We start from the raw sequence: 50,799 nt of genomic DNA, 5'->3' as shown, positions 1-50,799 counted from the left end.
TCAGACCGTGCGGACCGACGCCAGTCAATCAGACGGGCTTCATCGTGGGGCTGCGCTGGGCGGTATTGCCAGAACGTATCGCCCAGACCCGCACGCCGCCGACCGTGATCGCCGAGAATGACAGTGGTCGCCAAATGCTCTGCCTGCGCGAGAAGCGCAGGAAGCGGGGCCGCTAAACGCTCTGCCCCAGCTCGCAAGGCAAGGGTATCACTCACGCGGCGGCCTCAACCTTGGTGATTTGGGCGGAAACGGTGTCGATGATGGATGTGAGGTTTTCACCCCGTGCCCGTGCCGCAAAGGACAATGCCATACGGTGTGACAGAACAGGGGCCGCGAGTGCACGCACATCTTCGGGCGATGGGGCAAGCCGCCCGTTCATCAGTGCCTCAGCCCGTGCGCAGAGCATCAGCGCCTGCGCCGCACGTGGCCCCGGACCCCAGGCCACGTTTTGGCGGATCACTTCGGGGGCATCTGCATCAGGACGGCAAGCCCGCACCAGATCGAGGATCATTTCAACGATGTTTTCGCCCACGGGCATCCGGCGCAGCAACACTTGGGCCGCGATCAGTTCATCTGCGGTAAAGACGGCGTGGGCTGTATCTTCGGTCGCGCCTGTGGTTGCCAAGAGGATTTCGCGTTCCACATCGCGGGTCGGGTAGGGCACGTCGATCTGCAACAGAAAACGGTCGAGTTGCGCTTCGGGAAGGGGGTATGTCCCTTCCTGTTCCAACGGGTTCTGGGTTGCCAGAACGTGGAACGGTTTCCCCAAGGGGCGATGCTGCCCCGCAATCGTCACTTCGCGTTCTTGCATCGCTTGCAAGAGCGCGGATTGGGTGCGCGGTGAGGCGCGGTTGATCTCGTCCGCCATAAGAAGTTGGCAAAACACAGGGCCCTCAACAAACCGAAACGCCCGTGTGCCATCCGCCGCTGTTTCCAACACCTCGGAGCCGAGGATATCCGCAGGCATCAGGTCAGGCGTAAACTGCACACGGTTCGCATCCAGCCCCATCACGGTGCCGAGCGTGTTCACCAGCCTCGTTTTGCCAAGCCCGGGCAGACCGACCAACAACGCATGCCCGCCCGAGACGAGCGCCGCCAAGGTCAGGTCCACAACCCGCTTTTGTCCGATGAATTGTTTGGCGATACTATCCCGCGCCAGAACGAGCTTTTCGCCCAATGCTTCGATTTCGACGACAAGATCGGCGGGTGCTGCCATGACAATGCTCCTCGGTCACACTATGTTCCTAAAGAACCAGATATCACCCCTGATCCCAATGGGAAAAACATGACTACACAAAAGAATGTTACCCCGTCGGCGGAAAGTCTCGCTTCTGCTGCGAAAGCTGCCTCAAAAAAGGGCCCGCCGCCCGTCGAAAAATGGAATCCGCCGTTTTGCGGTGACATCGATATGCGGATCGCGCGCGACGGGACGTGGTTCTATCTAGGCACGCCGATTGGCCGTAAGCCGCTCGTCAAATTGTTCTCCTCCATCATTCGCAAAGACGGTGAGGACTATTTCCTCGTCACGCCCGTCGAAAAGGTCGGGATCATTGTCGATGACGCGCCCTTTGTGGCAATTGATTTTGAGGTGACAGAGGACGGGCTAGAGTTTGTGACCAATGTCGATGACGTTGTGACCGCTGGCCCCGACCATCCGATCCGCGTTGAACGTGACCCCGAGACGGGCGAGCCATCCCCTTACGTGCTGATCCGACGTAACCTTTGGGCGCTGATTGACCGCAAGTCGTTTTACCGCCTTGTCGATCTGGGCGAGGTCGAGGGCGATATGTTCGGCGTTCGCTCCATGGAGACTTTCTTTGGAATCATCCCCGCAGCTGAACTGGAATAGCCGAGGTCGCAGTTCAGAGAACGAATGTCGCTTATGATAAACAGCCGTAAACATCAGGAAATTTTGGACCGTTAGCGGTGTCGTAAATGACGTTTCAGGCTGGAAAATGACGTTTCGCGCACCTTTGCGAAACGCGTTTGGGGTGTATCACCGCATTAAATCCAACGCGGAGTCCTCCATGTCCAAATACGCCCTCACAGTGACCTGCCAATCCACCCGTGGCATCGTTGCAGCTATAGCAAACTACATGGCCGATACTGGCTGTAACATTACTGACGCATCGCAGTTCGACGACGCTGGCACGGGTCAGTTCTTCATGCGCGTCAGCTTCACATCGGAAAAGGGCATGTCGCTTGCCGATCTGAACGCTGGCATGGCCGCGACGGCTGAGAAGTTCGGCATGGACTACGCGTTCCATGACGAATCCGTCAAAATGAAAGTCGTGATCATGGTGTCCCGCTTTGGTCACTGTCTGAACGACCTTCTTTACCGTTGGAAAATCGGTGCGCTGCCGATCGACATCGTTGCAGTGATCTCGAACCACATGGACTACCAGAAGGTCGTCGTGAACCACGACCTGCCGTTCCACTGCATCAAAGTGACCAAAGAGAACAAACCGCAGGCAGAAGCCGCGATCATGCAGGTTGTCGAAGACACCGAAGCAGAGCTGATCGTTCTGGCCCGCTATATGCAGGTTCTCTCGGATGACCTCTGCACGAAAATGTCTGGCAAGATCATCAACATCCACCACTCGTTCCTGCCGTCCTTCAAAGGCGCGAACCCTTACAAACAAGCCTACGAGCGCGGCGTTAAGCTGATCGGTGCAACTGCACACTACGTGACCGCTGACCTCGACGAAGGTCCGATCATCGAACAGGACATCGTTCGCATCACCCATGCCCAGTCGGCCTCTGATTATGTATCGCTCGGCCGCGACGTAGAGAGCCAGTGCCTGTCCCGCGCTATCCACGCGCACGTTCAGCACCGCGTTTTCCTCAACGGTAACAAGACCGTCGTATTCCCCGCCTCCCCGGGTGCATACGTATCGGAGCGTATGGGCTAATCTCCCACTTCCATATTCTCCCTCGGTGGGCGGCCTTCGGGTCGCCCTTTTCTTTTTCTGCTTAGGCGTGCAACGATGCTGACAGTACGCTGTCAGTAGGGGTGTGTCATGACAGGGCATCACAAATCCAAAGGAGATTGGAAATGACTGCCCAACCTGTTGTTATCTGGACCGAAACCCCCGTGCGTGATCTGGACGCCGCCGCTGCCTATTACGCGGCCATCCTGAAAATTGATGTCACCTTCCGCGAAGAAGGCGGTCGCCGTGTCGCCGCTGTCGCAACCGAAGGCAGCATTGGAACCGACCTCTTTGTCGACCCCGCTGCTGGCCAAGGCGTCAGCGTTTTGCACATGACTGTAACCGACGGATTGGAAAACGCACTTGCGCGGGTGCCGGCGCATGGTGGCGCGGTTGATAGCCCGATCATCGACATCCCGCAGGGTCGATTTGCCTATACCCGCGATCCCGATGGCAATCGCATCGGCCTGTTCGAGGCTGCCTGATGCGCCGCGCTGACCGTCTTTTCCAGATCGTTCAACTCCTGCGCGGCGGGCGTTTGGTGACGGCAGCGCAACTCGCTGAAAAACTAGAGGTCACGCCGCGGACGATATACCGTGACGTGGCCGATCTGATGTCCACGGGCGTCCCGATCGAGGGCGAGGCGGGCGTCGGTTACATCATGCGCGACGGCTACGACCTGCCGCCCCTGATGTTCACTGAGGCAGAAATCGTCGCCCTCGTCGCGGGCGCACGAATGATGCAGGTCTGGGGCGGCGCCGCGATGGCCGAAGGCGCGACCGAAGCAATCGTCAAAATCGAAGCCGTTCTGCCAGAGCGATTGCGCCAGCGGGTCAACGCGGTCGGCGTCAATGCTCATGATATGAATGACCTATCGCCCGAAGTGCGCCAGTTGATCGACAGGATCGAAAGGGCATCTTATGAAAAACGCCGCCTCACGATCACCTATCGCGATGAGAGTGGCTCTGCCACGACCCGCACTGTGCGTCCTTTGGGGCTTTGGTATTGGGGGAAGGTCTGGACAATGGTCTGTTGGTGCGAACTGCGTGCGGGCTTTCGCATGTTTCGCATCGACCGCATCGCAGAGATATCTGAGGGCGAGCGGTTCAAAGACGAAGCTGGCAAAACCCTGCGCGATTTTTACGCATCCGATGATCGCAGGCCGCGCATAGTAACCCAGCCGCAAAGCACCTAAATAAACGCCAACCGATTACAGGAGACCCCGATGGCCCTTCCGACACTCGACTGGGAAGCTCGCTTTGCCAATACCGATGGCTATTTGTTCGGCGAAGAGCCGACTTATTTCCTTCGCGATGTGACCCGCCTTTTGCCAACCCAAGGGACGGCTTTGGCCGTTGCGGATGGTGAGGGACGCAATGGTGTTTGGCTGGCGCGTCACGGGCTCGATGTGACGTCTGTCGATGTATCGCCCACCGCCCAGTCGCGGGCCAAGGCTCTGGCGGAACAGCACAACGTGCCGATCAATTTGGAACTCGGGGATGCCCATGATTGGGACTATCCCGAGGCCGCTTTTGACGTGGTGGCCGAGGTGTTCACCCAGTTCAGCAAACCAGATGAGCGCGCACGCAAATGGGCGGGCATGCGTAAGGCGCTGAAATCAGGTGGCTATCTGGTGATTGTCGGTTATCGCCCCGAACAGTTGGCGTTCAACACAGGCGGGCCGCGCGATGTGGCGCACCTCTATTCCGAAGCCCTCTTGCGCGAGGCCTTTGCCGATTACACGCTCTTGCGTCTGTCGATTGATGAATTGCAGCTTCAGGAAGGTCGCGGACACGATGGCATGTCCGCAACCATTGGTGCGGTCTGGCGGAAACCTTAACCGCCGACGTTTAGAACGATCTTTCCAATATGGGTGCTGCTCTCCATCAGGGCATGCGCCTCGGACGCTGCCTCTAACGGAAACTCGCTGTGCATGACGGGGCGCACCTTGCCCGCGTCCAGCAGTGGCCAGACCTTTGCGCGCAATTCATCCGCAATGTGGGCTTTCGCCAGATCGGACTGGGGCCGAAGGGTCGAGCCTGTGAAGGTCAAACGGCGCATCATCAGTTGTGCCCAATTCACTTCGACCTTGGAACCCTGAAGGAACGCGATCTGAACCAGCCGCCCATCATCAGCGAGCGATTTGATGTTTTTGTCGATATACGACCCACCCACCATATCGAGGATCAGGTTCGCGCCGCCGACCGCTTTCATCCCCGCGACGAAATCCTCATCGCGATAGTTGAAACACTTCTCTGCACCGAGGTCCTCGCAAGCCTGACACTTGTCGGCTGATCCCGCGGTCGCAAAGACCCGTGCTCCAAACGCCTTGGCCAGTTGGATCGCCGTTGTTCCGATCCCCGACGATCCGCCGTGGACGAGGAACCGTTCGCCGCCTTGCAGACCGCCGCGCATGAACACGTTCGACCAAACAGTGTAGAATGTTTCGGGCAAGCAAGCGGCCTCTTTCATCGAAAGACCATCTGGCACGGGCAGGCAGTGCGCGGCAGGTGTCGCCACGTATTCGGCATAGCCCCCACCGGGGAGGAGGGCGCAAACCTGATCGCCAATTTTCACGCCCTCGGCCCCTTCGCCGACCGCAACCACAGTGCCTGATGCCTCAAGCCCAGGTAGATCGCTCGCCGTAGGCGGGGGCGCATAGAGGCCCGCACGCTGCAAAGCATCGGGGCGGTTCACGCCCGTATAGGCCACTTTGATCACCACCTGACCCGCTTGGGGCGTGGGGATCGGACGTGAACACAGTTGCAAAACCTCTGGTCCGCCGGCTTGGGTGATTTCAACCGCGCGCATCATATCGGCCATTGGCCTTCCTCCTTAGTCGTTCAGGGTCCAGCGTCCAGGCAGGTCTTCTGCCGCGCCCCGTTTCGGAGCCTTAATGCCAGAGAGTAGCTTTTCCATACCTGTCGCGAATTGCCCCAGAACAGGTGTCTTTTTCACGGTGGATTTGAATTTCTCGAACTGCATAACGTTGTCGATGCGGCGGTCGATAAAGGCAGCGGTCGCCTCGCCACCCGTTTCATCGCCGAGCCAATAGACCACGCAGGACGCATAGACGCCCGACAGGATCGTACGTTTTGAATACCAGTTGATGTCGTCGGAGGTGTCGCCCAGCGTTTCCCAGATCAGGTCCGCCGTGCCCCAAACCAATTGCGTCCCAACTGGCGCGAGGTGGGGCATCGAAAACAGCGTCATGCCACGGCGCACCATATCGCGGTCCACGACCTCTAGGCGGAACCGGATCGCAGCGGCCACACGTTCACTATAGCGCATCGACGCCAGATCGGCGGCTTGCATCTGTGCGACCATCGCTGCATCGCCCCGCTGGTGATAAGCCACGGCAAGGTCGGTCGCACCGCGCGGACAGGCGGCACGGGCGTCAGCCTCGCTCAGTCCAGACTCCGCGATCGCCATCTTAAAAGCGTCCTCGCTCCACCCGTCGAAAATGACATGGGGTTCAATGGCGTCCAGCAGGCGGTTTTGCATCGGTGATAGGGGGGTGATCGGCATTGCGTTCTCCTTCTGGCGGCAGACTAGACAAAACATAGTGCCATTGCTATACGCGGCCATCCTGCAATCTTTTGCAAATCCAACTTAGAAAGGTGGTGAAAACCACATGCAGGTTAGTGTTCGCGATAACAACGTAGAACAGGCGCTCCGTGCGCTTAAGAAAAAACTGCAGCGTGAAGGTGTCTTCCGTGAAATGAAGCTCAAGCAACATTTCGAGAAGCCCTCCATCCAGAAGGCCCGTGAAAAGGCTGAGGCGATTCGTCGTCAGCGCAAGCTGGCTCGTAAAAAGCTGCAACGCGAGGGTATGCTCTAAGAGCACACCAACGTGGCGAAATCGGCCCCCGTAGCTTTGGCTGCGGGGGCTTTTTCTTCAGACGGGCAGGGCCGTGGTCTGCCGCACCTGTTTCAGCGAAAATGATGATTGTAGCGTCTGCACCCCCGGAAGCCCCGCGAGGTGGCGACGGTGGATGCGGGCGAAATCCTCGGCGTCCTCGGCCACGACCTTGAGTAGATAGTCCGCAGATCCCGCCATCAGGTGACATTCCAAAACGTCAGGGATCAGCGATACGGCCTTTTCAAAGCCGCTGAGGATTTCATCTGCCTGACCGCTGAGCGTGATCTCAACAAACACGGTCGTTTTGCGGTTGATTTTGCGCGGATCGACGAGGGCAACGTAGCCTTTGATAAACTTGTCCTTCTCGAGCCGCTGGACACGCCGATGGCAGGCAGAGGCCGACAAATGGACCTTATCCGCCAATTCCGCGTTCGAGATTCGCCCATCTTTTTGCAGAACCTCGAGAATCCGACGATCTATCGAATCCAATCCATCTTCGCGCGAATTCATCCCAGTATTTCCATTATTATTCGAATAATCTTCGAAAACTTATACTATCGGCACTCAAAATGTCCAAGTAATTGCGCAATGGGCGCGTCATCTTGATCACAACGAACAGGAGAGACCCCAATGCACATCGGCTGCCCCAAAGAAATCAAACCCCAAGAATTCCGCGTAGGTCTGACACCTGCAGCTGCTCAAGAAGCAGTCGCAAACGGTCACACCGTCACTGTTGAAACTGCTGCCGGTCAGGGCGCTGGTTTCACCGACGAGGACTACATCGCGGCTGGCGCGAAAATCGCTGCGACCGCTGCCGAAGTGTTCGCTGCTGCGGACATGATCGTAAAGGTAAAAGAGCCTCAGGCGGTTGAGCGTAAAATGCTCCGCGAAGGCCAGCTTCTGTTCACATATCTGCACCTCGCTCCCGATCCGGAGCAGACCAAAGACCTTCTTGCTTCTGGCGCAACCTGCATCGCCTATGAAACCGTAACCGACGACCGTGGCGGCCTTCCCCTGCTTGCCCCGATGTCCGAAGTTGCTGGTCGTCTGGCGCCGCAAGTTGGTGCCTACACGCTGCAAAAAGCGAATGGCGGTCGTGGGGTGCTGTTGGGTGGCGTGCCAGGCGTTGCACCCGGTCGCGTGCTGGTTATCGGCGGCGGTGTCGTCGGCACCCACGCGGCGAAAATCGCTGCGGGCATGGGCGCTGATGTGACCGTTCTCGACCGTTCGCTGCCGCGTCTGCGTTACCTCGACGACGTATTCGGTGGCACCTTCAAGACTGCATATGCTTCGGCTGCGAACACCATCGAACTGGCGCGTCAGGCTGACATGATCATCGGCGCTGTTCTGATCCCGGGTGCTGCTGCTCCGAAACTGATCTCCAAGGCGCAACTGTCCGAACTGAAGCCGGGTGCGGTTCTGGTTGACGTTGCAATCGACCAAGGCGGCTGTTTCGAAACCTCCCGTGCAACCACCCACCAAGACCCGATCTACGAAGTTGACGGCATCATGCACTACTGCGTCGCCAACATGCCGGGTGCTGTGGCGCGCACGTCGACCCTCGCGCTGGGCAACGCGACCCTGCCGTTCATGATCGCTCTTGCGAACAAAGGTTGGAAGAAAGCCTGCGCAGACGACAAACACCTGCTGAACGGTCTGAACGTTCACGCTGGTCAACTGACCTACGCTGCTGTGGGCGAGGCTCTGGGCCTGCCGACTGTAGACGCTGCTTCGTTGCTCTGATTTCCTCCCCTGTAGGAGTAACGCAAAAGGCCCGCCGTTTGGCGGGCCTTTTCATTTGTTTGGGCGGACAGCTTACTTTTTCAGGCTGTCGCGGATTTCCATCAGAATATCCAACTCGGTCGGACCTGCGGGTGCTGCAGGCGCTTCTACGGCTTCTTCTTTCTTCGCCGTCGCGTCTTTGATGCGGTTCACCTGTTTGACCAGCATGAACACAACGAATGCGATGATCAGGAAGTTGATCACAGCCATCAAGAACGACCCGTAGGCAAAGACTGCAGCGCCTGCCTCGCGTGCCGCATCAAGGCTGGCCCCAGCTGGAACATCGCCGCTGAGAACGACGTAAAGGTTAGAGAAGTCGATGCCGCCGATGACCAGACCGATAATCGGGTTGATTAGGTCCGCGACAAGCGACGAAACGATGGCCGTGAATGCGGCGCCGACGATGATACCAACAGCCATGTCCATGACATTGCCCTTGGCGATAAAATCTTTGAATTCATTAAGCATGATATGCCCCCATTTGTTCTGCCCACGCATAAGTTGTTTTCCTGCGCGAGTGCGCACAGGTATATCCCACCTTGGGGATGTTTCTATGCCTAATTTTACAGTGTAGGGGTGAGCGATAAAATTCATTTACCGTAGGGTATTCCAATGGCTGATCTCTCTGATTTCCTCGTGACAAAACGCTGGCCCGCGCAAAATCCTGACATTCTTCAGGTCTACGCATTCGGCACCCCGAACGGTCGCAAGGTGCCCATCGCCCTCGAAGAAATGGGGATCGAGTATGAATACCACTCCACCGGTGGTTTGTCGGATGACATCATGCGCAGCCCCGAATTTCTGTCGCTGAGCCCGAACAACAAAATCCCTGCGATCCTCGACCCGAATGGGCCTGACGGCACGCCATTGGGTTTGTTCGAGAGCGGCGCGATCCTGCAATATTTGGCAGATAAGTCGGGCAAGTTCGCAGGTAACACCGCATCCGAGAAGTTCACCGTTTATCAATGGCTGATGTGGCAGATGGGCGGCGCGGGTCCGATGTTTGGGCAGTTGGGCTTTTTCTACAAATTCGCAGGTGCAAAGATGGAAGATCCCACCGCCCGCGACCGCTATATCAATGAATCCAAACGTCTTTTGAACGTGCTGAATACACAGTTGAACAAACACGACTGGGTCGCTGGCGATTATTCGATTGCAGATATGGCGATTGCGCCGTGGCTGACCACGCTCGACTACTACGGTGCGCGTGACGTACTGGGCTGGTCTGATTTCACCAACGTCGTGGACTACGAAAAGCGGTTCTACGACCGCCCAGCCGTTCAGCGTGCGCTAGAGCGTATGGCCTAAACGACCCTCTGGCGGCGCATGTGATAGACCTGCGCTGCCAACCCCAACAGCCCGACGGTCTGCGCCATGTCGCGGATCATCTTGACGTCGCGTTTTAGCCCTTCGGCCCAGCCGAACTTTGCGCCTTTGAGTGGGCTTTCCACTTCGGGCCACTGCACGATGGCGATGCGGGCCGATTGGCGGATCAGGAGGCTGTTCATGAATACCTCCAACCCGAACTTCGGCAGCGCCCGCATTGCGTCGATCTGATCGATCAGCAACCCGCGCGGCATCACCCGTTCACCCGAAATGTAATCAATCCCGATCCAGTGCCAAGGGCGCGGCGCATTTGCCCGCAGGCTGATCGTTATATCCGCCTTACCCTGTTGAACGGGCGCGATCAGTGCGGTCAGGTGCGAGGCGTCCAAGCCCAGCAAATCCGCATCCACGAACATCAGCGTGTCACCCATAGCTGACTCAATCCCGACCGTGACGGCCCATGTCTTACCTTTGTTCTGGGGCAGTTCGATCAGCCGAACGCCGTCGATCCCCTTGACCACCTCTGCCGTGCCATCCGATGACCCGTCATCAACCACGATCACTTCATCGATCAGCGGATGACCGACGACCGACCGCAAGACGGCGTCGATACGAGAGGCCTCATTATAAGCGGGGATAATACAGCTGAGTGTCGTCATTCAGGAGCCTGCGATCTACCGCGCAAATACCAAACGATGACACCCACAGCGATCAAGGCCGCAAGGATCAGCGTGGCGCGGAAAATGTAGTTGTCGATGGTCGAATAGGCGTAGCCGAACATGTAGCCGATCACGACGAAGAGCAGCGTTTTGGGCAAAGTGCCCAAGAGGTTCCAGCCGAGGAATGCACCAAACGGCATCTTGCCCGTGCCCGCAGCGAACAGCACCGCAGCGCCCGCCGAATGGGTGAGTTTGCCGATCAAAAGCGTCCGCCCACCTGTGTCGCGGAAGTGGTCCTTGAGCCCATAGCGGCGACTTCGGTTCAATCCCAGCCGCACCTGCCACCGACCAGGGAGCGTCTTTGGCCCCCAACGGCCCAGCGCGTAGATACCCGCGTCGCCCACCAGATCGCCCAGCACGCAAATCACGTAGACCGCATAGAGGTTAAGCAATCCGAGCGAGGCCATATAGGCCGCGATCACCGTGACAATTGGGCCTTCCAGAACCGTGACGGGCGCGAGCAGCCATAGGCCATGTGCCTGCACCAGCGTTTGGATCGTCGAGAGGTCCATTCTTAGCTTTCGGTCGTTGTGCCCACGGCGTCCGAGGACATCGAGTTACCGCGCCATTCGAACCCTTTTCCGCGCCATCCCGCAACCCAAAGGGCAGGGACCATAGCGTCGCGCATGACCCACGTCGCGATGTCGCGTGGTTTCGCAGGCCATCCCGCGCGGCGGGCCAAGAGGTATTCAAGGCCGAACCACAGGATCGGCAGGGCCAGTAGACTCGCCCAATTCAGGGTGCCGTTTAGGGTCAGGAACAGCGTCAAAAGCATCGGCACCACGATCCCCGATAGAACCTCAGCGGCGTAGAGCGCAGGGAACCCCATGCGGCGCACCTTGGCCCAGCGGACCTGACGGGTCCAAACGCTCTTCCAATCACGAGATCCGATAGGCTGGGGGAGGAGGTTGCCCAAGAGACGGACCTTGAGGCCAGCCTCGCGGACGACCTTGGTCGATGCGACGTCTTCGGCCATGTCTCGACCCAAGGCGATCAACCCGCCCGCATTGTCCAAAATATCCCGCCGCCAGAACAGCATTTTGCCCTGCGCGTAGCCATTGCCGAACACATCCGACGACAGCTGCCAACGGCCTTGATAGGTGTTGAGGAACGCAGCCTCCAGATCACCCCACAGGTTCGTTGCGCGGATGCCAGACGGGGGCGAGGTGACAAGGCCCGTGCCTTCGGTCCAGCGGGAAAAGAGGCGTTGGATATAGTCATGCGGCAATAGCACGTTGCTATCGGCCATCAGGATGTAATCATGCTCTGCCGCAGCCCAACCTTTGACGAGGTTGTTGAGCTTTGGATTGCCCGACAAGCGGTCATCACCGATCAAGAGCGTCGCGTTGACCTCGGGGTGCGCCTCGATCAACCGATTGACCAGCGGAACAACGGGGTCATTGGCATCCGAACAACAGAAGATGATCTGAAGCGGGCCGCGATAGCTCGACCGGAATGTGGTGCGTAGGGTGTCCTCAATGTTGTTTTCCAACCCGCACACAGGCCGCAGAACCGTCACCCCCGGTGTTCCCGTGATCACGGATTTCTGGAGCGGGCGTTCAGTCGCCCAAAGCGCCGCGCCAACGGACGCAACTTGCAACGCCGATGTCGCGCCCAAAAGGCCGATCGCCAGTCCTGTCAGAATATCGGTCATGCGCGTGCCGTGACCGAGGCATCATTGCGTCCCGCAACCCGTGCCTCTTTGCGAGCGATCGCACTGTGTGCGGACCAATCGAGCATCATCAACTGACCGCTGGCTGTTTCCGCCAGAGCCGTGCAGTTCTCGGTCCAATCGCCGCAGTTCGCATAGATGATGCCGTGATCATCGTGCAGCGCGGATTGGTGGAAGTGCCCACAGATGATGCCATCGGCGTCATGTGTGCGCGCCAGATCGGCAAGACGGAGTTGAAAGGTTTCCTTGGCACGTACCAAACGATTTCCAAAGGCGATCAGATGATCAACGCCGCACCAGTCCTCGCGGCCAAAGGCATTCAGGCCACGGTTCACCACCAATTGCACGCCACGCAGCAGGTTTTCCGCATGAGCGCCGAGCTTTGACAACACAGGCGCCTTACGTTCGAACAGGTCAACGCAATCGCCGTGAATGACGAGGAACTTCGTGCCGTTCGACGTGGTGTGATAAACGTAATCAGCGACCGTCAGATTGCCGAAGTATTCACCAAAGTAGTGACGGAAAAACTCATCGTGGTTACCGGGGGTGTAAACGATCCGAACGCCAGACCGCATCCGATCCAGCAGCAGGTTCACGATTTTATGGTGAACTGGTTTCCAGTTCGACCCAATCGGGCGCCAGATATCAAAGATATCACCAACCAAGTAGATCGTATCAGCCACGTGGCATTCGAGGAACAACAGCAGGGCGTCCGCTTGGCAGCTATGGGCCCCCAGATGCATGTCCGAAATGAAAAGTGATGGAAAATAGCGTTGTCCGGGTTGGATGCGTTTGGGCGTTTGCACTTTGGTTGCGCCAGCGCCGAGCACCTCTTTGACCAGATCAGCTGGAAATCCTGCAAAAGCGTCAAAGCCGTTCGTCGGATGTTTAGTCATAGTACGACGCCCCAAGAGTCGAAAATATATGCAGATGCTTAAATGGCTAATGTGACAGCTACGTTTCGATGAGCCGGGAAAAACATCTGCAGGCGTAAATTTCTCTAATCTGCACAATGAAACGACAGTCCTTGGGGTTTCCGTCGAAATTTATACAAAAAAGTAAGGCCGCACCTTTCGGCACGGCCTCTGTCATTCAACGTGGGTTTTTGGCTCAGAGCGCGGCGTTTGCAGCAGCGCGAATGGCGCGGATATTCTCTCCGTAAACCTCTGGCGCGTGGACCGAACCACCTTTGAACACGGCCGACCCAGCAACGAGCGAATCCGCACCCGCCGCAGCCACCAGTGGCGCGGTGTTCACATCAACGCCACCATCGACCTGAATGTGGATCTCGCGGTCGCCGATCATCTGACGGACCTTGCGGACCTTCTCGACGCCGGAATGGATGAATTTCTGACCGCCAAAGCCTGGGTTCACGGTCATCACAAGAACCATGTCCACCATGTCGAGCAGATATTCGACCGCCTCAGCAGGGGTCGCAGGGTTCAGCGCCACGCCAGCCTTAACGCCTTGAGCCTTAATCGCCTGAATGGTGCGGTGAATATGCGAGCCAGCCTCGATGTGCGCGGTGATCATATCGGCACCCGCTTCGGCGTAGGCTTCGATATAGGGATCGACGGGCGCGATCATCAGGTGCACGTCCATGAACGTCTTCACGTGCGGGCGGAACGCTTTGACGGCGGGCGGGCCAAAGGTCAGGTTCGGGACAAAGTGACCATCCATCACGTCCACATGAACCCAGTCAGCGCCCTGCGCTTCAATGGCCTGAATTTCCTGACCGAAATTTGCGAAATCGGCAGAGAGAATCGACGGTGCGATCTTGATCGAGCGGTCAAACGACATTGGAGTGCTTTCTTTTGCGGCAACGGGCAGGGTTCTAGCGCGGAAAACGCGCAACGTCACGCCCTCTTTGCAGCCGCGGCATCATAGCCAAAGACCTGTTACAACGACTGTGTTAAACTGCGGGTATGAATGTGATCGTGCTTCGCCATAAAGAGTTCCTGCCCGCCGATTTGGCGTGCCAGTTGTCACGCGCCATGCTGACGAGCCAGCGTCCCACGGCGCTGCACACCCATGATTTTCCCGAACTGATCTGGGTGCAGAACGGCCGCATCCGTGAATATGGCCCCAAGGGTCACACCGATCACAAAGAGGGCACGCTCCTCTTTGTGCGGCCCACCCATGCCCACGCGCTTCAGGGCAAAGGCGAGGACGCGATGGTCGTGTCGATTGCCTTTGATCCAAAGGTGATTGAGGCGATCGGGCAGCAATATCCGCAGGTCGCTGATCGGTTCTTTTGGGGGACCTCTGAGCGGCCAGAAACCTACACCCGCGACATGCAGCAGATGGCTGACCTGAACCGCGCTGCCGTGCGGCTCGAGCGTCGTAATGGCACCGCACTTGATGCGACGGCGTTTCTCTTGCCGCTTTTGTCCGAACTGATTGACGAGACAGTCTCGCTCGCCGCTGGTGCGCCGCGCTGGTTGGCAGAGGCCTGCGCCGCCGCCCGCAATCCCGACGTGTTCCGCGATGGAGCCGCTGGGTTCGTGCGGGTCACAGGCCGCGCCCATGCCCACGTCAGCCGCACCGCCCGCCAGTTTCTGGGGCAAAGCCCGTCCGAATACGTCAACGGCATCCGCATGGACTATGCAGGGCGGCAATTGATCGGATCAACCGACAGCTTGTCCGAGATCGCTGCCGACTGCGGCATCCCCAACCTATCCCACTTCCACAAACTCTTCCTCGCCCACCACGGCATGACCCCCGCCCAATTCCGCAAATCCCGCCAACGCAACACAGTCCAACCTGTTTTGTGAGGTGGGGCGCTCTGAGTGATCGGGCGGTGTGAGAGGGAAGGGGTGTTTGGTGAGTGGGGAAGCAGTCTTTCGCGACGCGTGTGCTAGGGTTCTCTTGCAAATTCTAGCCTCAATTCATCTGATCTGATGCGACTTTTGCAAGAGCCATAAACCATGACCTGCCAAACCCATTTACCATAGTGATAACGTTTTTGAGTTCAAAGAGATGAATGAAATTAAGCAAGCAAAGTCGCGTCTTTCGCTCTGGAGGGACAGGCTCCAAGAAATCGAAAAGCGCATGGTGCAGAACGGTGGCCGTCTAAAGCGACAAGAGTGGTGGGAGAGGGAATATTTCGAGACCCCATACCTAACGTTTGCCAGCAACGAGTATCTCGAACAAAGATTTTTCGACCACTTCCACAACCAACTGCGCCTGACAGGCGAAGGAAAAATTGCCCTTAGAGAAGATTTTGCAGATGGCGGCGGGCTGATAGCGCCACTCTTTACACATATGAAGCTTGAATTTGGCGCACGGGGGCTTGGCCTACCCGCCGCGAACGAGAAGGCCAGACAACAGTTAGATAAGTACTTTGAAAATGGGGAACCGACTGGTGTTCGCTTGTTTCGGGGGTTTCCAGAAGAGCTGGAAGGTGTGATTGTCAAGTTTGGCAAACATCGACACCTTAAGCCCATGTTTGAGCATGGGAAGCTGCGGCTTACTCCTGCGGAGTTTTATCAGAGAGCTGGACTTATCGAAGCGATGAGAGATCGGGAAACAGAGAGATGGTTTCACGATCCCAAATTTGACTTGATCCTTGCCGGAAAAGATCATTTTCACATCAACGGCATGGCTGCCAAGATCGAGGACGGGTTCTTTAAGTTTGTGGTGTCCTGCCCAAATTACGTTCTTTGGAGTGCCTGCAAAGATATCGATAGACGTCTGCCTGACGATTTCGAGGCGGATACAGCAGTGATTATTCGGAGACCTGATGAATTCTCTTCAAGGCTAGCCAAGGCAGTGAAAAAGGTTTGGCCGACGGTTCCAGTGTGGTCTGGAGACGTCAAGTACTACGATCCATGCTCTTTTGTGGACATGCAACGACGGCCAGAGACTATCAAGCATTTCTCGTACTTGTATCAAAGAGAGTGGCGGTTCTGCGCATTCCCAAATAACGGCCAAATGCCGGAAGAACCGTTGAATCTCACCATCGGATCGCTCGAAGATATAGCTGAGATGGTTACGCTATAAATGGCCCCCTAACTCACTTCCCGCGCCAGCTTCCAAACCAGCGTTTCAGCCGCGACTGCCGTTCGGCGACGCCTGCCTCCACGCGGTCCCATTCGTCGCCGACTTTGTCCAAGGTCGGGTCCAGAGCACGTTCGCGGAATTGTAGCCAGACAGCGCGGAGGAACAGGATGCCTGCCATCAGCGCGACAAAGAACACGATATTGAACCACGGGATGATCGTGATGTTCGGATCGTCGATGCGTTTGATCGAAATCGCGTTAGGGAACACGGTAAAGAAACGGTTCCGCCAGCCGTAGTGCGTGATGCTCACCCACTTTGGCGCTTCGGCGGTCGAGGTGTTCTCTTGGGCCTCGCCCTGTAGGTCGCGACTGTCGAATTTGAAATAGGGCGGCCAGATCCAGCCCGTATCTTCGTTGCGGTAGATCATTACGTCATTGGCTTCAGCGCCACGGATGAGGCCGAACAGATAGGTTGGGCGACGCATCACGCTGATGAATTGCACGTCGCGGGTCGCGCCCTCGACGTTGCCGCTGTCAGCCTGCGCAAAGAAAATGCGGTTCACAGAGCTAAAGTCCTGACGGATCACTTCGGTGCCTGTGATGCGGGCGATGTCGTGTTGGGGCAGGACGTAATGCAGGAACATGCCCGCAAACAAGATCACGATGACCCGAACGCCAGTTTTCAATTTTTGCATCTCAGCCTCAATTCGTCAGATATAAAATCGCCGTCACCAAAACGACGGGCACAATATAGACCAGCACAATGAGCTTTTTGCGAAACCCGTGCTCGTATTCGACCATACCGTTTTCGATATAAGCAGTGCGGGCCTCGCTATCACCCCCTTGATGATCCTCGGCCCATTGTTTCTCTAGTTTTTCGCGCCGAACAGAGCGCGAATAGACCGAGATCATGAAATACAGCAGGGTCGTGATGACAAACCAAATCACCAGCATATAGAGAAATTTCATCTTATCGGCCTCTCATCGCCGAACATCAGGCCTTTTTCGATCAACCGATGCATCACCAGACCGCCTTTTTCCAACGCCTCACAAGGCCCATCACCGACATGAGCATCACTGGCCCCCACAACAGCGCAGATATCAGCGAAAGCTGTCCGAAATGCGCGATGGTGTCGGCGATGTTGCCAGCGAACAGTTCAGAGATCGGAAAGCCTTGGATCAGGTAGAGCACGATGAAATAGCCGATACCCACGATCCCCATCGTCAGGGTAGATACCAGTGCATTGACCATCAGCGGCTTTACCCCCTCGGGCAGAACCTTGGCCCAGAGGCGGGGGACGAACCAACCAATCGCAGCTAAGATCAGCGCAGGGATCAAAAGATCGGTCAAACTTTACCCTCCAGATAGCTGCGCTGGTCCACTTCCATCGCTTTCCCGGTTTGTCGTACGTTCACAAGAAAAGCTCTGGGTTACCCCAAATTCGATACCTGCCAGCGAAACGACCCACCCATTATCACATTTCCGACGCGTCCGTTTCAGGCTCTGTCGGTTTCTCTGCCAACTGATCCGCGAGGATCTCTGACAGCGGTCTATCGGCCATTAGGGCTTCTTCGCCGTAGATGGCATCGGGGTCGACGCGCCGCGCAGGGAGTTCTTCACCGCGGTTGAAAAACTCTTCTTCGATCCGTTCTGAATCCGCCTCGCTGCGCATGACAACGCGGGTGCCGTTCGGGACCATCTCAAAGAGGTGGATGATGTCGTGGTTGAACATCCGGATGCAGCCCGCAGAGCCAGAGTTGCCAATCGATTCCATGTCGTTGGTGCCGTGGATGCGGTAGTAGGTGTCGCGACCCCCACGATAGAGGTAGAGCGCACGCGCCCCCAACGGGCTACGCAGGCCACCGGGGATGCCACCCGCGAAATCGCCGTAAATCTCGGGCTCTGTGCGCAGCATGTTTTCCGTCGGCGTCCAGCCCGGCCATTCAACCTTGCGGTTGATCACCGTGTCACCGTTGATCGACCGACCTAGACGGCCCACGGCGATGGGGTAACGCCACGCGGTGCCGTCATCCATGACCCAGTAGAGAAACTTTGCATAACGGTCGACTTCGATGGTGCCCGGTTTTTCGTCGCCTGTGTAATAGACCAACACACGGCGGTTCGGTTCTTCGAGGAGACGCGGGGGAACGGGCGGCAAGGCATAACCATTGTCCATCAACAGCGCATAGCCGGGAACAACGGTCGGTGCAGGCGCGGGTTCGGGCACAGGTTCTTCGGTGCAGGCCGAGATAAAGACCAAAGCGGTCAGCGCCAGAAATGCGCGCAGGGCAGAGGGAATATTCAAAAGCATCTAAATCGTCCGGAATCCATTTAGGCTCTGATACCATTTCATCCGCAAAGCGCAAATTTTTCGCGGGAAAATTGCATGGTTATGATGATGTGTGACTTAAAATGCAGGGTGGGCAATAGGGAAAAGCCTGCGTATCCTGCCCGCAACAGACCAAACACGGGGTATAATATGACCGACCGTAAAGACGCGATCAAAACTGCCGCTCAGGCGATCTTCTTGTCCTCAGGCTACGCTGCGGCGACAATTGCGCAGATCGGGCGGGACAGTGTATCGACGGTTGGCTCTATCTACCATGCTTTTAAGGGCAAAGCCGCGATTGCGCGGGCGTTGCTCTTGGATGCACGGTCCACGTGGACGATTGAGGCGCAGGGCATCACGGGTAAGGATAAACCGCGCAAAGCGATCACCGCGATGATCCAATCGTTCCTGTTCTGGGGCCGCGATAACCCCGATCTGTTCCGCCTCCACGAAGAGCTTTCGGCCAGAGCGGTCAACGATCCCGACTTCGCCGACTTTGCCCAAGATTTAAGCGATGAGAGCGCAGCAGGCGCGGCGATCTACGCGAAATGGGCGTCCAAAGGCACGGTTAAGGATATGCCTTGGCCTCTCGCCTCTGCGATCATCTACGGCCCCGCGCGGGAGTTCCTCTCCGCGGGTGGTGTGCCTGATGATGAAACCGTTGAGGTTCTGTCCCATGCCGCGTGGCAAGCCGTCAAAGGCGACGCCGCGCAAAAGAAAAAATCCAAACCCTAACATCGGGCTGTCGCATGAGCTTTTGGCGTGAACTCTTCGATGTCGCAGCGCAAAGCGACCAAGACGACGATACCGTCCCCACCACGCCCGAGGGCAAAGTGCGCCTTTACGTCTTTGCGGGGCACTTCCCCGACGAAGAGGCACTGCTGTCCTACTGCTTTGATCAACCCGCTGAAGGGCTGCCCGTGCCGTTCAACCGCGATCTGGTGGGGGCCTTCGTGGATACGACCTATGTCGTCACTGGTTTTGGAGCAGGGGTCAAAGAAACGCTCGATGACTTCTTTGTCGGTGATGTCGTGGCAGAGATTCTTCTTCGGATCGGGGACGGCAATTCTGTGGTTGTCGTTTCTGAATATGCCTTTGGGGATTTCCCGTTTTCGCTCAATGACACGCCGCGTTTGTCCTATTTGGGCCATTGGTTGGTCACACGGGACTAGAGCGACGGAATTATTGGTCAATCCGGCGTGAATGGGCTGGACGACTGTGATTTGCCGTGGTTCACATATGATCAAATTTTTCGACCGGAGGACCAAATGCCCGAGACGAACCTGAAATCCCTGCTATCCAACCCCGCGCTAGTCCGCGAAGAAGCCTATCTGGCTGGTGAATGGGTCATGGCCCAATCTGGTGCGACCTTCGATGTGGTAAACCCTGCCCGTGGTGACGTGATTGCCAAGGTCGCGGATATTTCCCGCGAAGAAACCGCCAAGGTGATTGATGCAGCCTATGACGCGCAGAAATCATGGGCCGCGAAAACGGGTAAAGAACGGGCAAAGATCCTGCGCAAATGGTTCGACTTGATGATGGAGAACCAAGAAGACCTCGCCATCATCATGACTGCCGAACAGGGCAAACCACTGGCTGAGGCTCGTGGCGAGGTCGCCTATGGCGCGTCCTTTGTGGAATGGTTCGGCGAAGAGGCTAAACGTATCTACGGCGAAACCATCCCCGGTCACATGGCCGACAAACGCATCACCGTGATCAAACAGCCGATTGGCGTTGCTGCTGGTATCACACCGTGGAACTTCCCCAACGCGATGATCGCGCGCAAGGTGGCTCCTGCGCTCGCGGCGGGCTGTTCGTTCGTCATCCGTCCCGCTTCGCAAACCCCGCTGTCCGCGCTCGCCATGGCGGTTCTGGCGGAACAAGCAGGCGTGCCCAAAGGCGTGTTTAGCGTTATCCCGTCCGAGGACGCATCGGGCGTCGGCAAAGAGTTCTGCGAAAACTTCAAGGTGCGCAAACTGACCTTCACAGGCTCGACCCAAGTAGGCCGTATCCTGCTGCGTCAGGCCGCGGACAACGTGATGAAATGTTCGATGGAGCTGGGCGGAAACGCACCGTTTATCGTGTTTGACGACGCAGACATCGACGCAGCCGTTCAAGGCGCCATCGCCTGTAAATTCCGCAACAACGGTCAGACCTGCGTTTGCGCAAACCGCATCTACGTGCAGGACGGCGTCTATGACGAATTCAGCGCGAAACTCAAAGCTGCGGTCGAGGCACTGAAGGTTGGCGACGGCCTTGAGACTGGCACCGACCTTGGCCCGCTGATCGAACCGAAAGCGGTCGAAAAAGTGCGCGAACACCTCGCGGATGCGCTGGCTAAGGGCGGCAAGGTTCTTACGGGTGGTGAGGCTGGCCCGCTCGGTGGTCAGTTCTTCTTGCCCACCATCGTCTGCGATGCGACCACTGATATGAAGGTCGCGACCGAAGAAACCTTTGGCCCCTTCGCTCCGCTCTTCCGTTTCAAGGACGAGGATGACGTGATTGCCATGGCGAACGACACGATCTTTGGTCTCGCCTCCTACTTCTACGCCAACGACCTGTCCCGCGTGATCAAGGTTCAAGAGGCGCTGGAATACGGCATCGTTGGCGTGAACACAGGCATCATCTCGACCGAAGTTGCACCCTTCGGCGGCGTCAAACAATCGGGTCTTGGCCGCGAGGGCAGCCACCACGGGATCGAGGACTACCTCGAACTGAAATACATCTGCACTCAGGTGTAAGATTTAAAAAGGCGGTCCTGAACGGGCCGCCTTTTTTTTATCTAACTGGATCAAACAGCGCGTCGTCTAACGTGCAATCGCGCGACACATCCGCGCCGCAGCGTCGGAACTCTAGGTCCTTGGTCAGGCAGATGCGGACCTCTTGGATAAAGCCCGACATGCAGGTCACTGTGATCTCGTTCGCGTCCAGCCCATCGTTTTGATCCATGAACGCCTCTTCGATCAGCGAGGCAGGCAGGCTCACCTGTCGTTCCAATTTGCGGAACGCCTGCGGGATCGTCAGCGTTTCATAGGCTTCGCGGGCGAGGGCGTAGTAGTCGGTTGAATTCAGCCCTGAACAGACGCCGTGTTTGTTCCACTGATACCATGCAAGGCCCGATGTCCCCATGATGTCCGCCATGGCTTCGGTCTGGCGGCGGGTTGGGGCGGGGATCGTGGTGCGGCAGTAGTCGGGCCAGCCCGTTTCATACTGCGGCCAGAGCCCATGCAGAACCCAGCCGAAATCTTCGCTCTCATCACATTGCGGCGAGTTGCGACCGTCCCCCTCGAGGGCGCACCAGTTGGGCGACCACGACAGCGACATCACATAATAATCAAAATCTCCGGCCGTTCCGTCCGCCTGCCCAACAAGCGGAGATAGGCCCAAGGCCAGTGCCAATACTGTCTTTCGCATAATTTAGTCTTTTCTATTGCTTTTGCCCCGACTATATACAGGTTGAGTTCCCCGACAATGTGAACTGGGCCGAAAATTCCGGCTCGCCTTCGAAAGAAGGCAGCGGGGAAGATTTGCGTTAGGAGACAAACCATGTCCGACAAACCAATTATGGCGAAAGCCACCGCCGTCTGGCTGATCGACAACACCACGATCAGCTTCAAACAGATCGCCGATTTCGTCGGCATGCACGAGCTGGAAATTCAGGGCATCGCTGACGGCGATGTGGCGCCTGGTGTAAAAGGTTTCGACCCTGTGTCGAACAACCAGCTCACTGAAGACGAGATCAAAGCAGCCGAGGGCAACCCGCTTCACAAACTGAAGCTGAAGTTCAACCCAGCAGCTTCGGGCGAAGAAAAACGCCGCGGCCCGCGCTACACCCCGCTGTCGAAGCGTCAGGACCGTCCGAACTCGATCCTCTGGCTGGTGAAATTCCACCCAGAACTGTCGGACGCTCAGATTGCGAAACTCGTTGGCACCACCAAACCGACGATCCAAGCGATCCGCGAACGCACCCACTGGAACATCGCCAACATGCAGCCGATCGATCCGGTCGCACTTGGTCTGTGTAAACAATCCGAACTCGACGGTATGGTGCAAAAGGCAAACGCGAAACGCGCGGCCGAAGGCACTGCAATGACCGACGATGAGCGTCGTAAACTGGTGTCGACCGAACAGTCGCTCGACATGCCAGCAGAGCCGAAAATCCCGACTGCGATTTCTGGTCTGGAAACCTTCACCCTTGGTGACGGTGGCCTCGGCAACGATCCGCGTGATGACGAAGAAACCGACTTCTCGGATGCAGATAGCTTCTTCAACCTGCCGGGTGGCAATGACGACGAAGACGAAGACGACAAATAAGGTCGCCTGATCTGAATACAAAAAGCCCCGCAATTTGCGGGGCTTTTTTGTTGTGTCCTAGAGGCTCCGCCGCGCCCTGAGCGCCGCCGTGATCGTCCCATCGTCGAGGTAGTCCAGCTCTCCACCCACAGGCACACCTTGGGCCAGCGACGTGACCGTCACATCAGGCAATTGGTCAGCGATGTAATGCGCCGTGGTCTGCCCGTCGATCGTCGCGGAAAGCGCGAGGATCACCTCGGTCACCGCCTCGGACGTCACGCGGTCGAGGAGCTTGGGAATACGTAAATCCTCTGGACCGACCGCATCGAGCGCCGACAACGTGCCGCCCAGCACGTGATAGCGCCCCTTGAACACACCAGAGCGTTCCATCGCCCAAAGGTCCGCGACATCCTCAACGATACAAATCTCGCCATTGGCGCGGCGTTCGTCCTGACAAATCGGGCAAATATCAGCGGTGTCGATGTTCCCGCAGTTCAAACATTCCTTGGCCGATTGGCCGACCCGCGTCATCGCGTCGGCCAATGGGATCAGATGCTGTTTGCGCTTTTTGATCAGGTGCAGGACAGCACGCCGCGCCGACCGAGGCCCAAGCCCCGGTAGCTTTGACAAAAGACTGATCAGGTCTTCGATATCCTGCGGACCCTGAGCCAATTTTTAGAACGGCATCTTAAAGTCTGCGGGCAGGCCCAGACCTTGGGTGATCTTTGCCATTTCCTCTTGGGCGCGTTCGCCCGCTTTGGTCTGTGCATCTTTGACCGCTGCGAGGATCAGGTCTTCGACCATTTCCTTATCGTCAGCCGAAAAGATCGACGGATCAATATCGAGAGCTTTCAACTCGCCCTTCGCGGTTGCGGTCGCTTTGACCAGACCTGCACCCGCTTCGCCAGTGACCGTGATGTTTTTCAGGTCATCCTGCATCTGTGTCATCTTGGTCTGCATTTCTTGTGCGGTTTTCATCATCTTGGCCATGTCGCCAAGACCGCCCATTCCTTTGAACATGTTATTTCCTCTGACTAAGGATGCGCCGTGCGGCGCGGATGATTGTATAAACGGTTAGCGCTGCTGCAAAGGCCGTCGCGACATAAGGCGGGGCAAGGCAGCCCTCTCTCGTGGCGCGTGCCCAGATGCCCAAATGATCCGTTGCCCATAGGCGCTGCGACACGAACATCAGCAGGAATGACGACGCGATAATGCCAGCCATCTGCACGCCCACATGCCTGAATGCCGACCCTGCCAAGGCGATGATGATCATGATGAACAACAGCGGGTTGGTCAGCGTATAGAGCGGCTCTGACCAGATGGTCACATCAACCCCGGGCGACCAGAGCGGTCGCACTTGTTCACAAACTTCAGCAAAGGCAGGCGCGGGCAGTGCCGCTAGGATCAATCCTCTTCGAACGGGTCCCATTCATCTTCCACTTCTTGGAGGGCTTCAACCTGCGCCTCTTGGGCGAGGTCGGCAGCCGTCCGAACTTCGGTGATTTTGGCTTTCGGAAAAGCAGCGAGGACGGCCTGCACCATCGGCAATGTCGCGGCCTCGGCCTTTTTCGCGTTCTCTTCGGCAGCACGCCCTTCGGCAACCGTCGGTGCGCCACCCTCATTCACGAGGATCACCGCCCAGCGGTTCCCCGTCCACGCCTGCAACCGCGACCCGAGCCGCTGTGCCAGATCGCTAGGGGCATCATCCGCAGGTTGGAATTCGATCCGACCGGGTTGGTAACGGGCAAGACGGATGTAGTTTTCTGCCTCAACGAGCAATTTTACATCGCGGTGTGCACGGATCAGTTCCAGCACGGATTCAAATGTAGCGTAGCGTGCTAGCGCATGTTCAGCCAGTTCTGGCGCGGCCTGAGACACAGGGCCGCTCGGCCCGTTGTGGGTTGGCGTGTGCTGCGATCCATAGGCGTTTGTGGTGCCACCTGACGGGGCAGGGCGCGCACCGCCGCCACCTCCGCCACCGTTCGGACGGGGCGGGGGAGCGGTGTTCGCAATCTTGCGCAACAGCTCGTCTGGCGTCGGCAGGTCCGCCACATGGGTCATGCGGATCACGGCCATTTCAGCCGCCATCATCGCGTTCGGGGCCTGAGACACCTCATCAATCGCCTTGAGCAGCATCTGCCACATCCGCGTCATCACCCGCATCGGCAGGGTCGCGGCGGCAGCTTGACCACGAGCGCGTTCGTCAGGGGATACAGTCGGGTCTTCGGCGGCATCAGGGGTGATTTTGATCACCGATACCCAATGGGTGATCTCTGCCAAATCGCGCAGGATCGCCATCGGGTCCGCGCCATCGGAATATTGCGTCGACAGTTCGGCCAAGGCCTCTGCCGCATCACCGCGCAGGATCATGTCAAAGAGGTCGAACACACGCCCACGGTCCGCAAGGCCGAGCATCGCCCGAACCTGATCCGCCGTGGTTTCCCCCGCACCATGCGAAATCGCCTGATCCAAAAGGGAGGTCGCATCCCGTGCCGACCCTTCGGCGGCGCGGGTGATCAGCGCGAGCGCATCATCGGTGATCTCTGCGCCTTCGCTGGTGGCGATCTTGCGCAAGAGCGCGATCATCACCTCGGGTTCAATACGACGCAAGTCGAACCGCTGACAGCGGGACAGAACCGTCACTGGAACCTTGCGAATTTCCGTGGTCGCAAAGATGAATTTGACGTGGGCGGGTGGTTCCTCAAGCGTCTTCAAGAGCGCGTTGAACGCGCCCGTCGACAGCATGTGAACTTCGTCGATGATGTAGACTTTGTAGCGGGCCGAGGCCGCGCGGTAGTGGACCGAGTCGATGATTTCGCGGATGTTGGCGACGCCTGTGTTCGATGCCGCGTCCATCTCGATCACGTCAACGTGGCGACCTTCCATGATGGCGGTGCAGTGTTCGCACTGGCCGCAAGGTTCGGTCGTAGGCCCGCCCTGACCGTCAAGGCCAACACAGTTCATGCCCTTTGCGATGATCCGCGCGGTGGTCGTCTTACCCGTCCCGCGGATACCCGTCATGATAAAGGCCTGCGCGATCCGCCCTGCCTCGAACGCATTCTTGAGCGTGCGCACCATCGCGTCTTGACCGACGAGGTCGGCAAAGGTTTCGGGGCGGTATTTACGGGCAAGAACCTGATAGCCGGCTTGGGGCGTGTCGGTCATGTATTCCTCGATCTGCTAGCGCCCCCAACCTAGAGGCAGAGGGGCGCGGCGTCCAGCACGCAGGACACAACAATCGGGTTGTGATCGGGATTTCCTGAGCTACGGTGGGCACATTCGAATAAGAGCGCGATCAGATGACCGAATTTGAAACAAAATACGCAAAAGCCGTCGAGAAACTCATCGAGGCGGGCATCCCCCGCCGTGCCTACGACCCGCCCTTTAACATCATCCTGCGCCGCATGGGGCTAGAGATTCGTCCCGTCCACTTCATGACGTTTTGGCAGATCGTCACGATCCAAGGCATGACCTTTGGCGCGATGTGGGGCCTTTTGATGTGGACCTTCCTCTGGCGCTACAACGACATGCGCATCGCTGAGGCGGCTCTGGGGTCTATCTTTGCGGGCGTGCTGTTTGGAACGGTCATGGCCGTTGTTGTTAAACGCAAATCCGACAAAGCGGGGCTGCCCACATGGGGCGAACTCTAATCAATGAGGGGGGTAAGGTGAGAGGCTGGACAACGACCCAAGCGGGGCTCGTTACGGCTGCTTCCTTCCGGACCTGACCGGGTTGGCGAGGCGCTCGCCCGCGCCAACCTCTCAAGGCCTCAGATAGGCGACGATGCGGCTGGATGCAAGGGGCTAGACGGGTGCCAAAACCCGCCAAAAGGCCCCGATCTATAAGAAACCAGTTACAGATGTCGTCTAAACTATGGGAATGGTCGCGCGGCAGAGGTCGTGCAATGATCGAGAACTACGCCTGAATAGGGGACTTTTATGACGTCTTTCTTACTGCGATACGCTACGTTTTTCGGGGTCGCGATTGCCTTTTTGCTCTCGCTCTTGCTGCCGCAAAACAACATCTTCACGCCGATCGTCTCTATCATCTTGGGCATTCTGACGCTGCTGGGCCTCTTGGATGCGATCCAAACGAAACACGCGGTTTTGCGGAACTTCCCGCTGCTCGGTCGGGTGCGGTATTTCTTTGAAATGATCCGCCCTGAAATTCGTCAGTACCTGCTTGAGGGCGACGACGAAGAGGTGCCGTTTTCCCGCGATGCCCGCGCCATCGTCTACCAGCGCGCCAAAAACGTTGAGGACAAACGCCCCTTTGGCACGAAAAAGCGCGTCTATGAGAGCGGCTATCAGTGGCTCACCCACTCGATCCGTCCCGTAAAAATCGAGGATAAGGATTTCCGCGTGTCCGTCGGCGGCCCCGATTGCACGCAGCCCTATAACCTCTCGATCTACAACATCTCCGCAATGAGCTTTGGTGCGCTGTCGGCCAATGCGATCTTGGCGTTAAACAATGGCGCGCGCATGGGGGGCTTTGCCCATGACACAGGCGAAGGCGGGATCAGCCGTTACCACCGCGAAGGCGGCGGCGACCTGATCTATGAAATCGGCACGGGCTATTTCGGCTGCCGTGATGACGAAGGCCAGTTTTCCCCCGAACAATTCGCGAAAACGGCTTCCTCTGATCAGGTGAAAATGATCGAGATTAAGCTCAGCCAAGGTGCTAAACCCGGTCAGGGCGGCGTGCTGCCTGCCGCGAAAATCACCCCCGAAATCGCAGAGGCCCGCCACATTCCGATGGGCGTCGATTGCGTGTCACCGTCCAGCCATTCGGCCTTTGGCACTCCGATCGAAATGATGCGCTTCATCGCGCAACTGCGTGATCTGTCGGGCGGCAAACCTGTGGGCTTCAAGCTCTGCATCGGGCACCGCCGCGAATTTATGTGCATCGTCCGCGCCATGCTGAAAACGGGCATCACCCCCGATTTCATCGTGATCGACGGCAAAGAGGGCGGCACGGGTGCGGCCCCGCTGGAATTCGCGAACCACATGGGGATGCCCTTGGTCGAAGGTCTGACCTTTGCGCACAACACGCTCCGCGGCGTTGGCCTGCGCGACAAAATCCGTCTGGGCGCTTCTGGTAAACTAGTCCAAGCCTTTGACATCGCCCGTGCCCTCGCGCTGGGTGCGGATTGGGTGAACTCTGCTCGTGGGTTCATGTTCGCGGTCGGTTGTATTCAGGCGCAGGCCTGCCACACGAACCACTGCCCGACAGGGGTCGCAACGCAGGATAAAATGCTGCAACGCGCGCTGAACCCCGTGGACAAGGCCACCCGCGTCGCCAACTTCCACCGCAACACGCTCAAGGCGCTGGCGGATATGACCGGCGCTGCGGGCCTGTCCCATCCGGGGAAATTCCTGCCGCACCACCTGATGATGCGCGAAAAAGCGGGGGACATGGTCACAGGCCACGAGGTCTACCCCTACCTCCCCGAAGGGTTCCTCTTGCGCGAGGAAGAGGACAACCAAGGCTACCTAAAACGCTGGCGGCGGTCCTCTGCCGAGAGCTTCTATCCCTTCGACGACGGGATCTGATCTACGGAATTGGCGGGGCAGCGAAAGCGTCCCGCCATTGCGCAATAAACCGCTCCGTCGCATGGCGATCCAAGGCCACCAGCAGCGGTGGCCTCAGCGGAATAAACCGCCGCGCACTGGGCAGCAGCCCCGTTTCCGACCGATCATCGGGGAACACCAAACCCATCTGCTTCACGATCCGCTGCCCTTTGGGGGATAGGATGAAATCCAACAGCCGCGCGGCCTCGGTCGGGTGGGTGGCATTGGCGGGGATCATATAGGCGCGGGACAAAAACAGCGTGTAATCTTCGGGCAGGATCACACCCACGTTGGTGGCGGTCGCGTTCTGCACATAGGACCCCAGCACATTATACGCGATCAGGAACCGCCCCGAGGCCACATCGTCGATGATCTCAGCCGAACAACAGGTCGCCACCGCATCAGCCCGCGCAAAACCTTCGAGAAGCGCACCAAAGGTTGTCGCCTCAAGACTGTCGTTGAACGCATAGAGATACCCAAGGCCCGAGGCCTCAATATCGTAGGTCGCGATATGGCCGCGATATTTGGTCGGGTTTTGCCGCATCAGGTCGAGCAGTTCGAACCGACTATGCGGCACTTCACTGACGTCGACGAGGTCGGTGTTATAGGCCATGACCGCAGGTTCTTCGGTCAGCCCCCACAGCTCGTCCCGCCATCTGCGCGAGGGGGGTAGGGCGGTCGTGAGGTCCGACACATAACGCGCCGCACAGGCCATATTCACGAGGTCGAGCATCTGATGCACCGCTGAGGAAAACACGGCATCGGCGGGGCTGGTGTCGGTCAAACAGGCCGCTTTGCTTGCCTCATAGAGCGCGTTTGACCCCCATTGTTCGTAGTGCACCGACAGGTCGGTGTTATCCTCGGTAAAGGCCTCTAGAACGGGCGCGATGATCGCGATGTCGGTCGTGGACCGCAGGGTTAATACGGTCGGGCCGCTGCCAAAATTGGTTGTGGCTTCTTGGGCGGCGAGGGGGGAAGAGACGGCGATCAGTGCCGCTGTTAGGATCGGTTTCATGCCTGATCCTCCGCCACATGAGGCAGGACGAGAACGACCGAAAACCCATGCTGTGTCTTTTGCATTTCCACTTTCCCGTCAAAGGCTTGGGCCACCGCAGTCACAATAGATAGCCCAATCCCCGCGCTATCCTCACGCGACGATGCCGTCCGTTCAAACCGCGACCCGAGCCGCGCGAGCACCGCATCATCAGGCCCTTTGCCCGCGTCCTCGACCCAGAGGATTGCGCGATCTCCGTCTTGCTTCACGCCAATCCGCACGGGCGGCGTGCCATAGCGCAGTGCGTTCGACAAAAGGTTCTTTACCGCCTCAGAGAGCGAAAACTCATCCGCGCTCACCAGCACAGGATCGCTGCCGATGACCAGTTCAACTTCGACATTCGGCGCCAGCAATTCGTGGTCGCGACTATCCACAATGTCCAAGGCTACATCGCGCAGGTCCACCATCGCCCGTGGCACGCTGTCCGTGCGGTGAATGACCAAGGCCCGCGACAACATCTGATCCAGCAGAACCCCCAGCGACCGCGTTCGTTTCAACAACCGCGCAATCGCGACCTGCGCCCGTTCGGGGTCGCCCTCTTCGGTCACCGATTCCGCTTGGGCACGGATCGCGGCGACGGGGGTGCGCAATTGGTGCGCAGTGTCCGAGATTAGGTTCCGCATCGCGTCGATCTGCCGATCCAACCGCTGCATAAACCTGTTCATCGCATGGAGGATCACGCCCACCTCTGCGGGCACGTTCTGATCGTCCAAGGGCGTCAGGTCATAAGGGTCACGCTGCGAAAACCCGCCCGCAATCGCCTCGAGCGGACGCAAGGCCGACCGCACGATAAAGAACGCGACCAGCACCAGCGCGGCACCCGCGACCCCCACAGGGATCAGTGCGTCCAAGGTCAAATCGAACGCCATCTGGTCCCGCGCTCGTCGTGTTTGCCCGACCGTTACCCGCACCACGCCTGAAAAATCGCGTTCGGAGAAACGACGGGTCACGTCGACGAACCGCGCATCCTCTCCGTTCATCGTCCCATCATAGAGTTGCTCAGCATCCGCGCGTCCCTCGCGCAGCGGCGCCGTCTCGTGCCCCGTCAAAAGCGTCAGATCAGGGCCGCGCACGGCATATGTGATCCGATCATCGGGCGCTTGGGCCAGCAGTTCAAAGGCTGAGACGGGCAAGTCCGTCACAGGTTGCCCGTCGATGATCCGAATGGACTCTGCGATGTCGTTCGCAGCGCCGATCAGGATACGGTCATAGGCTTGGCGGGCTGCTTGTCGCCCGTTGCTCCACGCCGTCAACGTCACCAGAACGCCGCCCAAAAACAGGATCGTCAAAACGCCCGTCATTACGCGGGCCAAGAGGCTTCTGGCGCGGGGGAGGGCGAGGCTACTCATCAACGCTGATCCGATAGCCAACCCCGCGCTGGGTCGCGATGGTGATCGGGCTGCCCGCGAATTTCTTGCGCAGCCGTGCGATGTATAGCTCGATCGCGTTCAGCCCCACATCGGCATCCGAAAAGGTAAACAGCCCGTCATAAAGCCGCTCTTTGCTCAGCGGTTGACCGGGGCTGCGCATCAATAGACCGAGCAGAGCAGCCTCGCGGCGGGTTAAATCCAACCGATCCCCATGAAGCGTCGCCGTCATCTGCGCGGGCGAATACTGTAGCGGACCCAACGCAACGGTATCGCTTTTCTGCTCGGACTCGCGGCGGAACAAGGCCCGCAATCGTGCCTCTAGCTCGCGCTGATCAAAGGGTTTCACCAGATAGTCATCCGCGCCAAGGTCCAGCGCCCCAACGCGGTCGTCCACCGAAAACAGTGCGGTCAGCATCAGGACAGGCGTCCGATCCCCGCCAGACCGCATTTTGCGCAACAGTTCGGTGCCAGACCCGTCGGGCAAGTTGATGTCGAGGATGATCGCGTCATAGCTCTGAACGGCCAGAAAATCTTCGGCCCCTTCGACGCTAGCGGCGTGATCGCAGGCCATCCCAGACCGCGACAGGCTGGTGACAACCGCCTCGGCCAAATCGGTGGCATCTTCGACCATCAAAACGCGCATCGCCGTGATTCCCTTTGGTAAGGCCCTGATTTGCCGCGAAAATCCCAGTGACAGGTTCGTGACAGGTTTATCGGATACTGATCTTGCTTAACCCGCGATGAGGATGCTGCAAAGGGCGGTATGGGACGCGGGTCGAATTCCAAAGCAGGGGGCTAAGCCCGCTGTTTGACACACCAAGGAGGAAACCATGACATTCAAAGCGACTCGTATTGCGATCATCGCAACCCTGCTGGGCGCAAGCGCACTGACCGCATCTGCCGAAGGCTATACCCCTGAAAACCCAGAGTGCATCGCACCTGCGAACCCTGGTGGTGGCTGGGACTTCACCTGCCGTCAGGTAGGTAAATCGCTTCAGGATCAGGGTCTGATCGGCTCGACCATGCAGGTTGTGAACCTCGCTGGTGGCGGTGGCGGCGTTGCCTTCGCAGAAGTTGTGAACAAGCGCGGCGATGACAACGACCTGATCGTTGCAGCATCCTCGGCAACGGCAACTCGTCTGGCTCAGGGCGCATATCCGGGCAACACCATGGATCAAGTCCGTTGGCTGGCATCGGTCGGCGCTGACTACGGCGTGATCGCAGTTGCTGCTGACAGCGAAATCGACAACCTGACCGAACTGCTCGACATGGTTAAAAACGACCCGACCTCGATCTCGGTCGCTGGTGGTTCGGCTGTTGGTGGTTGGGACCACCTGAAGGTTCTGATCGCTGCAAACGCTTACGGCATCGACGATGTTCGTTCGGTTAAATACATCGCGTTCGATGGCGGCGGCGAAGCTGTAACCCAGCTGCTCGCTGGTTCGGTTCAAGCCTTCACTGGCGACATCTCCGAAGCCAAAGGTTTCGTAGACTCGGGCGACATCCGCGTTGTGGCTGTTCTGTCTCCTGAACGTCTGGGCGGTGATTTTGCTGAATTCCCGACCGCACGTGAGCAGGGTGTAGACGCAATCGGCGCGAACTGGCGCGGGTTCTACGCACCGGGCAACATGTCGGACGAAGCCTACGACGCTTGGGTTGCTCAGATCGCAACGCTCTACGCTTCCGACGAGTGGAAACAGATCATGGCTGACAACGGCCTTGCTCCGCTCGACCTGCAAGGCGCTGAGTTCGAAGCCTTTGTTGCCAACTCCGTTGCTCAGATCGAACAGATCTCGCGCGAAATCGGCATCATCCAGTAATTAGGTCACAGACCTTTTTATGATCGGACGCCGCGGGGTTCTGCGGCGTCCACATTACACCATCCGCCCCAAAATGGAGATCCCAATGAGCGATCGTATTTTTGGCGTCGTCGGAATTCTTTTGTCCATCGGTTTTGCTTTTTCTGCATTCGCGATCCAAGAAAGTTTCCTATCCGACGCTGTTGGTCCCAAAGCTTTTCCTCTGATCATCGCAACGATCCTCGGTCTGTCGAGCGCGGTCATCGCGTTCCGTCCCGATCCTGAACCCGCATGGCCTGCCTTGGGCCGTCTGGTCGAAGTTGGCGCTTCTGTTGTCGTCATGCTCCTCTATGCACAACTGCTGCCAGAGCTGGGCTTTGTCATCGCGACCGCATTTGCAGCGGCCTATCTGTCGTGGCGTCTGGGGGCTTCGGTCCTCGGTTCGATCCTGACGGGTGTCGGCACCTCTGTGGGTATTTACGCGGTGTTTCACCTCATTCTCGGCCTGTCGCTCGCGCGCGGTCCCTTCGGTTTCTAAGAGGGCAGCATGGAACTTCTCGCAAACCTCGGCGATGGTTTTGCCATCGCACTGACATGGCAGAACATCGGCCTCGCGCTGTTGGGCTGCTTCTTGGGCACCGTGATGGGTGCGCTGCCGGGCCTCGGGCCGTCGAACGGCGTGGCGATCCTCATCCCGCTGGCCTTCACTCTTGGACTTGGCGCGACACCTTCGCTGATCCTTTTGACCTCGGTCTATTACGGCGCGATGTATGGTGGCCGTATTTCGTCGATCCTTCTCAACATTCCGGGTGATGAACCCGCGATGATGACCTGTCTCGACGGCTATCCGATGGCGAAAAAGGGCATGGCGGGCGAAGCTCTCTCGCTCTCTGGTATCGCATCCTTTGTTGGCGCTTTCCTCGCCACTTGGGGTCTGATCCTCCTCGCGCCGCAGCTGGTGAAAATCGCGCTCCTGTTCGGACCTGCCGAATACTTTGCGCTCTTCGCCTTGGCCTTTATGACGCTTGGGGGCGTTTCCTCCACGAACCAAGCGAAATCGGCCTTTGCTGCGGCGCTTGGCCTTGGGCTGGCGATGATCGGTGTGGATACGCAAACGGGCGTCCCGCGCTTCACCTTTGGCGAAGTGCACCTCTACGACGGTCTCGACTTCCTCGTGGCGATTGTGGGCCTCTTTGCTCTGTCCGAAGTGTTCATCTTCCTTGAAACCCGCCACGGCGAAGCCAGCGGTTCGGGCCGCAAGCTGGAAATCGGTCGTCTGACACCGCCTTGGGCTATGATCAAACAATGCACGCCGACGATGCTGCGGACCTCGTTCCTTGGCTTCCTCGCGGGTGTTCTGCCAGGTGCGGGTGCATCGCTGGGTTCGTTCATCAGCTATTCGATGGAAAAGCGTCTGGTCGACAAAGAAGGCACCTTTGGCACGGGTGATCCGCGTGGTGTTGCAGCACCTGAGGCTGGCAACAACGCCGCCGCTGGTGGTGCGCTGGTGCCGATGCTGGCGCTGGGCGTTCCGGGGTCGGGCACAACGGCGGTTCTCTTGGCCGTGCTTCTGTCGCTCAACATCACACCGGGTCCGCTGTTGTTCACCCAGAACCCTGACGTGGTTTGGGGCCTGATCGCAGCACTCTTCATCGCGAACTTTATGCTCTTGGCGATGAACATCCCGATGGTGGGCCTCTTCACACGGCTCTTGCTGATCCCGCCACGTATCCTGATGCCGATCGTTGCAATGGTTAGCTTTGTCGGGATCTACGGGATTTCGGGTTCGACCTTTGACCTCATGGTGATGATTGCCTTTGGCGTCATGGGCTGGATCCTACGTAAATTCGACGTGCCGCTTGTGCCGATCATCCTCGGAACGCTCCTTGGCAACGCGATGGAGAACAACCTCCGCCGCGCGATCACCATCGACAACGGCGACTGGTTCACCCTGATCGACAGCCCACTTGCGCTGTTCCTCTGGGCCATTGCGATCATCGGCTTCATCCTGCCTCTGATCATCGGTGCTAAAGTGAAAAAGGGTATGCACGCACGCCGTGACGAAGAAGGCGCGATCAGCGACTGATCCCGCCCTCCCTGAATGAACCAAAGGCCGGTGTCATCACGACGCCGGCCTTTTTCGTTTTAGGGGGTAGAACGCCCCGCGCTGCGTGCGATCAGCAGATCGTCGGGCACCGTGATGTCGGGCACAGGCCGCGCTGCGATCTCTGCGGCTTCATCAGGGGCAATCCCCAACATCCGCAAAATCGCTGCCGCATAGGACGGCAGGTCGACCGTTTCCCCTGCCAACAACCGCCGCAAAATAGCGAGGCCTGTTGTCTCTAAGATGTCCGCCGCCGTTTGTTCGGACATTGCGCAGAACCGCCCCGTCTCAATCCCCATGCGGATGATCGGCGGGGTGGTTTCGCGCATCATGCTGCCTTGACCCAACCCACGGGTGCCGAGTTTCGCGGTGAAATCCAAATAGAGCGGATATTCCATTGCGATCCGAATAAACCAATTCAGCCCGTAGGACAGAGCCACGGCGGGGTCAGTCTCTTTGCTGGCGGTAGATGATACGACCGAGATGATCTCTTCGGCGAGGTTGAACTTCGCCTCTTCCAACAGCTCGTCGATAGAGCGGAAGTAGTTATAGAAACTGCCCCGCGAAACGCCCGCCTCGTGGATGATGTGGTCGATCAACGTGGCCTCTGGCCCGCGTTCAGCAAAGACCAGCGTCGCGGCCTCGATCAGCCGTTTGCGCATCTGCACCCGCCGCTTTTTCGCGACGAGTGTTCGATGGTCAATGCAGCGTTTCAGCGGGCTCATGCGGCCTCCTTGGGGGCTTTGACGCCAAAGACAGCACAATAAAGCGCGGGTGCAAAGAGCAGTGTGATCAACGTCCCCGCAATAATCCCGCCCATCATCGCATAGGCCATCGGCCCCCAGAAAATCTGGTGCGAGATCGGGATCAGCGCCAGCGATGCCGCCGCCGCAGTCAAGAGGATCGGACGCGCACGGCTATCTGACGCCTCATACACCGCATCCCAGCGGGATTTGCCCTCGGCCCGCAGGTCTTCGATCGCTTGAACCAGAATGATCGAGTTGCGGATCAAAATCCCGACCAAGGCCAAAACGCCCAAGATCGCGACAAAGCCCAATGGTGCGCCCGAACTTAGCAGCGCAGCGACAACACCGATCAGACCCAGCGGAGCGACTGCCAGAACCACGAACATCAGTCGGAAGCTCTGCACCTGCACCATCACGAGGAACAAGAAGATGATCAGCATCAACGGCACAACAGCCGCAATCGGGGCCTGACTTTCCGCGCTCGATTCCACGGGGCCGCCAACCTCGACCTTGTAGCCGTTCGGCAAATCAGCGCGGAAAGCGTCGATCTGATCGGCGAGGTCGTTGACGATGGTTGCGGGCTGGTCATCGGTATTGATCGCAGCAACGACCGTGATCGTCGGCACGCGGCCCTCTTGTTTGATGACGGGGGCCTCGGTCGTCCAATCCAGACGCGCAATCGACGCCAGCGGAATGAGCGTCCCGCCCGCCGTCGTCACCTGAAGGTTTTCCAACGCCCGCAGGGTGGTGCGGTCCTCTTCGGCACCACGGGCCACCACGTCGATCAGCGCGGTATCATCGCGCAATTGGGTGATTGTCGTGCCCTCGTAAAGGCTCGACAACACGCCCGCGACATCGGATTGGGTCAGGCCCAATTGACGCAAACGGGTCTGATCCAGATCGACGCGAACCACGCGGGTCGGTTCGTTCCAATCAAGGCTGATCGCCCGCAGACGGTCATCGGTGGACAGGAGCGCCGCCAGTTTGCGGGCCTCATCACGTAGTACAGCGTAATCCTCGCCAGAGACGCGATATTGCACGGGTTTGCCCACTGGCGGCCCGAGCGCGATAGAGGTCGGGAAGAATTCGACGCCCACGCGGGCATCGGAATAGGCGTTCACCGCAGCGATCAGGCTATCGCGCTCTGCAATGCCTTTGGTCTGAATGATGATCTGTCCGGTCGACGGGGCGGACGGCGGGCTGTTCAACGTCAGAACAAAGCGCGGCGCACCTTCGCCCACATAGGCGGTCCAGTAGTCCACGCCCTCTTGATCGGCGAGCCATGCCTCGAACGCAGCAACCTCGCGGTTGGTCGCATCAAAGCTCACGTTTTGGCGCATGGTCACATCCACAACCACTTCAGGACGGTCGCCCGTGGGGAAGAACTGCTGTTCGACGAACTGCATCCCCATGACCGAAATCACGAAAATCCCGATGGTCGTGGTCAGTGTCACCCACTTGAACCGCATCGCTTGAACGAGGATTGCGCGGAAGGATTTGCGCAAACGGCCAGCCTCAGTTTTGTGGTGCTTCAACTGTTTCGGCAGGAACGCTACGCCCAACACGGGCGCAAAGAGCACCGCGACCACCCAGCTCAGGAGGAGCGAGATCGCGATCACCCAGAAGAGCGAGTTGGTAAATTCACCCGCGCTCGACCCGTTTAGGCCAATCGGGATAAAGCCCGCCGTGGTGATCAACGTGCCCGTCAGCATCGGAAACGCGATAGAGGTCCACGCATAAGACGCGGCCTTGCTCAGGCTTTCGCCCAGTTCGAGCCGCGAAATCATGGTTTCAATCGCGATCATCGCGTCATCGACCAAAAGGCCGAGCGCGATAATCAACGCGCCTAGCGAAATCCGCTGAAGCGTGATCCCCATCGCGTCCAAGATGACAAAGGTCATGGCAAGAACGAGAGGGATCGCCAACGTCACCACCAGACCCGCCCGAATACCGAGCGAGATAAAGCTCACGGCGAGGACGATCACAACCGCCTCGATCAGGGCTTTGACAAAGTGACCGACGGATTCCTCAACAACCTTGGGCTGGTCGGCTACCAGATTAACCTCGATCCCGATGGGCAGACGGGTTTGCACCTCTGCCATGAGGGCCTTTAGCTCTTCACCAAAATTCAGAATGTTCTGGCCTTCGCGCATCCCGATGATCAGGCCAATCGCGTCCTGCCCGTTGTAGCGGAACAGTTTCGACGGCGGATCGTCGTAGCCCGCAGTGACGGTCGCAACATCGGCCAAGGTAAAGAACGTATCGCCCGACCGCAGCGGCGCATTGGCAAGCTCGTCAGCGGTGTTGAACTGACCAGAGACGCGGATTTTGATGCGCTCTTGGGGCGTGTGAATGGTGCCTGAGGGCACGATTTTGTTTTGAGTTGCCAGCGTGTTCAGCACGGTCTGCGCATCGAGGCCCAGAGCGGCAAGGCGGGAGTGCGAAAACTCGATAAAGATCGCCTGATCGCGGGTGCCAATCAGATCGACACGTCCCGCAGCATCCAAAAGCTGCACCTCGTCCGCGATATCCTCGACATAGGCTTTCACGTCCTCAGGCGCGAACCCGTCCCAAGTAAAGGCATAGACGTTGCCGAACACATCGCCAAAGCTGTCGTTAAAGTGGAAGCCCTGAAATTCCGCAGGGAAATCGCCGCGAATGTCGGACATCATCGCGCGAACACGGGTCCACGACTGGTCAATATCGCGACCGCGCACCGTATCGAGAAGGTCCACATAGACAATCGCACGGCCCGCGTAGGTGACGGATCGAGTGCTATCGAGGCTGTCCAACTCTTCGAGCTTGCGTTCGATGCGGTCGGTGACCTGGGTCAGGGTTTCTTCGGCGGTGGCACCGGGCATAACGCCCGTGATGACCATCGTGCGGATGGTAAAGGATGGGTCCTCTTCGCGGCCCATCGAATTGTAGGACACCAGACCAGCGACCAGTGACATGATCATCAGGAACCAGACAAAGGATTTATGGCGGAGCGCCCAATCAGAGAGGTTAAAGCTTTTCATTCGATGTGGTCTCCGACGATCTGGCCTTCGGTCAGGGCATGAACGCCACGGGTGATAATTTCGTCGCCAATGCGGACGCCTTGGGTGATCACGGTGCGATCTCCTAGCTCGGCGCCCTGCGTGACGGGGGTAAAGTGAACGCTGCGGTCGGGCGAGGTGACGGCCCAAACGCCAAAGGTGCCGTCACGGTCCAAAATCGCATTGGTCGGCAGCGTGACAAAGGGCGCGTTGTCGCCAATAGGCGCCGCCGTGACCAAGGCCCCGATGCGGTAATCCTCGGGCGGATCGATCAGCGTTAGGCGCAGGCGGCGGGTGTCCAGACGGCCCTCGGCCACTGGATCAACCAAACGCAGTTGCGCGGTGACAGGGGCGATGCCGCTGGTGTGGTGCTGGATGTCGAACATCGCGTCATCAGGCAGCAGGTCGAGGATCGCGGTCGGCATGTCGATCACGGCCTCAAGGCCCGACAGATCTGACAGCGTCAGAATCGCGGCCCCTGCGTTGACGGTCGATCCGACCTCGACCTTGCGGGCCAAGACGATGCCGTCATAGGGCGCGGTCAACTGGCCGTATTGTGCGGCCTCGGTCGCTTGGCGCAGGGTGGCATTCGCGTTTTCCAACTGTGCGATGGCCGCGTCATTATTGGCGCTGATCGCTTCGAGCTGGGCATCGGAATAGACGCCACGCGCGGCGAGTTCGGTCGCACGGTCAAACTGGCTCTGCGCGAGGTCGGCGGCGGCACGGGCGGAGTCCACGCCAGCGGTTGCGGCGAGGAAATCCTGTTGAAGCGTGATCTGGTCAAGTTCGGCCAGAACCGCCCCTTTTACCACGCGGTCCCCCACATCGACCGAAAGGGTCGCCAAACGACCGCCCACGCGGAACGCGAGGTCGGTTTCGGTGCGCGGCTCAATCAGGCCCGTAAAGGCGCGGTGGCTGGCAATATCGGCGCTGACGATTTCGGTCACGACGGGGCGTGGGGTGGCGTCTTGGGCCAGAACGGGTGTCGCGGCAAAGAGTGCGAGGATCAGGGCAAAACGGGTCATTGTTGCGCCTCCGTGTAAACTTCGCGGCCCGCATAGAGGACTTGCGAGCCTGCGCCGACGATCTGTTCGCCTGCTGTGATGCCACCCGAGATGGCGATCTCTGCCTCACGGTAGCTGGCGATGGTGATAGCGCGTGGGCTGACGGTCATGGTGGCGGGGTCAACGACCCAAACTGCGGGGCCGTTCGCGGTGACGAACAGCGCGTCCGCGGGGAGGGTGATGACGGGGTCGCTATCCAAGGTCACACGCGCCTCGACCAATCCGCCCAAGGGCAGGTCGGTGTCATTTGGCAAGTGCGCCGTCATTTCAACGGTGCCTGCAACGCTCACCACGGGGGAAACTTCGGCCACGAATGCGATGATCGTCTCGCCGCCATCAATCGGCGTGATCGCAACGGGGAGGCCGATGACAGAGTTTAGGTTGCCTATGTCGGGCACGTAGAATTTCGCATCGAGCCGTCCATCGGTCGCCAGTTCGAGGATTGATGCCCCAGCGCCAACGATTTCGCCCGGCTCGGCGTTGCGTTCGGTGACGATCACATCCTCAATCGCGTGGAGCGTGGTGTCATTGAGCCCTTGCTGCGCCTTGTCCAGCTGGGTTTGCGCCTGCCGATAGGACGACTGCGCGCTGAGGAAGGATTGCACGGCCTCGTCCAGATCGGCTTGGGTTGCGGTGCCGCGGGACAGGGACGCCTCTACGCGGTCCCGCGATTGTTCCGCCTGTTTGAGGCGCGCCGCGACGGCCTCTAGCGTCGCTTGTGCCGCATCGCGTTGCGCCTGCGCGGTGGTGGCGTCGAGGCGGGCGATCTCTGCGCCTGCGGCCACATGGTCACCCACGTCCGCGAAAATATCGGTGATCAAACCGCCCGACCGAAAGGACGCGGGGTAGCTGTTTTGCGCCTCAACGATCCCGACCAGCGTGTAGTCGCGCGTAGGGGAGGATTGTTCAGCGGTGACAATTTCGACCAGCAAGGGCGGCTCTGCCAAAGCAGGGCAAGCGAGTGCTGTCAGAAACAGGAGGGGGGAAAGAAATCGCATGTGATCCGACTCGGAATTCAAGTTAATTGACAGAAATGTCAAAATGACACTGATGTCAAATTCAAATTTTGACGGGGCCAAAGTCTGGGCGACAGAGGCCGTTCGAGTCGATCATGCCAAAGAAAGTTTACGACCGTGCTAATGCACCGTGACGGTCGTTCGAGGGGGAATATCAGGGGGTGGTTAGTGGAATGTTAGTTCTACTTTTCCAACTTCACGAACGAAAAAGGGCGGGGAAAACCCCGCCCTTCTATCACTATTTCAATCTGGATTAGCCGATGATGGCGTTCAGCGTTGCCGAGGGGCGCATCACCGCTGCGACCTTGGCTAAGTCTGCATGGTAGTAACCACCCAGATCAACTGGCTTGCCTTCGCCGGCTTTCAGTTCCGCGAGGATCGCTGCTTCGCCGTCGGCCAGCGCCTTAGCGATCGGTGCGAAATGCGCTGCAAGGTCGGCATCGTCCGACTGTGCCGCCATCGCGTCAGCCCAGTAACGTGCGAACCAGTAGTGCGACGAACGGTTGTCAGCTTGACCAACTTTACGCTCTGGCGAGTTGTTGTTCTCGAGAACCTTCTGGGTCGCATCCTCAATCGCAGCACCGATGACGCCAGCCTTAGCCATGCCTTTGTCGGCGAGGAACTTGAACGATTCACCCAGCGCACAGAATTCGCCGAGGCTGTCCCAACGCAGGTGGTTTTCTTCCATCAGCTGCTGAACGTGTTTCGGAGCCGAACCACCTGCGCCCGTTTCGAACAGGCCGCCGCCCTGCATCAAGGATACGATCGACAGCATCTTAGCCGAAGTGCCCAGTTCGAGGATCGGGAAGAGGTCGGTCAGATAGTCGCGCAGAACGTTGCCGGTGATGGTGACAACGTCGTTGCCTTTGCGCATTTCCACGAGGGTAAAGCGGGTGGCTTCACGCGGTGCCATGATCGGAATGTCGATGCCAGCTTCTTTGAGGGCAGGCACAACGTATTTGATCAGTTCAGCATCGTGTGCGCGGTTCGCATCGAGCCAGAACGCAGCCAGACCAGTTGCCTTGGTGCGGCGGATCGCGAGTTGGATCCAGTCCATGATCGGTGCTTTTTTCGCGGTTGCCGAACGCCAGATGTCGCCTTTTTCAACAGCGTGCTCAGAGATCACGTCGCCGTTGTCGAGAACGATACGCACGGTGCCCTTAGCCGCGATTTCAAAGGTGGTCGGGTGCGAACCGTATTCTTCGGCTTTTTGCGCCATCAGGCCAACGTTGGACACAGCGCCACAGGTGGTGACGTCCAGTTTGCCAGTCTCTTTGAAGTAGTTGATGGTCTCGTCGTAAACGCCTGCATAGGAGTTGTCCGGAATGCAGCATTTGGTGTCAGCCGCTTTGCCGTCAGGACCCCAGCCGATGCCGCCAGCGCGGATCACAGCCGGCATGGACGCGTCGATGATCACGTCGGACGGCACGTGCAGGTTGGTGATGCCTTTGTCGCTGTCGACCATGTACATTGCAGGACGCGCAGCGAGGGTCGCCTTGAGGTCAGCTTGCAGCTCTGCATCGCCAGCGATCAGTTTTTCCAGATCGCCGATGCCGCCGTTCGGGTTCCAGCCCAGAGCGTCCAGTTTCGCGCCGTGCTTCGCGATGAAATCTTCGAGGTAGACCGAAACGAAGTGACCAAAGATGATCGGGTCAGAGACCTTCATCATGGTAGCTTTCAGGTGGACCGAGAACAGAACGCCCGGTTCCATGCTGTCGATCTCTGCCTTTACGAAGTCACGCAGCGCAGATGCCGACATAAAGGTGGCGTCGACGATTTCGCCCTCTTGATACTTCAGGCCCGATTTCAGAACGGTCTCGGTGCCGTCTTCTGCGGTGTGAACGATTTTCGCGCCGCCAGCTTGGGCTGCGGTGATCGTGGTCGAGGTTTCATTGGCAAAGAAATCATTGCCCGGCATCGACGCAACGCAGGTTTTCGAGGTCGATTTCCATTCGCCCATCGAATGCGGATTGGCCTTTGCGTATTCTTTAACAGCCTTCGCCGAGCGACGGTCAGAGTTACCTTCGCGCAGAACAGGGTTCACAGCAGAGCCCTTGATCGCGTCGTAACGTGCCTGAATTTGCTTTTCTTCGTCCGACTGCGGATCGGTCGGGTAGGCTGGGATCGCGTAGCCTTGGCCCTGAAGTTCTTTGATCGCGGCAACGAGCTGCGGAACCGATGCGGACACGTTCGGCAGTTTGATGACGTTTGCTTCGGGTGTTTTTACCAGTTCGCCAAGCTCTGCAAGGTCGTCATTGACGCGCTGCTCTTCGGTTAGGAACTCAGGGAATGCCGACAGGATACGGGCCGCGACCGAGATATTGCGGGTTTCAACGGTGATGCCGGCAGCGCCAGCAAACGACCGAATGATCGGCAAGAGCGATGCGCTCGCCAGTTCGGGGGCTTCGTCTACGGTGGTGTAAATAATGTCGGGGGTGTTGGCCATGGGTCGCTTCTCCGCTGTTGTCGCTGGCGCGTAGGGCAAAAATACAAAGGCGCAGAACGCCCGTGCGATTGCGTTCCGCTTAATAAACAAAGGCACTCAAGTCAATGTGTGCCATTGTATACCGAGCGATTTTTGGCGGGCGTATTGTCGCGCTTAGGGCAGGGGCGCGGTTTGCCACAACTGAATACGCAACCCGCCATGCGACACGGGTTTGTTTTCGGGCAGGAATTTCAGCCCCGTTGTGTGGGCGAGGGCGGGTTCCGAGGTGATGATCCCGACGCGCCAGCCGCTGAACCGTTCCAGCAGCGTTTTGCCCAAGGCCCCATAGACCGCATAAAGCAGTTTTTTATTGCCGATGCGGGCGCCGTAGGGCGGGTTCACGATCACGATGCCCTTTGGCCCGTCGGGGCAGGGCAGGTCACTGACCGCATGATTGGCAAAGGTGACCATATCGGCCACGCCCGCGCGTTCGGCGTTCTCCTTGGCGCCTTTGACGGCACCAGCATCGCGGTCGGACCCGTAGAAGGTCAGCGCAGGCCGTTCCGTCGGCGTCGTCGCGCGCATCGCATCCCACGCCGCAGCGTCAAAATTAGACAGCAGTTCAAAGGCAAAGCTGCGGTCACGCCCAGGGATCAGACCCGCCGCGACTTGCGCCGCCTCAATCACAAAGGTGCCAGAGCCGCACATCGGGTCCACGACGGGTTCCGACCCGTCATAGCCCATTTGCCGCAGGAACAGCGCCGCGAGGTTTTCGCGCATCGGTGCCTTACCGACAAAGGACTTGTGGCCGCGTTTGTGCAAGCTTTCGCCCGAGGTATCGATGCTGATCGTGCAGAGGTCGTCTTCGATCCGAACCTTAACGGTGATCGGGGCATCCTCGGCCAGCGTCGCGCCAAAGTCCTCAGTCAGGGCGGATTCGATCCGTTGGCGGGCGGCCTTGTCGTGATAAATCTTGGACTTGCGGCAGGTGACTTCGACCTTCAGCGGGACATCCTTGCGCAGCACATCGCCCCAAGGGAATTTCCGCGCCCGTTTGTCGAGCTGGGCAAGGTGCATCACCCGAAACGACCCAATCCTCACCAGAACCCGCGCGGCCCCACGCAGCTGCAGGTTGGCGCGCCAGACATCCGCCCATGTTCCGCGAAAACTCACCCCGCCCATGCTGGTGACGGGATCGGCAAAGCCCGCGGCTATCGCTTCTTCAGCGAGGACTGTTTCGAGGCCAGGAGCAACAGAAAGGAAGATGTCTAAATCGGTCATGCGGCGTCTTTATCGGTAAAACCACCGCCGCGCGAGGGGCAAGCGTATTGCGCGAGCGTTGCCGATGGTTAATGCGGGCTGCAATTGCGCGGACGACGTGGGACAGGGAAACGCGGACCGTGATCATCGTCACGTCCATAATGGTTCCCGCGATTGTTCGATCGGCCCCGATCATCATCCCAATCCCGACCATAGGATCGCATAATTTCGCGAACAGGCGTCACAACCTTTTGGCGATTCGACTGCTGCAACATGGCACTCACGAGATACCCGCGGTTCGATTGGCTGGAAAAGCTCTTTGCCTGCGCACCAGAGGCGAAAAATAAGGCGATAATTGCACTGATCATAACTAAACGCATTTCACACTCCTGAACACTAAGCTGACCCTGTTGTCGCACAAATCGTGGATTTTCTCAAACCACTGAGTGACAAAAAGTCCTTAAAAATAAAATAAAATTTGATGGTTTTAGGGCTGTTGGAAATCATCGCCCGCGTTAACCAAATATACGGTCTTTGCTTGATATTTTTCTGTCTGTGATTCCTTCTATGGTTGTTTTGTGTCGCGCGCCCCGCTGTTGGAAAGATGTTCAGTGCTAAGAGTTTTGTTGATCGCTATTTCGGTCGGAATGATCGCGGTGACCTTGCCGATGATCCGGTCAGAGCATGCTGGCCTCTTTACCTATTTCCGCGATTTTGCGGATTTAGAGGAGGCCACGCGGGATGGCGCCCTTCCGCCCGCGCTGTCGCGGTTCGTGCAGGTCGGGCAGATGTGGTCCTGTGACGGGTTGAATTCGACCGCCGCGCTTGAGGCCGAACCGCAGGATAGAGCCCGAGTCGCGCAAGCATGTTTGGCGCGGGCCGAGGCGATTTTGGATAGCGTCCCGACTATGTCTGCGGCGCATCAGGCGCGGGCGGCGGCCTTATACGCGTTGGGCGAAACCGAAGAGGCAGTTTATGCCAAAGCATTGTCACAGATCACCGGTCCGAATGAGGGTGGATTGGCGCTGCGACGGCTGGGCTTGGCCTACCAGCTGTCAGCAGAGAGACCGTTTAACCAAGGCGATGAGGCGGACGCGATTCTGATCCTCGGCTCTGCGGGGTACCGCGATTATTTGGTCGATTACTTTCTGTACTACACAGTTCAGCGCGATTGGTTGGTCTCTGTTCTGCAAGAAAAATCGGGAAATGCTGATTTTCTACAATCGCTTAGGGATCGGTTGGCCGAAGAAGCGGTGCAGGGATGATGGGGGCTGGTCGTGTTCACCTTTGAAGATGTTGGCGCGGTGCGGTCCCATAGCACAGCTCGCGGAGCGTGGATGGCAAAGGTCTACGGCCCGCTGTTGATCGTCCTCGTCCTCTTGTCTGCGGTTGCCGCGGGCGGGGATCGACCGCTTGTGTGGCTCTTGATGACGCTGAGTTTGGCTGTCCTCGGGCTGGTCTTTGGGGCGGTTCAGGTCATTTGCGACCGTTGCCGCGCCGATCCTGTCGAGGGGCAGATGGCGATTATAATGCCCGTCGTGGCCGCAATGGGCTTTGCTGTTCTGCAAATGTTGCCGCTGCGGTTTGATCCGACAGGGACTTTGCCGCCCGACCTCTGGCCCGATTTTCTGACGATCAACCGCACGGCTACGGTTCTCGCGTTGGTGCGGATGTCGGGGTATCTGCTAATGTTCTGGCTCTTGATCAGCATAGTCGATAGCGCCGCGCGTGTGACCCAGATGGCGACATTTTTATTCTGGGGGCTCTTTGCGCATGCGGTTTGGGGGCTTTTGGCGTTGTCGTTCTTTGGCGATATCCACTTTTGGGGCGACAAACTGGACTACGTAGAGTCGGCCACGGGAACATTCATTAACCGAAATTCCTTTGCAACGTTCCTCGGAATGGGGGTGTCGTTGGGCGTTGCGCTGACCTTCAGGCGCGCCTTCTCGCCGTCGATCCGCATGCCCGCTGGCCCCACGGCGTGGTCGCGGCATAAACTAAATGTTGTGGCGTTGACGACGGCGACGATCGTGATTTTAGCTACGGTGTTTGCCACGCAATCGCGGTTGGGGACCATGGCGACCGTCTTGGGTGCCGCAGTCTCTTTTGGCCTCATGATGTCCAAGGCTAAACGGGTGCCGTGGGGCCAGATCAGGCGAACCGTAGTCTTAGGTGGTGTTACCGTATCGGCGATCCTTTTGTTTATGGGGCAAGGGGTTCTGGATCGCTCGATACTCACCGTTGCGGGTAGTATTGATCGATTTGAGCTATATCGCGAAGTGATCGGGATGATCGCCCACCGCCCCCTGATGGGTTTTGGGTTGGACGGCTTTCCTGATGCGTTCGAGCTTTACCATGAGTCTGCGCTGGACCCGTCTTTAGTCTGGGACCGGACGCACAATACCTATCTGGCCCTTTGGGTTGAATTGGGCATGATCGCGGGGAGCCTTCCGATGCTCGCTGTTGCTATTGCGGTCGTTAAAGCGTGGCGAAACATAATGCGCAGATCGGACGGGTACGCGACCTCAGCGGCCGCAATCGGTGCCACAGTGACGGTCGCGGTTCATGCGTTAGGGGACTTTAGCCTCGAGGTCGCGGGGAACGTTTACCTCTTTGTCGCTCTGATAGCGCTGGGCGTGGCGCGGTTCCGCAGGGCGGGGGGCGGATGATTGGGTGTTGGCGCAAATCACTACGGCGGATGCTGCATCTGCCGACGATGCCTGTCGCGATCTATGCGGTGGGCGATATTCACGGGCGGTTCGATCTATATCAACGGTTGGAGCAGCAGATCATAGAGGACGCCGCGACGATTGACGGGCCAAAGCTGCTGATCTTGCTCGGTGATATTGTGGACCGCTCGGCAGGGGTGTCGGGGCTCATCGACCACCTTCTTGCGCCTGATCCCGCGGGGATCCAGCGCGTTACACTCTGTGGAAACCATGATGATATGATGTGCCGATTTCTGGATGATCCGGCGGGCCATCGGGCGTGGTTAGACTGTGGCGGTGCTGAGACCTTGGCCTCTTATGGGCTGCATCTGGGTGAAGCGAGGACCTCGACTAAGACGTTGAAACATCAGCTGACCACCTCAATCCCGCTCGATCATCGTGACTTTCTCATGGGCTTGCCGCTGTCGCTGACCGTTGGCGACTATGTCTTTGCCCACGCGTCTTTTGACCTCGATAAACCTGACGCGCGGCAGGACGCGCAGACCCTCATGTGGGGCAATCCCGCTCTGGCTGATCGGGCAAAGTCGAAGCGCATTTTGATCCACGGTCATGTGATTGAGGACGAACCCAGTATCCGCCCAAACCGCATTTCGATTGATACGGGCGCGTATAAAACGGGCATTTTGACGGCTGTTCGGCTTTTGGCGGGGGAACGCGGCCCTGCCTTCCTCTCAACCAAACCCGAATAAACCAAATTTAAAACAATTTGGGCCAAAACCTGTTCTGACGCCCCAACTGCCGAGTTTTCAGAATGACGACGCCCCCGCGAGAGACGATTGATATCAAGGACCTACTGTCGATCCTGCAGCGTCAGGCGCGGCTGATCGGGGTCACGATCTTTGTCTTTTTGAGCCTCGCGTTTCTCTTTCTGGCCCGTGCTGTGCCGCTCTACACCGCGACGGCCTTGATCGAAGTCGACCCCGCGGGGCGCAGTCTGCTCGATCCACAGGACACACAGCGGGCGGCGGCGACGATGGCGGATGCGCGGCTGGAAAGCGAGGTTGAGAAATTGCGCTCTAGTAGCCTCGCGCTCGATACCATCCGCGACACCGAACTATACCTGACCGAAGAATTCGGCGTATCGCTAAGCCTGACGGACCGCGCGAAACAGGCGATTGGGCTTGAACTGCCAGAGCCGCCGACGGGGCTGCAGGTGGTGCAGGCGACCTTGGGGCGGTTTAACGATGCGATGTCGGTGCGCCGTCGGGGGCTGACCTACCTTGTCGCTGTGTCATTCACCTCGGAAATTCCGACCCGCGCGGCTGAGGTCGCGAACGCCCACGCTCAGACTTACATCCGCAGGCAGCTTGATGCGAAAGTGCAGGACGCATTGGCGGGGCGCGATATTTTGCGGGCGCAGCTCGATCTGGCGCAGGCGCAATTGGCGGCGACCGATGGGGCGTTTTCGGACTATGTTAACCACAACCTTGATCGGTTGATGGCCGAGTCTGGATCGATAGTCGTCGAGAACCTGCGCGATCAGATGACTGCCGCCGCGGCCACGCGGGTCGAACTGCTGCAATCGCAAACACGTGCACGTGCCGCGTTGGAGGCATCAGATTTTGACACCCTCGCCAATGAAATCGGTGACGCGACCCTCGTTGCGTTGACCGAACAACGCAGCGTTCTGGCCCGTCAAATTGCGGGCAAGGCTGAAGGAACGGCAGAGGCCATCGACCTCGCTGCAGGGCTTGCCGATCTAGAGGCGCGGATCGCGACAGAGGGTGCGCGTGCTGTGTCGCAACTCGACGCGAGTGTGACGGGGTATGAGACAGCCGAATCCGATCTGCGGGCGCAACTTCAGACCGAATTGCTCTCCAGCCCGCTCAGCCCGCAAACGCTGACCGAAGTCTATAGTCTGCAACAAGAGGCGCAGATCGCGCAGCGCCAATACGACACGATGCTCTTGCGACTGCGCGAAATTGAAACGCAGGCGTTGGTGCAGATTGCGGATAGCCGTGTCGTGTCCGAAGCCCTGCCGCCGCGCCAACCGTCCTACCCGAACAAGAATCTGATCCTCGCCCTCGCGCTGTTTGTGGGGATTAGCGCCGGGATCACACTGGCCTTTGCCTATGAATATTTTGTCGGCGGCGTCACCTCGGCCATTCAGTTGGGTAATCTGCTGCCTGCCCGCGTCGGCGCTGTGATTCCGCGTGAGGCGCTGCCTGCCGATCAAAAAACGGTCGCGGATAAAGTCGTGAATGAGCCGATGTCGTTGATCGCGGAGTCATTCCGTCGCCTGCGCGCTGCTGTCGATCGCGCTTGCCCTGATGATCCGGGGAAGGGGAAGGTGATCATGGTGTGCTCCTCCGTTCCCGCCGAGGGCAAGTCGACCACCGCGTTGGCCCTTGCGCGGACCTATGCGGCGGCGGGCAAAAAGACGCTGTTGATCGACGCCGATCTGCGAAACCCGAGCCAGCACAGCTTTATTGGCTGCGAACCAAAACATGGGATCCTCGACTATCTCTTGGATGAGGTCGACGGAGATGAGGCGTTCTATGATGCCGATCCGAAGTCGTCACTGGGTGTGATGATGGGCCGTCGGAGGTCGATGGTCCCGACCGATGCACCGCTGCAATCCACCACCTTCCGCGACCTCATCGCAAATGCACGCGGGGCCTTGGACGTGATTATCATCGACACAGCGCCATTGGTCCCCGTGGTCGATGCCCGCTATATTGCACCGCTGGCCGATTGTGCGGTCCTCTGCGTCCGCCACGGCATCACCAAACAATCCGAACTGCGAACCAGTTTCGACCAATTGACCGACTCATTGCGCAGCGGTGCCGAAGTGGTCACGGTTCTCAACTGCTACGAGGGGCGCGACAAAACATACCGCTACGACGGCTATTACGGCTACGCAGGCAAATAGGTCACAGATTTCAGGGGGATACCCAGTGGAGGCGAGTAGGAGAATCGAATATTTTTACTTAATATATTGATTTTATTGAAAAATAAAAAATGATTAGTGCCATTGATCTGGGTATTTTTAGTGCCCTTCTGGGCGAGCGTGATGGCGTAGTGCCTAGCCCTTGAGCTCATGTTTATCTGTAAGTGGTATCAATCCAAGTTGTCGAAATGTCTCCACGGCTCCTCAACTCCCAAGCCTATCATAGGCTGTCTCAATCCTTTCTATGAATGTCTCTTAACGGCGGATAAACGTGATCCGCCGAGCGTTGTCGTTGGCGCGTGAGAGGCATTCATCGAGCGGATTGCTCGACAACGAAAATCAACGAAAGACGGAGAAATCCCATGAACATTATGACTACGGGCAAAGAGTGCCCTGTCACGATCCACGACTATGGCTGTGGGTATGGCAAAACGACAATGATGATCGAAGGCTTCACTGATAATGAGCGTTACCTAGTAATCGTTCCTTACATCTCAGAGGTCACTTGGACTATTGACCGTGATATGATTGTGTTCACTGAGCAGGTTGCTGATTGGGAGGGTGAGGAATGACTGCGGTTCCCAATAAAAAGAAACCGAACTCAGTTGCCAAGAAGAAGTTCGGCAAGACCTATCCAATCGTTAATAGCCCAGAGACTACGCTTAAAGATTTCTGGCTACTTCCTTTGTCAAAGGTCACAAACCGAGATGGCTCTGTGGTCTTTAAGCATGAGGCGGAGCTTGAATCTGGACACAAGCTAATTGTTGAAACAAGTGCCCAACTCAAAATCGGTCACACAAAACTATTTGATGTGCTGAT

The 50,799-nt window shown here is 58.2% G+C and carries 54 protein-coding genes, 1 other RNA gene and 1 pseudogene; 25 read left to right on the top strand and 31 right to left on the bottom strand.

The window, feature by feature from the left end:
* Positions 1–215, bottom strand: a pseudogene (locus AC1QQ2_RS10725) (DUF58 domain-containing protein); the annotation flags it as partial.
* Positions 212–1,216: an AAA family ATPase gene (locus AC1QQ2_RS10720; RefSeq protein WP_479713133.1), complete on the bottom strand. Its 1,005-nt coding sequence runs from the start codon at positions 1,214–1,216 to the stop codon at positions 212–214. The gene AC1QQ2_RS10720 and the pseudogene AC1QQ2_RS10725, both read right to left, overlap by 4 nt.
* Positions 1,217–1,285: 69 nt before the next feature.
* Here AC1QQ2_RS10720 and AC1QQ2_RS10715 point away from each other — a divergent pair, with 69 nt between their 5' ends.
* The 5 genes from AC1QQ2_RS10715 to AC1QQ2_RS10695 all read left to right on the top strand — a co-directional run bounded on the left by AC1QQ2_RS10715 (position 1,286) and on the right by AC1QQ2_RS10695 (position 4,770).
* The gene (locus tag AC1QQ2_RS10715) at positions 1,286–1,849 is read left to right on the top strand and encodes a DUF1285 domain-containing protein (protein WP_479713132.1); all 564 of its coding nucleotides are present in this window, start codon (positions 1,286–1,288) and stop codon (positions 1,847–1,849) included.
* A gap of 178 nt (positions 1,850–2,027) precedes the next feature.
* Positions 2,028–2,912: a formyltetrahydrofolate deformylase gene (gene purU, locus AC1QQ2_RS10710; RefSeq protein WP_105235690.1), complete on the top strand. Its 885-nt coding sequence runs from the start codon at positions 2,028–2,030 to the stop codon at positions 2,910–2,912.
* A gap of 143 nt (positions 2,913–3,055) precedes the next feature.
* The gene (locus AC1QQ2_RS10705) at positions 3,056–3,415 is read left to right on the top strand and encodes a VOC family protein (protein ID WP_479713131.1); all 360 of its coding nucleotides are present in this window, start codon (positions 3,056–3,058) and stop codon (positions 3,413–3,415) included.
* Entirely contained in the window at positions 3,415–4,125 is a 711-nt protein-coding gene (locus tag AC1QQ2_RS10700; RefSeq protein ID WP_479713130.1) for a helix-turn-helix transcriptional regulator, read from the top strand. The genes AC1QQ2_RS10705 and AC1QQ2_RS10700 overlap by 1 nt, the downstream gene beginning before the upstream one ends.
* 30 nt (positions 4,126–4,155) lie before the next feature.
* Entirely contained in the window at positions 4,156–4,770 is a 615-nt protein-coding gene (locus AC1QQ2_RS10695) for a class I SAM-dependent methyltransferase (RefSeq protein WP_479713129.1), read from the top strand.
* Here the strand turns inward: AC1QQ2_RS10695 and AC1QQ2_RS10690 are convergent.
* Together AC1QQ2_RS10690 and AC1QQ2_RS10685 are read right to left on the bottom strand one after the other, a co-directional pair.
* Complete coding sequence (locus tag AC1QQ2_RS10690) at positions 4,767–5,753, bottom strand: NAD(P)H-quinone oxidoreductase (protein ID WP_479713128.1); 987 nt, start codon at positions 5,751–5,753, stop codon at positions 4,767–4,769. The two genes, AC1QQ2_RS10695 and AC1QQ2_RS10690, sit on opposite strands and share 4 nt — an antisense overlap.
* Before the next feature lie 12 nt (positions 5,754–5,765).
* A complete protein-coding gene (locus AC1QQ2_RS10685) occupies positions 5,766–6,458 on the bottom strand; it encodes a COQ9 family protein (RefSeq protein WP_479713127.1) in 693 nt (230 codons plus the stop codon).
* Between the two features lie 106 nt (positions 6,459–6,564).
* Here AC1QQ2_RS10685 and rpsU point away from each other — a divergent pair, with 106 nt between their 5' ends.
* Positions 6,565–6,771, top strand: a complete 207-nt coding sequence (gene rpsU, locus AC1QQ2_RS10680) for a 30S ribosomal protein S21 (RefSeq protein WP_067549898.1) — start codon at positions 6,565–6,567, stop codon at positions 6,769–6,771.
* A 57-nt stretch (positions 6,772–6,828) separates the two neighbouring features.
* Here rpsU and AC1QQ2_RS10675 read toward each other — a convergent pair whose 3' ends face one another.
* Positions 6,829–7,302 carry an Lrp/AsnC family transcriptional regulator gene (locus tag AC1QQ2_RS10675; protein WP_067549896.1) on the bottom strand — a complete coding sequence of 158 codons (474 nt, stop codon included), beginning with the start codon at positions 7,300–7,302 and terminating at the stop codon, positions 6,829–6,831.
* A gap of 120 nt (positions 7,303–7,422) precedes the next feature.
* On the opposite strand from AC1QQ2_RS10675, the gene ald reads away from it, so the two are divergent.
* A complete protein-coding gene (ald, locus tag AC1QQ2_RS10670; protein WP_479713126.1) occupies positions 7,423–8,535 on the top strand; it encodes an alanine dehydrogenase in 1,113 nt (370 codons plus the stop codon).
* A 72-nt stretch (positions 8,536–8,607) separates the two neighbouring features.
* Here ald and mscL read toward each other — a convergent pair whose 3' ends face one another.
* Positions 8,608–9,042 carry a large conductance mechanosensitive channel protein MscL gene (gene mscL, locus AC1QQ2_RS10665; protein WP_479713125.1) on the bottom strand — a complete coding sequence of 145 codons (435 nt, stop codon included), beginning with the start codon at positions 9,040–9,042 and terminating at the stop codon, positions 8,608–8,610.
* 144 nt (positions 9,043–9,186) lie between these two features.
* Here mscL and AC1QQ2_RS10660 point away from each other — a divergent pair, with 144 nt between their 5' ends.
* Positions 9,187–9,882, top strand: a complete 696-nt coding sequence (locus AC1QQ2_RS10660; protein ID WP_479713124.1) for a glutathione S-transferase N-terminal domain-containing protein — start codon at positions 9,187–9,189, stop codon at positions 9,880–9,882.
* Here the strand turns inward: AC1QQ2_RS10660 and AC1QQ2_RS10655 are convergent.
* From AC1QQ2_RS10655 to rpe, 5 genes are all read right to left on the bottom strand, one after another.
* On the bottom strand, positions 9,879–10,559 hold the full coding sequence (locus AC1QQ2_RS10655; RefSeq protein WP_479713123.1) for a glycosyltransferase family 2 protein: 681 nt from the start codon (positions 10,557–10,559) through the stop codon (positions 9,879–9,881). The genes AC1QQ2_RS10660 and AC1QQ2_RS10655 overlap by 4 nt on opposite strands.
* The gene (locus tag AC1QQ2_RS10650; protein WP_479713122.1) at positions 10,556–11,131 is read right to left on the bottom strand and encodes a DedA family protein; all 576 of its coding nucleotides are present in this window, start codon (positions 11,129–11,131) and stop codon (positions 10,556–10,558) included. The genes AC1QQ2_RS10655 and AC1QQ2_RS10650 overlap by 4 nt, the downstream gene beginning before the upstream one ends.
* A 2-nt stretch (positions 11,132–11,133) precedes the next feature.
* The gene (locus AC1QQ2_RS10645; protein ID WP_479713121.1) at positions 11,134–12,273 is read right to left on the bottom strand and encodes a ceramide glucosyltransferase; all 1,140 of its coding nucleotides are present in this window, start codon (positions 12,271–12,273) and stop codon (positions 11,134–11,136) included.
* Entirely contained in the window at positions 12,270–13,187 is a 918-nt protein-coding gene (locus AC1QQ2_RS10640; protein ID WP_479713120.1) for a UDP-2,3-diacylglucosamine diphosphatase, read from the bottom strand. Before AC1QQ2_RS10640 ends, AC1QQ2_RS10645 begins: the two co-directional genes overlap by 4 nt.
* 214 nt (positions 13,188–13,401) lie before the next feature.
* Complete coding sequence (gene rpe, locus AC1QQ2_RS10635) at positions 13,402–14,091, bottom strand: ribulose-phosphate 3-epimerase (RefSeq protein ID WP_479713119.1); 690 nt, start codon at positions 14,089–14,091, stop codon at positions 13,402–13,404.
* Positions 14,092–14,216: 125 nt separating this feature from the next.
* Between rpe and AC1QQ2_RS10630 the strand changes: the two genes are divergently transcribed.
* Together AC1QQ2_RS10630 and AC1QQ2_RS10625 are read left to right on the top strand one after the other, a co-directional pair.
* Entirely contained in the window at positions 14,217–15,065 is an 849-nt protein-coding gene (locus tag AC1QQ2_RS10630; RefSeq protein WP_479713118.1) for an AraC family transcriptional regulator, read from the top strand.
* A gap of 205 nt (positions 15,066–15,270) precedes the next feature.
* Positions 15,271–16,293, top strand: coding sequence for a hypothetical protein (locus AC1QQ2_RS10625; RefSeq protein WP_479713117.1), 1,023 nt, complete (start codon positions 15,271–15,273; stop codon positions 16,291–16,293).
* Between the two features lie 13 nt (positions 16,294–16,306).
* Here the strand turns inward: AC1QQ2_RS10625 and AC1QQ2_RS10620 are convergent, their stop codons facing one another.
* From AC1QQ2_RS10620 to AC1QQ2_RS10605, 4 genes are all read right to left on the bottom strand, one after another.
* A complete protein-coding gene (locus tag AC1QQ2_RS10620; RefSeq protein ID WP_479713116.1) occupies positions 16,307–16,987 on the bottom strand; it encodes a DUF1523 family protein in 681 nt (226 codons plus the stop codon).
* 7 nt (positions 16,988–16,994) lie between these two features.
* Entirely contained in the window at positions 16,995–17,261 is a 267-nt protein-coding gene (locus AC1QQ2_RS10615) for a hypothetical protein (RefSeq protein ID WP_105235674.1), read from the bottom strand.
* A 52-nt stretch (positions 17,262–17,313) separates the two neighbouring features.
* Complete coding sequence (locus AC1QQ2_RS10610) at positions 17,314–17,643, bottom strand: hypothetical protein (RefSeq protein ID WP_479713115.1); 330 nt, start codon at positions 17,641–17,643, stop codon at positions 17,314–17,316.
* Positions 17,644–17,767: 124 nt separating this feature from the next.
* Positions 17,768–18,604, bottom strand: coding sequence for a L,D-transpeptidase (locus AC1QQ2_RS10605; protein ID WP_479713114.1), 837 nt, complete (start codon positions 18,602–18,604; stop codon positions 17,768–17,770).
* Positions 18,605–18,772: 168 nt separating this feature from the next.
* Between AC1QQ2_RS10605 and AC1QQ2_RS10600 the strand changes: the two genes are divergently transcribed.
* The 3 genes from AC1QQ2_RS10600 to AC1QQ2_RS10590 all read left to right on the top strand — a co-directional run bounded on the left by AC1QQ2_RS10600 (position 18,773) and on the right by AC1QQ2_RS10590 (position 21,363).
* Positions 18,773–19,357, top strand: a complete 585-nt coding sequence (locus AC1QQ2_RS10600; protein ID WP_479713113.1) for a TetR/AcrR family transcriptional regulator — start codon at positions 18,773–18,775, stop codon at positions 19,355–19,357.
* A 14-nt stretch (positions 19,358–19,371) separates the two neighbouring features.
* Positions 19,372–19,794 carry a hypothetical protein gene (locus AC1QQ2_RS10595; RefSeq protein WP_479713112.1) on the top strand — a complete coding sequence of 141 codons (423 nt, stop codon included), beginning with the start codon at positions 19,372–19,374 and terminating at the stop codon, positions 19,792–19,794.
* Positions 19,795–19,890: 96 nt separating this feature from the next.
* Entirely contained in the window at positions 19,891–21,363 is a 1,473-nt protein-coding gene (locus AC1QQ2_RS10590) for an NAD-dependent succinate-semialdehyde dehydrogenase (RefSeq protein WP_249945821.1), read from the top strand.
* A 37-nt stretch (positions 21,364–21,400) separates the two neighbouring features.
* On the opposite strand, the gene AC1QQ2_RS10585 is transcribed toward AC1QQ2_RS10590, so the two are convergent.
* Positions 21,401–22,036 carry a ribonuclease T2 family protein gene (locus AC1QQ2_RS10585; RefSeq protein ID WP_479713111.1) on the bottom strand — a complete coding sequence of 212 codons (636 nt, stop codon included), beginning with the start codon at positions 22,034–22,036 and terminating at the stop codon, positions 21,401–21,403.
* Positions 22,037–22,168: 132 nt separating this feature from the next.
* On the opposite strand from AC1QQ2_RS10585, the gene AC1QQ2_RS10580 reads away from it, so the two are divergent.
* Positions 22,169–22,936: a DUF1013 domain-containing protein gene (locus tag AC1QQ2_RS10580; protein WP_105235667.1), complete on the top strand. Its 768-nt coding sequence runs from the start codon at positions 22,169–22,171 to the stop codon at positions 22,934–22,936.
* Between the two features lie 57 nt (positions 22,937–22,993).
* Here AC1QQ2_RS10580 and recR read toward each other — a convergent pair whose 3' ends face one another.
* The 4 genes from recR to AC1QQ2_RS10560 are packed head-to-tail and all read right to left on the bottom strand — an operon-like array spanning position 22,994 to position 26,080.
* Positions 22,994–23,587, bottom strand: a complete 594-nt coding sequence (gene recR, locus AC1QQ2_RS10575) for a recombination mediator RecR (RefSeq protein WP_479713110.1) — start codon at positions 23,585–23,587, stop codon at positions 22,994–22,996.
* A gap of 3 nt (positions 23,588–23,590) precedes the next feature.
* Complete coding sequence (locus AC1QQ2_RS10570; protein ID WP_067549847.1) at positions 23,591–23,935, bottom strand: YbaB/EbfC family nucleoid-associated protein; 345 nt, start codon at positions 23,933–23,935, stop codon at positions 23,591–23,593.
* A 1-nt stretch (position 23,936) separates the two neighbouring features.
* Entirely contained in the window at positions 23,937–24,323 is a 387-nt protein-coding gene (locus AC1QQ2_RS10565; RefSeq protein ID WP_479713109.1) for a hypothetical protein, read from the bottom strand.
* Entirely contained in the window at positions 24,320–26,080 is a 1,761-nt protein-coding gene (locus AC1QQ2_RS10560; protein ID WP_479713108.1) for a DNA polymerase III subunit gamma/tau, read from the bottom strand. The genes AC1QQ2_RS10565 and AC1QQ2_RS10560 overlap by 4 nt, the downstream gene beginning before the upstream one ends.
* 134 nt (positions 26,081–26,214) lie before the next feature.
* Between AC1QQ2_RS10560 and AC1QQ2_RS10555 the strand changes: the two genes are divergently transcribed.
* Positions 26,215–26,565, top strand: a complete 351-nt coding sequence (locus tag AC1QQ2_RS10555; RefSeq protein ID WP_438986898.1) for a DUF6404 family protein — start codon at positions 26,215–26,217, stop codon at positions 26,563–26,565.
* Between the two features lie 15 nt (positions 26,566–26,580).
* Here AC1QQ2_RS10555 and ffs read toward each other — a convergent pair.
* An RNA gene (gene ffs / locus AC1QQ2_RS10550) (signal recognition particle sRNA small type) lies at positions 26,581–26,679 on the bottom strand.
* Between the two features lie 174 nt (positions 26,680–26,853).
* Between ffs and AC1QQ2_RS10545 the strand changes: the two genes are divergently transcribed.
* Positions 26,854–28,467, top strand: a complete 1,614-nt coding sequence (locus AC1QQ2_RS10545; protein WP_479713107.1) for an FMN-binding glutamate synthase family protein — start codon at positions 26,854–26,856, stop codon at positions 28,465–28,467.
* 1 nt (position 28,468) lies between these two features.
* Here AC1QQ2_RS10545 and AC1QQ2_RS10540 read toward each other — a convergent pair whose 3' ends face one another.
* From AC1QQ2_RS10540 to AC1QQ2_RS10530, 3 genes are read right to left on the bottom strand one after another with little or no spacing between them, the layout of a single operon-like run.
* Positions 28,469–29,500 carry an ABC transporter substrate-binding protein gene (locus AC1QQ2_RS10540; protein ID WP_479713106.1) on the bottom strand — a complete coding sequence of 344 codons (1,032 nt, stop codon included), beginning with the start codon at positions 29,498–29,500 and terminating at the stop codon, positions 28,469–28,471.
* Positions 29,497–30,888: a sensor histidine kinase gene (locus tag AC1QQ2_RS10535; RefSeq protein WP_479713105.1), complete on the bottom strand. Its 1,392-nt coding sequence runs from the start codon at positions 30,886–30,888 to the stop codon at positions 29,497–29,499. The genes AC1QQ2_RS10540 and AC1QQ2_RS10535 overlap by 4 nt, the downstream gene beginning before the upstream one ends.
* Complete coding sequence (locus tag AC1QQ2_RS10530; protein ID WP_479713104.1) at positions 30,881–31,552, bottom strand: response regulator transcription factor; 672 nt, start codon at positions 31,550–31,552, stop codon at positions 30,881–30,883. Before AC1QQ2_RS10530 ends, AC1QQ2_RS10535 begins: the two co-directional genes overlap by 8 nt.
* Before the next feature lie 187 nt (positions 31,553–31,739).
* On the opposite strand from AC1QQ2_RS10530, the gene AC1QQ2_RS10525 reads away from it, so the two are divergent.
* From AC1QQ2_RS10525 to AC1QQ2_RS10515, 3 genes are all read left to right on the top strand, one after another.
* Complete coding sequence (locus tag AC1QQ2_RS10525; RefSeq protein WP_479713103.1) at positions 31,740–32,729, top strand: Bug family tripartite tricarboxylate transporter substrate binding protein; 990 nt, start codon at positions 31,740–31,742, stop codon at positions 32,727–32,729.
* A gap of 85 nt (positions 32,730–32,814) precedes the next feature.
* The gene (locus AC1QQ2_RS10520) at positions 32,815–33,246 is read left to right on the top strand and encodes a tripartite tricarboxylate transporter TctB family protein (RefSeq protein ID WP_479713102.1); all 432 of its coding nucleotides are present in this window, start codon (positions 32,815–32,817) and stop codon (positions 33,244–33,246) included.
* A gap of 9 nt (positions 33,247–33,255) precedes the next feature.
* Positions 33,256–34,794: a tripartite tricarboxylate transporter permease gene (locus AC1QQ2_RS10515; protein ID WP_479713101.1), complete on the top strand. Its 1,539-nt coding sequence runs from the start codon at positions 33,256–33,258 to the stop codon at positions 34,792–34,794.
* Between the two features lie 59 nt (positions 34,795–34,853).
* Here the strand turns inward: AC1QQ2_RS10515 and AC1QQ2_RS10510 are convergent, their stop codons facing one another.
* From AC1QQ2_RS10510 to AC1QQ2_RS10480, 7 genes are all read right to left on the bottom strand, one after another.
* Entirely contained in the window at positions 34,854–35,537 is a 684-nt protein-coding gene (locus AC1QQ2_RS10510; RefSeq protein ID WP_479713100.1) for a TetR/AcrR family transcriptional regulator, read from the bottom strand.
* Positions 35,534–38,578, bottom strand: a complete 3,045-nt coding sequence (locus AC1QQ2_RS10505; protein WP_479713099.1) for an efflux RND transporter permease subunit — start codon at positions 38,576–38,578, stop codon at positions 35,534–35,536. The genes AC1QQ2_RS10510 and AC1QQ2_RS10505 overlap by 4 nt, the downstream gene beginning before the upstream one ends.
* Positions 38,575–39,621, bottom strand: a complete 1,047-nt coding sequence (locus tag AC1QQ2_RS10500; protein ID WP_479713098.1) for an efflux RND transporter periplasmic adaptor subunit — start codon at positions 39,619–39,621, stop codon at positions 38,575–38,577. Before AC1QQ2_RS10500 ends, AC1QQ2_RS10505 begins: the two co-directional genes overlap by 4 nt.
* A complete protein-coding gene (locus AC1QQ2_RS10495; RefSeq protein ID WP_479713097.1) occupies positions 39,618–40,658 on the bottom strand; it encodes an efflux RND transporter periplasmic adaptor subunit in 1,041 nt (346 codons plus the stop codon). The genes AC1QQ2_RS10500 and AC1QQ2_RS10495 overlap by 4 nt, the downstream gene beginning before the upstream one ends.
* 271 nt (positions 40,659–40,929) lie before the next feature.
* Entirely contained in the window at positions 40,930–43,122 is a 2,193-nt protein-coding gene (locus tag AC1QQ2_RS10490; RefSeq protein WP_479713096.1) for an NADP-dependent isocitrate dehydrogenase, read from the bottom strand.
* Positions 43,123–43,275: 153 nt separating this feature from the next.
* Complete coding sequence (locus AC1QQ2_RS10485) at positions 43,276–44,382, bottom strand: THUMP domain-containing class I SAM-dependent RNA methyltransferase (RefSeq protein ID WP_479713095.1); 1,107 nt, start codon at positions 44,380–44,382, stop codon at positions 43,276–43,278.
* Between the two features lie 68 nt (positions 44,383–44,450).
* Positions 44,451–44,741, bottom strand: coding sequence for a hypothetical protein (locus tag AC1QQ2_RS10480; RefSeq protein WP_479713094.1), 291 nt, complete (start codon positions 44,739–44,741; stop codon positions 44,451–44,453).
* A gap of 246 nt (positions 44,742–44,987) precedes the next feature.
* On the opposite strand from AC1QQ2_RS10480, the gene AC1QQ2_RS10475 reads away from it, so the two are divergent.
* The 6 genes from AC1QQ2_RS10475 to AC1QQ2_RS10450 all read left to right on the top strand — a co-directional run.
* Positions 44,988–45,626 (top strand): hypothetical protein, encoded by a 639-nt coding sequence (locus AC1QQ2_RS10475; protein ID WP_479713093.1) that lies wholly within the window; start codon positions 44,988–44,990, stop codon positions 45,624–45,626.
* Positions 45,627–45,638: 12 nt separating this feature from the next.
* Positions 45,639–47,030, top strand: coding sequence for an O-antigen ligase family protein (locus tag AC1QQ2_RS10470; RefSeq protein ID WP_479713092.1), 1,392 nt, complete (start codon positions 45,639–45,641; stop codon positions 47,028–47,030).
* 29 nt (positions 47,031–47,059) lie between these two features.
* On the top strand, positions 47,060–47,779 hold the full coding sequence (locus tag AC1QQ2_RS10465; RefSeq protein ID WP_479713091.1) for a metallophosphoesterase: 720 nt from the start codon (positions 47,060–47,062) through the stop codon (positions 47,777–47,779).
* 62 nt (positions 47,780–47,841) lie between these two features.
* On the top strand, positions 47,842–49,962 hold the full coding sequence (locus AC1QQ2_RS10460; protein WP_479713090.1) for a GumC family protein: 2,121 nt from the start codon (positions 47,842–47,844) through the stop codon (positions 49,960–49,962).
* Positions 49,963–50,342: 380 nt separating this feature from the next.
* Positions 50,343–50,552 carry a hypothetical protein gene (locus AC1QQ2_RS10455; RefSeq protein ID WP_479713089.1) on the top strand — a complete coding sequence of 70 codons (210 nt, stop codon included), beginning with the start codon at positions 50,343–50,345 and terminating at the stop codon, positions 50,550–50,552.
* The coding region (locus tag AC1QQ2_RS10450) for a hypothetical protein (RefSeq protein WP_479713088.1) at positions 50,549–50,799 on the top strand (251 nt) is incomplete at its 3' end. The genes AC1QQ2_RS10455 and AC1QQ2_RS10450, both read left to right, overlap by 4 nt.

It is taken from the genome of Aestuarium sp., assembly GCF_023253315.1.
Lineage (GTDB): Bacteria > Pseudomonadota > Alphaproteobacteria > Rhodobacterales > Rhodobacteraceae > Marivivens > Marivivens donghaensis.
This window is presented reverse-complemented; position numbering and strand designations above follow the sequence as displayed.

Bases quoted from the DNA above. Each gene is read 5' to 3' on its own strand.
- AC1QQ2_RS10460 (WP_479713090.1), top strand. From the start codon at position 47,842: ATGACGACGCCCCCGCGAGAGACGATTGATATCAAGGACCTACTGTCG.
- AC1QQ2_RS10585 (WP_479713111.1), bottom strand. From the start codon at position 22,036: ATGCGAAAGACAGTATTGGCACTGGCCTTGGGCCTATCTCCGCTTGTT.
- ald (WP_479713126.1), top strand. From the start codon at position 7,423: ATGCACATCGGCTGCCCCAAAGAAATCAAACCCCAAGAATTCCGCGTA.
- AC1QQ2_RS10520 (WP_479713102.1), top strand. From the start codon at position 32,815: ATGAGCGATCGTATTTTTGGCGTCGTCGGAATTCTTTTGTCCATCGGT.
- AC1QQ2_RS10605 (WP_479713114.1), bottom strand. From the start codon at position 18,604: ATGCTTTTGAATATTCCCTCTGCCCTGCGCGCATTTCTGGCGCTGACC.
- AC1QQ2_RS10715 (WP_479713132.1), top strand. From the start codon at position 1,286: ATGACTACACAAAAGAATGTTACCCCGTCGGCGGAAAGTCTCGCTTCT.
- AC1QQ2_RS10560 (WP_479713108.1), bottom strand. From the start codon at position 26,080: ATGACCGACACGCCCCAAGCCGGCTATCAGGTTCTTGCCCGTAAATAC.
- AC1QQ2_RS10530 (WP_479713104.1), bottom strand. From the start codon at position 31,552: ATGCGCGTTTTGATGGTCGAAGATGCCACCGATTTGGCCGAGGCGGTT.
- AC1QQ2_RS10595 (WP_479713112.1), top strand. From the start codon at position 19,372: ATGAGCTTTTGGCGTGAACTCTTCGATGTCGCAGCGCAAAGCGACCAA.
- AC1QQ2_RS10695 (WP_479713129.1), top strand. From the start codon at position 4,156: ATGGCCCTTCCGACACTCGACTGGGAAGCTCGCTTTGCCAATACCGAT.
- AC1QQ2_RS10645 (WP_479713121.1), bottom strand. From the start codon at position 12,273: ATGACCGATATTCTGACAGGACTGGCGATCGGCCTTTTGGGCGCGACA.
- AC1QQ2_RS10640 (WP_479713120.1), bottom strand. From the start codon at position 13,187: ATGACTAAACATCCGACGAACGGCTTTGACGCTTTTGCAGGATTTCCA.
- AC1QQ2_RS10675 (WP_067549896.1), bottom strand. From the start codon at position 7,302: ATGAATTCGCGCGAAGATGGATTGGATTCGATAGATCGTCGGATTCTC.
- AC1QQ2_RS10690 (WP_479713128.1), bottom strand. From the start codon at position 5,753: ATGGCCGATATGATGCGCGCGGTTGAAATCACCCAAGCCGGCGGACCA.
- AC1QQ2_RS10545 (WP_479713107.1), top strand. From the start codon at position 26,854: ATGACGTCTTTCTTACTGCGATACGCTACGTTTTTCGGGGTCGCGATT.
- AC1QQ2_RS10570 (WP_067549847.1), bottom strand. From the start codon at position 23,935: ATGTTCAAAGGAATGGGCGGTCTTGGCGACATGGCCAAGATGATGAAA.
- AC1QQ2_RS10720 (WP_479713133.1), bottom strand. From the start codon at position 1,216: ATGGCAGCACCCGCCGATCTTGTCGTCGAAATCGAAGCATTGGGCGAA.
- purU (WP_105235690.1), top strand. From the start codon at position 2,028: ATGTCCAAATACGCCCTCACAGTGACCTGCCAATCCACCCGTGGCATC.
- AC1QQ2_RS10620 (WP_479713116.1), bottom strand. From the start codon at position 16,987: ATGCAAAAATTGAAAACTGGCGTTCGGGTCATCGTGATCTTGTTTGCG.
- AC1QQ2_RS10655 (WP_479713123.1), bottom strand. From the start codon at position 10,559: ATGACGACACTCAGCTGTATTATCCCCGCTTATAATGAGGCCTCTCGT.
- AC1QQ2_RS10650 (WP_479713122.1), bottom strand. From the start codon at position 11,131: ATGGACCTCTCGACGATCCAAACGCTGGTGCAGGCACATGGCCTATGG.
- AC1QQ2_RS10705 (WP_479713131.1), top strand. From the start codon at position 3,056: ATGACTGCCCAACCTGTTGTTATCTGGACCGAAACCCCCGTGCGTGAT.
- AC1QQ2_RS10485 (WP_479713095.1), bottom strand. From the start codon at position 44,382: ATGACCGATTTAGACATCTTCCTTTCTGTTGCTCCTGGCCTCGAAACA.
- AC1QQ2_RS10685 (WP_479713127.1), bottom strand. From the start codon at position 6,458: ATGCCGATCACCCCCCTATCACCGATGCAAAACCGCCTGCTGGACGCC.
- AC1QQ2_RS10555 (WP_438986898.1), top strand. From the start codon at position 26,215: ATGACCGAATTTGAAACAAAATACGCAAAAGCCGTCGAGAAACTCATC.
- AC1QQ2_RS10505 (WP_479713099.1), bottom strand. From the start codon at position 38,578: ATGAAAAGCTTTAACCTCTCTGATTGGGCGCTCCGCCATAAATCCTTT.
- rpe (WP_479713119.1), bottom strand. From the start codon at position 14,091: ATGTCGTTTGACCGCTCGATCAAGATCGCACCGTCGATTCTCTCTGCC.
- AC1QQ2_RS10500 (WP_479713098.1), bottom strand. From the start codon at position 39,621: ATGACCCGTTTTGCCCTGATCCTCGCACTCTTTGCCGCGACACCCGTT.
- AC1QQ2_RS10510 (WP_479713100.1), bottom strand. From the start codon at position 35,537: ATGAGCCCGCTGAAACGCTGCATTGACCATCGAACACTCGTCGCGAAA.
- AC1QQ2_RS10615 (WP_105235674.1), bottom strand. From the start codon at position 17,261: ATGAAATTTCTCTATATGCTGGTGATTTGGTTTGTCATCACGACCCTG.
- AC1QQ2_RS10480 (WP_479713094.1), bottom strand. From the start codon at position 44,741: ATGCGTTTAGTTATGATCAGTGCAATTATCGCCTTATTTTTCGCCTCT.
- AC1QQ2_RS10495 (WP_479713097.1), bottom strand. From the start codon at position 40,658: ATGCGATTTCTTTCCCCCCTCCTGTTTCTGACAGCACTCGCTTGCCCT.
- AC1QQ2_RS10660 (WP_479713124.1), top strand. From the start codon at position 9,187: ATGGCTGATCTCTCTGATTTCCTCGTGACAAAACGCTGGCCCGCGCAA.
- AC1QQ2_RS10580 (WP_105235667.1), top strand. From the start codon at position 22,169: ATGTCCGACAAACCAATTATGGCGAAAGCCACCGCCGTCTGGCTGATC.
- AC1QQ2_RS10600 (WP_479713113.1), top strand. From the start codon at position 18,773: ATGACCGACCGTAAAGACGCGATCAAAACTGCCGCTCAGGCGATCTTC.
- AC1QQ2_RS10490 (WP_479713096.1), bottom strand. From the start codon at position 43,122: ATGGCCAACACCCCCGACATTATTTACACCACCGTAGACGAAGCCCCC.
- AC1QQ2_RS10455 (WP_479713089.1), top strand. From the start codon at position 50,343: ATGAACATTATGACTACGGGCAAAGAGTGCCCTGTCACGATCCACGAC.
- AC1QQ2_RS10630 (WP_479713118.1), top strand. From the start codon at position 14,217: ATGAATGTGATCGTGCTTCGCCATAAAGAGTTCCTGCCCGCCGATTTG.
- AC1QQ2_RS10535 (WP_479713105.1), bottom strand. From the start codon at position 30,888: ATGAGTAGCCTCGCCCTCCCCCGCGCCAGAAGCCTCTTGGCCCGCGTA.
- AC1QQ2_RS10525 (WP_479713103.1), top strand. From the start codon at position 31,740: ATGACATTCAAAGCGACTCGTATTGCGATCATCGCAACCCTGCTGGGC.
- AC1QQ2_RS10540 (WP_479713106.1), bottom strand. From the start codon at position 29,500: ATGAAACCGATCCTAACAGCGGCACTGATCGCCGTCTCTTCCCCCCTC.
- AC1QQ2_RS10625 (WP_479713117.1), top strand. From the start codon at position 15,271: ATGAATGAAATTAAGCAAGCAAAGTCGCGTCTTTCGCTCTGGAGGGAC.
- AC1QQ2_RS10700 (WP_479713130.1), top strand. From the start codon at position 3,415: ATGCGCCGCGCTGACCGTCTTTTCCAGATCGTTCAACTCCTGCGCGGC.
- AC1QQ2_RS10465 (WP_479713091.1), top strand. From the start codon at position 47,060: ATGCTGCATCTGCCGACGATGCCTGTCGCGATCTATGCGGTGGGCGAT.
- rpsU (WP_067549898.1), top strand. From the start codon at position 6,565: ATGCAGGTTAGTGTTCGCGATAACAACGTAGAACAGGCGCTCCGTGCG.
- mscL (WP_479713125.1), bottom strand. From the start codon at position 9,042: ATGCTTAATGAATTCAAAGATTTTATCGCCAAGGGCAATGTCATGGAC.
- AC1QQ2_RS10515 (WP_479713101.1), top strand. From the start codon at position 33,256: ATGGAACTTCTCGCAAACCTCGGCGATGGTTTTGCCATCGCACTGACA.
- AC1QQ2_RS10590 (WP_249945821.1), top strand. From the start codon at position 19,891: ATGCCCGAGACGAACCTGAAATCCCTGCTATCCAACCCCGCGCTAGTC.